We start from the raw sequence: 55,624 nt of genomic DNA, 5'->3' as shown, positions 1-55,624 counted from the left end.
TTCGACGCTGCCCAGCGTCTTGCCACCGCCACCCTTGCTCCAGTATTTCAGTTGCAGGTTGGCATCGCTGACAATGGTGCCGATACTCATGCGGTGGCGCCGCGCCAGGCGTTCGCTGGCCACCCTGTACACCCCGTCGGCCTGGCGTTCGACACGCTGGTAGTCCGGGTAGGCACTGAGTGTGCTGCCGCCATGGCAGACGAAGTCCAGCGCCCACTGCCACTGGCTGTCGCGCAACCCGGCGAATGCCCAGGTGCTGCGTACTTCGGCCAGCAGCGTGTCGGGGTGAAAACCATTGCCCAGGGCCATGCTGACCAGGTGCTGCACCAGCACATCCATGCACAGCCGTGGTGAGACCCGAGCTTCGATGTGCCCGGCTGCCAGTGCCTGCCGAGCCGCAGCGGCTTCCACCAGTTCCAGCGTGTGGGTGGGCACCAGGGTTACCCGCGAGCACCGCCCTGGTGCATGCCCGGAACGTCCGGCCCGTTGCATCAGCCGGGCAATGCCCTTGGCCGAGCCGATTTGCAGCACCCGCTCCACCGGCAGAAAGTCCACGCCCAGGTCCAGGCTGGAGGTACACACCACCGCTTTCAGGCTGCCTTGCTTGAGGCTGCGTTCGACCCAGTCACGGGTATCCCTGGCCAACGAGGCATGGTGCAAGGCAATCAGCCCAGCCCAGTCGGGGCGGGCTTCAAGCAGGGCCTGATACCAGAGTTCGGCTTGCGCACGCGTGTTGGTGAACACCAGGCAGCTGGCGCTGGCATCGATCTGCTGGCCGACCTGGTCGAGCAACTTCAGGCCCATGTGCCCGGCCCAGGGGAAGCGCTCGATCGCTGTTGGCAGCAGGGTATCGACCTGCAGCGCCTTGTCCTGTCGCCCCTTTACCAGCAGGCCACCTTGCGGCAGCAGTACGTCGAGCGCGTGTTGCAGGTTGCCGAGGGTGGCGGACAGGCCCCAGGTCACCAGGCCAGGGTGCCATTGGCGCAGGTGGGCCAACGCCAGTTGCAGTTGTACCCCGCGTTTGTTGCCCAGCAGTTCGTGCCATTCATCCACCACCACCAGGCGTAGCGTGGCGAAATCCTCGCGGGCCTGTGCCCGTGTCAGCAGCAAGGTCAGGCTCTCGGGTGTGGTGACCAGTACACTGGGCAAGCGCCGGGCCTGCCGGGCGCGTTCGGCACTGCCGGTGTCGCCGCTGCGTACGCCCACGCTCCAGGCCAGGCCCAGTTCGTCCACGGGTGCCTGCAAGGCGCGCGCAGTGTCGGCGGCCAGGGCGCGCATGGGCGTGATCCACAGCACCTGCAATGGTGCAGGCTGGCGGCCTTGGGGTTGGGTGCTGAACGCGCGAAGCGCAGCAAGCCATACCGCATAGGTCTTGCCGGCGCCGGTGCTGGCGTGCAACAGGCCAGACTCACCGCGCTCCACGGCTGCCCAGACGCGTCGCTGGAAAGCGAACGGCTTCCAGCCGCGTTTGGCGAACCAGGCATTGGCAAGGTCGGTTGCGGCGGGCATGAGGCAGTGGGTCCGTTGAAGGTTGTGCTTCTACAGACCACCTGCCGAGGGCAATGGTTTTACCGAATCAGTTGCCCAGCAGGTAGCCGCTGCGGCACACCTGCTCGCCGGCTACATGGGCCACGACCATGCCGGCGGTGGCCATGCGCCTTACGCTGCGCGCATACAACAGGCCAGGCTGGCTGTTGCGCACGGCGGTCACCCGGTCGTTGAGCGGGTCGATGATTTCAGCGATCAACTGGCCAGCCTCCAGGTACTGCCCGGGCTTGGCGTGGTACACCAGCAGCCCGCCCAGTGGCGTGGCCACAGGTTCCACGGCAGCCAGCGGTGTAGCAGGGCAGAGCAATTCAGGCAGGGCAGGGCTGGAGCCCTTGATAACGCCCGCGTGGGTCAGGAAATCGAGTATCGCCTGGCAGTCCTTGCTGGCCAGGTCATGGCTGACATCGGCCTGGCCGCGCAGCTCGACCGTGACCGCACTGCAACCGAGCGGTATCGGGAAGCGCTTGCCGAAGCGTTGCTGCAACTGCCACCAGACCAGGCTGAAGCATTCATCGAACGACTGCCCGCCCGAGTCGGTGGCCAGCAGGCTGGCCTGGGCGCCGAGGTAGCGGGCCAGGGGTTCGATCTGTGGCCAGGCGTCTGGCGTGGTATACAGGTGTTCGACGGCTTCGAAGTCGCAGTGTAGGTCCAGCACCATGTCGGCATCGCAGGCCAGGCGCTGCAGGATCAGGCGCTGGGCCTGTAGCGGCGTGCGGGCCGGGTGCGCATCCAGCCCACGGCGCAGGTACTCGCGTATCAGCGCTACGTTGTGCGCCGGGTCCTGGGTCAGGTGTTCTTCGATCTGGTCGCCAATGCTGTCGGTGAGGTCGACGAAGTTGCGGTTGAAGTTCTCGCCGCTTTGCAGCTCGAAGCGCCCCAGGGGCGCATCCAGCAGCACTTGTTCCAGGCCAACCGGGTTGGCCACGGGTACCAGGGTGATTTCACGCAGCAGGCGGCCTTGCTCCTCCAGCTGCACGAGGCGGCGCTTGAGGTGCCAGGCCACCAGCATGCCCGGCAGCTCGTCGGCGTGCAGCGAGGCCTGGATATACACTTTGCCACCACCGCGGGGGCCGAAGTGGAAACTGTGCAGTTGGCGAGTGATGCCTGGAACGGGCGAGAGCAGTTCGTGGGTTGAATGGTGCATGGTGGTCCTGGGTGCGTGGCGAATACGGTCTGCGACACGGGTCGGCTCAAAGATAGAAGCATAGTTTCAGGCCTTGCGCCTCAGTCGATGTGGGCAAGAGCACCGTGCTGGATTCTTCGCGGGCACGCCCGCTCCCACAAAACTGCACATCACTTACTGATTTAGCAGGGACCCTGTGGGAGCGGGCAAGCCCGCGAACACCGGCGCAGCCGGTGCCATGCACCGCGCTGGATTCTTCGCGGCGGTTCGACGCCTCGACGCGCCCGCTCCCACAGGGACAGCGTTAAAGCCGAGGGAAGCCAGCACGGCCTCAAAGCTTTTATCAGGTCAGCAACGCCTGCAACGTGGCCAGGTCGTCCGCCTCGTCCACGGGTTTATCCTGCCGCCAGCGCAGCATGCGCGGAAAACGCACGGCTATGCCGCTCTTGTGGCGTTTCGACAATGCGATGCCTTCGAAGCCCAGCTCGAACACCAGCGTCGGTGACACGCTGCGCACCGGGCCGAAGGTTTCCACCGTGGTCTTGCGGATGATGGCGTCCACCTTGCGCATTTCTTCGTCAGTCAGCCCGGAATAGGCCTTTGCAAAAGGCACCAGTGCGCGCCCAGGCGTGCCGACCGGTGCGTCCCAGACCGCGAAGGTGTAGTCGCTGTACAGGCTGGCCCGTCTGCCATGACCGCGCTGGGCATAGACCAACACGGCATCGACGCTGAACGGGTCGATCTTCCACTTCCACCAGATGCCCATGTCCTTGGTGCGCCCAACGCCGTAAAGGGCTTCGCGTTGCTTGAGCATCAAGCCCTCGACACCCAGGATACGTGATTGCTCGCGTTGGCGTGCAAGGTCGGCCCAGTCGGGGCCTGCCAGCAGGGGCGATAGCAATACAGGCGCAAGCGGGTGGTCCTCCACCAGTTGTTCCAGTTGGCGACGGCGTTGGTACTGCGGCCGGTTGCGCCAGTCCTCGCCTTGCCACTCCAGCAAGTCGTAGGCCTGCAAGACCACCGGTGCATCGCTCAGCAGTTTTTTACCGAGTGTCTTGCGGCCAAGGCGCTGCTGTAGCAAGGCAAAAGGCTGGACGGCCAGGTCAGCAGGGCTATCACCTGGCTTCCAGACCAGGATCTCACCATCCAGCACTACGCCGTCGGGTAACATTTGCGCCAGGCTGTGCAGTTCCGGGAAGCGCTCGGTCACCAGCTCTTCGCCACGCGACCACACCCATAGTTGGCCCTCACGCTTGACCACCTGGGCGCGGATGCCGTCCCACTTCCATTCGATCTGCCAGGCACTCGGCGGCCCCAGCAATGCGTCGAACTGTTCGGTTGGCACTTGCAGCGGGTGAGCCAGGAAGAACGGATAAGGCTGGCCGCCGCGCTGGTGGTGTTCTTCAGCCGACTCGGCAGCCACCAGCCGCTGATAGCTGGCTGGCGTGGGGCGGTGGCTGATATCGGTGTAGCCAACCAGCCGTTGGGCCACGCGCTTGGTATCCAGCCCGGCCAACTGCGCCAGGGCGCGGGTGACCAACAGCTTGGACACGCCCACGCGAAAACTGCCCGTGATCAGTTTCAGGCAGAGCATCAGGCTTGGGCGGTCCAGCCGGGCCCACAGCGGTGGAAGGCGCTGCCGGATCTGTTCAGGCGGTAACCCGCGCAGGGGGAGCAGGTGTTGCTCCACCCAGCATGCCAAGCCCTCTTCAGTAGCATTGGTGCTCTGGGGGAGTAGCAGCGAAATGGTTTCGGCCAGGTCGCCGACGGCTTGGTAGCTTTCTTCGAACAGCCAGTCTGGCAGCCCGGCCAGGGCCATGGCCATTTCCCGCAGGAGGCGAGTAGGCACCAGCTGGCGCGGGCGCCCGCCGGCCAGAAAGTACACCGCCCAGGCCGCATCTTCGGCAGGGGCATTGGCGAAATAGTCGCGCAGTGCCTCGAGCTTGGCGTTGCTGGACGTGGTCGCGTCCAGCCGCAGGTACAACGTGGCGAAGGCTTTCATGGCGTGGGTTCGGCAGCGTTAACGTCGTCCTCGTTGCCGTACTCGGTGACGAAGGCGCGGGCATCGAGGCCTTGTTCATTGAGGTAACGCACCAGCACGTTGACCGAACCGTGGGTGACCATCACCCGCTCGGCGCCGGTTTGGCCGATTGCCCACAGCAGGCCGGGCCAGTCGGCATGGTCCGAGAGCACGAAGCCCCGGTCCACGCCGCGCCGCCGCCGGGTGCCGCGCAGCAGCATCCAGCCGCTGGCGAAGGCATCGCTGTACTCGCCGAAGCGTCGCATCCAGCTGCTGCCACTGGCTGAAGGGGGCGCCAGCACCAGTGCGTGGCGCAGGAGGGGGGCATTGCGTGGGATATCGCCGGCATAGCGGGTTTCCGGCAAGCGTATGCCGGCGTCTCGGTACACCCGGTTGAGCGGCTCGACGGCGCCATGCACAAGGATCGGGCCGATGCTGTCGTCCAGCCCATGCAGAATCCGCTGGGCCTTGCCGAAGGCATAGCAGAACAGCACGCTGGCCTTGCCCTGTACGCTGTTGGCCCGCCACCACGCGTTGATGTCGGCATGGATCTCGCCCTGGCTGGGCCAGCGGTAGATCGGCAGGCCGAAGGTCGATTCGGTGATGAAGGTGTGACACGGCACCGGTTCGAAGGGGGCACAGGTGCCATCGGGCTCAACCTTGTAGTCACCGGACGCAACCCAGACTTCACCCTGGTACTCAAGCCGGACCTGCGCCGAGCCCAGTACATGCCCGGCCGGGTGAAGGCTCAGGGTCACCCCGTGGTGCAGCAGGTGCTCGCCGTAGGGCAAGGTCTGCAAGTTGATGTCCTGGCCCAGCCGGCTGCGCAGGATGCCGGCGCCTGGGGCTGCGGTCAGGTAGTGGGCATTGCCGGTCCGTGCGTGATCACCATGGCCGTGGGTGATCACGGCGCGGTCCACGGGCCGCCACGGGTCTATGTAGAAATCACCGGGCGGGCAGTACAGGCCTTCGGGGCGGGCGATGACGAGGTCCATGGCGTGGGCGCTGGTTTGGAGTTACCAGTTAGGAACCATGCAGGAGAAAGGAAGTTCGACTGGAAATGGTTGGGGCCGTTTTGTGTCCCGTCGCCGGCAACCCAGCGCCACCGCGTCGCCTGTTTCGCGGGCACGCCCGCTCCCACAGGGACTGAGCTGGCTTCGAGCCAACACTGTACCTGTGGGAGCGGGCGTGCCCGCGAAGGGCTGCAAAGCAGCCCCAAAACAGGCGATGCCGTTTACTTCCCAGGCACCAAGGTCAGTCGCTGGCTGCCATACGCCCGCCCAAAGTTCTGCTGCTGCAGCGGCAGGCTCATGAAGCGCCCCTTGAACCAGGCATCCAGCCCGTCACTGTAATGCGCGCTGGCCGGGTTACCGGACTGGCCACTGCTGGTCAGCACCTGCAACGGCTCGGCCTGGCCGAAGTCGACGATCATGCGCGCCGAGGCCGGCAGGCGGGTGTCGAAGTCGCTGCCCCAGGCGTAGGGCGTGAGGGCCAGGGTAGTGAAGTCGCCACCTGCGGCCAGCGGCGCACGGTTGAGTGGGTCGCCCAGGCCATGGTAGGCCGGGGCCGGCCAGCGATACTGGTGTAGCTTGCCCCACTGCCAGGCGCGGCGGTCGGCGCCGAGTTGCGTGGTGCCAGCATCTACTGCACCTGCCAGGCTGCGGGCGAGAATGGCGGGTTTGTCTTCTTTCTGCGGGGTGCTGCGGTCGTCCCAGAACGGGCTGTCGTCGCGGCCCAGCAGGTGATCGGCCTGCGCCGAGAACGACAACCGGGCATTGCTGACGAAGGCCTGCCAGGCTGGGCCGGACTCCGGGCCGAGGTCGTCGAGGAACGTCTGCCGCGCAACTTCCTGCAGGAACAGTTCGTACAGCGCGGCATCCGCCGACACCGGGCTCAGGCGGCCGTCGAAGGCCTTGAGCCGGGCCAGCGCGTCACGGGCCTTGTCGCGCTGTGCGCCGGGCAGGGCATCAATTGCCTGCTTGAGTGGCTGGGCCATGCCAGGGGCGTCGAACATCTGCTTGAGCTTGTCGGCCAGCAAGGTTACCTGGTCGTTTTGCAGCGCCATCAGGCTGCGGCTGTCGTGGCGGCCATTGCCGGCCAGCTGCGCCAGGCGCTCGGCACGCTCCGGGTAGTACCAGGTGCTTGAAAGCTGCATGCCATAACCGCGCGGCAGGCTGCGCTGGTTGGCGTGGCCGATCCAGCCGGCAGGTGGGTCCTGGTCGTAGGGGTGCAGCATCGGGTCGGCATAGCCGTCCCAGTCGTAGCGCCCTTCCCAGCCCGGCGAGGGCAGCAGGCCCTGGCCTTCGCGGCGGTTGGGGTAACGGCCGCTGACCTGCCAGCCGATATGCTCAGGCTCGGCGAACACGAAGTTGAGGGCAGCGGCAGTCACTTCACGGGTACTGTCGAATGCGCGCTCCACGTTTTTGGCCCGGGTCAGGTCGAACAATGCATCCAGGCTGCGGTCTGCCTTGTACTGCGGCAAGTTCAGCGCCAGGCCCAGGCTGGCGTTGTCGGGCTGGGCCAACAGGGTGCCGTGGCGGGTGTCGTACATCACCTCGCGCAGCGGGCGCTGGCCACGGACAAAGAAGGTTTCGCTACGGGCGCGGGCCGGCAGCCATTTGCCATCGGCCAGGTAGCTCAGCTGGCTGCCCTGGCGGCGCAGTTGCTCCAGGTACAGGTCCTGGTTGTCGGCCATCACTGCGCTGCTGCTCCAGGCCAGCTTGCCGTTGTAGCCGGCCAGCACAATCGGCAGGCCGGGCAACGACAGGCCGGCGACCTGGTACTTGCCGGTATGGATCTGTACCGGGCTCAGGGCCCAGGCGGCGCGGCTGTCGCTGGCCAGCAGGCTCTTGCCACTGCGGCTGCGCTGCGGGCCCAGGGCCAGGTTGGCCGAACCCGGGCTGCCGAGCAGGTCGAGGTCGGCCAGCTTCTGGCTGGCGGCGGCCAGTGCTGGCAAGCCTGGCAACTGGCTGGCCAGGTTCAGGCCTTTGAGTTTGTCCACTTCGCCGTCGGCCAGCGGCTCGTCCGGGGCGCCGGGCAGCAGCCAGGCCAGTTTGTCGCTGCCGGCCTTCTGCGCCAGGGTCAGGGCGCTGAGTTCTTCCTGCAGGTTCACCGACTGGCTGAACGCGTACAGGCTGAAGATCAGCGCCGAGTCTTCAGGCTTCCAGTACTCCGGGCGATAGCCACTGTTGGCCAGGCCGGCAGGCAGTTTGTCGCGGTAGCGGAACAGGTAGGCATTGACCCCGCGTGCGTACACTTCAAAGAAGCGCTTGAGCCGCGGCGATGCGTCGGCATATTGCTGCGCGGCGCTCTGCTTGAGGTTGGCGGCGCGCATCAGGCGGTCGATGTCCAGCGCGTCGCTGCCGGCAAGTTCCGCCAGGCGGCCCTGGGCAAGCAAGCGCATGGCGACCATCTGTTCGATGCGATCACCTGCGTGCACGTAGCCCAGGCTGAACAGCGCGTCATGGAAGCTGCTGCTTTCGATCAGCGGGGCGCCCATGGCGTTGCGGCGCACCGAGACGTTCTGTGCCAGGCCCTTGAGCGGCTGCACGCCGCTGGTCGGTGGCACGCTGTCCTGGTAGCCGCCCGTCTGGCAGCCGGCCAGCCCGAGCATGCCGAGCAGCGTGGCAGCGGTTGCAAACCGCGGGCGGAAGGGAGGAAGGGCGGGGGCGGCCATGGCAAGGGCTCCTGCAAGGCGTGGCGGGTTTCGAAAGGCGCTAAGGTAGTAAGCGGGCAGGCGCCGTGCAAGGTCCGCGGGCGGTTTATTTGTCAGCGCTGACTCAAACGATGAAGTGGTCTGCCAGCGTGTCGGAAAAGTGCGTGCAGTTGATACGTGCATAGCGGCGGTAGTCACGGGTGACGGCGAACGCCGAGCCGGGCATCAGCAGGATCTTGTGTTGTTCCAGTTTGCGCACCAAGGGTTGCAGGTCTGGCAGGTCTGGGTGATACACCCAGAGGAACATGCCCCCTTGCGGTGCGATTTCAAACTGCCAGCCGCGCTCAAGCAGTAACCGTTGGGTCTGCACCTGCTGCCTGATCATGCGCTGCTGCACATCTTTCATATGCCGCGCATAGGTGCCATCCGACAGTATGGTGTTGACGAAGCGTTCGCAAAACGCCGGTACCGCAACGCAGGTCAGCAGTTTCAGGCGTGTCAGCGGTTCTATCAGGTCTAGCGAGCAGGCGATGAAACCCACGCGCAAGGATGCCGACAGGCATTTCGAGAAGCTGCCGATGTAGATCACCCGGTCCAGGTTATCCAGCTCGGCGAAAGTCTGGCGCACGGCAGGGCTGAAGTCGCCATAGACGTCATCTTCGACCACGAAGAACTCATGCTCCACCGCCAGGCGCAGCACGCTGAACGCGTTGTGCGGGCTGATGTTGCTGCCGGTCGGGTTGTGGAAGGTGCTGTTGCAGAAAAACGCCCTGACCTTGTTGTGCACCAGGTAGCGCCGCATTTCTTCTACATCCGGCCCGTCCTGAGTACGCCGAATGCCGACCACATGCCCGCCGGCCAGCTGGATGAGCTTGATCAGGTTGCCGTTGCCCGGCTCGTCCACGAAAACGTGATCGCCCGGTTTTATCAGCAGCCGCGCGACCAGGTCCAGGCCTTGTGTGGCGCCCAGCGTGGTCAGCAACTGGTTGGGCCGCACATCGACACGGGTCAGCCGCTTCATGTGCACGCACAGTTGTTTGCGCATGGGCAGGTAGCCCTGGATGTCGCCGTACTCGGCCAGCGAGCTCTGCTCCAGCCGCGCCGTGCGGCGAATGGCCTTGGCCAGCAACTCGGTGTCACGCCAGGCGGGGGGGAGCCAGCCGCTGCCCAGCTTGGTGTAGTGCTGGCCACCTTGTAGCAATTTGAACAGTGGGTCGCCTGCCATGCACTCGGGTTCGTGGATCACGCCTGTTTGACGTGACCGGGTCGCGACGAAGTAGCCGCGGCCCGGCGATGCCGTCAACACACCCTCGCTGACCAGCTGGGCATAGGCCGATACAACGTCGTGGTAACTGAATTCGACCGCAGCCGTCAGTTTCCTGATGGAGGGCATGCGCTGCCCGGGCAGCCACTCCCCCGCATCCAGGCGTTGTTTCAACTGATGATGAAGGCTGCTGGGGTTCATGGCAGGTCTCGAACCGTTAGAAAAAAAAGCCTAACAGTTAACGGAAATGCTTGTCGACTGTTCGTTTGCAAATGGCCAGTACATGCCACTATCCCCGTGTCGGAAGTTTTGGCTGCCCGCGGAGGCAGCACCTTAAGCGTCTGTGCAACCAGACAACTGGATATCGAGCCCATGCACTCTATGGATATGCAATCAGCCGTCATTGCCAGGCTACCTGTGCCTGATGAACCGGAAACATTCAAGGTTGTAAGGAACCTTGTTACATCGGCGCTATTGGAGTGTTGTTCAATTGATGAATTTGAAACCTTGAAAGAAACCACGGTTATTCAGTCCGTCACCGAACAGGCCCATGCTGATTTGCAGGCCTTTGCCCTGAAGGACCCGGCGGCTGGCCGCGACCTGGTATTCATTGCAAAAACCTACACTTCGTATTCTGCGGTTTTACATTATCGGCTTGCCCACTGGATCTACAACAATACAACTGCGGCCTACGGCGCCGGTGGCCAATGCCTGGCGGCGATGATCTCCAGGCGCGGGAAAATGCTCTCGGGAGCGGAAATCCACTTCCGCAGCCGCATCGGTGCACGCTTCATCATCGACCACGGCATGGGCACTGTCATCGGCGAAACGTCGACCATTGGTGACGATTGCTACGTGCTTGGCGGCGTCACGCTGGGTGCCCGGGGTATCAGTGGCAACCCGTCGAGCCGCAGGCACCCGACCCTGGGCAACGGCGTACAAGTCGGCGCTTTCGCCAGTGTGCTGGGGGCTATTCACGTGGGTGACGGCGCATTTATCGGGCCGGGTTGCATTATTACCAAAGATGTACCAGCCGCTGCCCGGGTACAGGTTAAAACATCATTGCAGGTGGTACTCGAATCATGAATGCTCTGAACTATGAAGTTTTGCGCAATACCGAAAAACTGTATTACAAAGACCAATACCTGGCGGGTGCGAATACTCAAGTAACGCGGGTGCATGGTGACGGTATCGAATTGCAGAGTACCGTGGCTTATCCGGAAGGTGGCGGTCAGGAAGCTGATATTGGCACCATTGAATTACCGATAGGGACCGTGCGTTTCGTCTGGGTTAAAAAACTCTATGGCAGCCCTATTCGACTTGAAGGTTTCAAAGGCGGAAAACTGGGCGGGATCATTATTCATAGCGTGCACCCTGATGACCTGCACCTGCTGGATGAGGTCACTGTAGGCATGCCTGCCCGGGTCACTATCGATATCGAACGGCGCGAACGGCTGACGCTGTCCCACAGTGCCAGCCACTTCCTGTATGCCGCTGCCGTCGGGCTGCGTGAAGAACTGAAGCAATGGACCATCGGCTGCCACATCAAGGAGGATTCGGCACGTTTCGACTTCCTGGTCGAGGACGCCTTCACCGCCGAGGAGGTGGTTGAGATAGAGCGGCGGGCCAACGAACTGATCGGCTGCGATGCGCCCATCGAGCACTATGCGGTCGAGGGCCTGGAAGACGCGCGCTTGTGGACCTACAACGGTATCGAAATTCCGTGCGGTGGCACACACCTCGACTCACCTCGGCGTATCGGGCGCCTGAGCGTCAGGCGCAAGCGCCTGGGCAAAGGCAAGGAGCGGCTGATCTGCGCGTTCCCCGATGCCGAGGTCGACGTGTCCACCTACCACGAGCACGCACTATGAACAGCACGTTACCGCGGCGCACGTACCTGTACTTCACCGCACAGTCGATCAACCTGACCACTGCCGTCATGTCGGTGACCATGGCCGCCATCGTCGGCGCGGCGCTGGCGCCAGACGCTGCATGGTCGACGGTGCCATACGGCTTTCAGTTTTTGAGCCTGATGCTGGCAACCTACCCGGTTTCCCGGCTGATGAGCCGCATCGGCCGCAAAAAGGCCTTCATGCTGGGCGCAATTCCCTTGGCATTGTCTGGTGTCAGTGGCTTTCTGGCCGTGGAACATCAGCACTTTGCAACCTTGGTACTCAGCCACTCGGCGCTGGGTGTGTATATCGCCTTCGCCAACTTCAACCGCTTTGCGGCCACCGACAACCTTCCCCAGGCCCTGAAGCCCAAAGCCCTTTCGCTGGTAGTGGCAGGGGGCGTTCTGGCCGCTGTGGTCGGGCCGACGCTTACCGAATGGCTGCGGGATGTGGGGGGCTACCCACTGTTTTCGCTGTGTTATGCAGCCTTCGTCGGCCTGGCGCTGCTGTCACTGCTGATTGCCTTGTGCCTACCCGACGATGCCGGCATGGCCCGCGCGGTCGACAGTGCCGCCAAGGCGGCTGGCGCGCGTACCGAGCCGCCAAGCCCGAGCGTGGTCGTGGCAATGGCCGTTGCTGCGCTGGGCTACGGGATCATGAACCTGTTGATGATCCAGGCTTCGATGCACATGAAACACATGCATGAGGATTTTTCTGATGTGCGCCTGGCCATCCAGTGGCATGTGATTGCCATGTTCGCCCCGTCGTTCTTCACCGGTGCGATCATCCAGCGGTTAGGCATCAAGACCACCATTTGCGCGGGCCTGGCCCTGTTGATCGGCTGCTCGGCGCTGAATATCTGGTCGCACAGCTACGCGATGATGACCTTGGCACTGATTGCCCTGGGGCTGGGGTGGAACCTGACGTATGTGGGCGGCGGCGCCTTGCTGGCCCAGTCGCTGCAGAACAGCCCGGCGGCGATGCAGATGCAGGGCAAGAACGACCTGGCCATCGCCATCTTCGCCACCCTTGGTGCGTTTAGCCCGTCGCTGTTGTTGAGCACGGTCGGCTGGGACGGCACCAACGCCATCTGCATGGTCCTGTGCATCGGGCTGCTGGTTGCCACTGCCGGCCTGCTGCAGAACAAGGCCAGCCTGCATACTTCAATGGAAGGTAGCCGCAAATGAGCGAGCTCATCAGCGTCAGCGATCGCATCTATACCAAGCTGGAGATGAACAACCCGGGCGGGAGCCACAAATACCGGGCAGCACAACGTATCGTCGAGCATGCCGTGCGCAATGGCGACATCATTCCCGGGGTAACAACCGTTATCGAAAAAACCGGTGGCAGTTTCGGTTTTGGCCTGCTGGCGGCGTGCCACAAGTACCAGGTCGCCGTGGAGCTGGCGGTCGGGCTGGGTTTCAGCCAGACCAAGCGGGATCTGCTTGAGTGTTTCGGCGCCCTGCTGATTGGCAAGGAAATGCTGATCGCTGGCGCCACCCCCAAGGATGTAGTGATGCATCACCTGGATAATCAGGCTGCGCTGGGCAAGTCGTACTTTTACACCGATCAGTTCAACAACCCGGTGGCCATCGAGGCCCACCGCTACCAGACAGCCAGCGAATTGGCCGTGCAGCTGACCAACGCCGGGGCAGGGCGGGAAGTGCTGTTTGTCGGGTGCGCAGGTACAGGTGCCAGTTTCACGGGCATTACCCTGGGGCTGAAAGATCATGGCTTCGAGGTGTCGACGGTGCTGGTCGACCCCAGCGGGTGTGACTCACGGGCGGGGGTGTTTGCCGATCATCGCTTCGAAGGCATGGCGGTGGGCGTATGCCCGCCCTTCATGGACTGGTCGCTGGTGGATGAGCGGGCGCAAGTGCAGCATGCAGAAATGCTGGCCGCACAGCGCTGGTTCTACATGCAAAGTGGCATTTTCGTCGGCAACACCGCCGCTGCCTGCCTTGCCGTTGCCCAGCGTATGGCCCAGCACCCGCGCTATGCCGCGACCACCGTGGTGACCATCGCCTACGACGCCGGCCTCTGGTACCAGGACCTGCTGGGGGCAAGCCGGCGCAAGGCCGCCTAGGGCAGAGCCCGCAGCAGGGGGCGGTCAGGTCAGGCGCCGTGGCACTTCTTGAATTTCTTCTCGCTACCGCACGGGCACGGGTCGTTACGGCCAACGTCCTTCAGGGCGTTGCGTACCGGCTCCTGGTGGCCGTGGTTGCAGTGCGGGCCGTGCACATGGCCATGGTCATGGTGGTGATCATGATCGTGGTTGCAGTCAGGGCCATGAACGTGGGGTTGTTGGGACATTGCAGGGTTACTCCGGGATGTGATCGCCGGGGATTATCTCACCACTGCGCGATAAGTGCAGGTCTCGATGGATAAGCAACCCGGTCGCCAGCTCGCCCTGCAGGGTGTAGTGCAGCGGCTGCTTGCTTCTGAGCAGCTTGGCCAGTGGCTTGAGGTGCTGCCACAGGTTGGTTCGCGCGGTGATCTTGAAGGTGCGCCGGGCATGCCCGCCCACGCTGCGCCATACGCTGGTTTCATCCTGTACCAGCAGCAAGTCGTTGAGGCGTATGGCATACGACAGGTTGCGGATGAACAGGCGGCTGTCATTGGGGTTGTCGACCCGCAGGTGCAGCACGAATTCCTGCTCCAGCAACCTGGCCTTGACCGTTTCGACCTCGACCAGGTGCACCTCGGGCTCGCGCCACTCGTCACCGCCCCAACTGGCACAGCCCGCCAGCAGCGCCAGCAAGGGGGCGAGCAACAGCAGGCGGGCGCTCATGCTTAGCTACCCACGTAACTGGCGCAGCATTTCTTGAACTTCTGCCCGCTGGCACAGGGGCAGGGGTCGTTGCGCCCGGCCTTCAGGCCAACGGTTGGGTCGATGAAGTACCAGCGCCCGCCATGCTGTACGAACGCTGAGCGTTCACGGTGCTGGTGATCGCCCTCCTGGTCGTGCCAGCGCGCGGTAAAGGTGACAAAACCGTGCTCTGGCTGGCCGCCCAGTATTTCGGCGCTTTCCACCTCCAGGCCCAGCCAGGTGCTCTGGGCGCTCCAGGCAGCCATGCCGGCACGGTCCAGATCGGCTTGCTGGGCGGGCAGGGTGGTGGCTACCAGGTAGTCGACCAGGCCAAGCACGTAGGCACTGTAGCGTGAGCGCATCAGCGTCTGGGCATCCGGTGCCGGGGTACCGGCATGGTAATGCCCGCAGCAGGCATCGAGCAGGTTGCCACTGCCACAAGGGCAGACCGAGACACTCATCATCACCACCAGTACTTGCCGAAGTTTTCAGGGTTGGCCCAGAACCTGGCGTTGAGCCAGTCCGGGACTTGCTTGTAGTCATGTAGATCATAGGTGAACAGGCTCAAAACCTGCTGGTCACGGCAGAATTTCTCGCTGGCCGACATGGCCAGGGCGAAAAAGTCGGTGTCCTGCCAGCCGCTGGCGGCCAGATCCGCCAGCACCGCAACCCGGCTGGCATTGAGGTTGCGAATGCCGCCGAGCAGTTCCAGCCCGGTGCGTTTGGGCAGATGCTCCAGGCAGTCCACCAGTACCGCCAGGTCAAAACGCTGGGCCGCCAGTTCGGCGGGCAGCGGGCCCGGTGCCGCCGTGGCGATGGTCACCTGCGGGTGTGCCTGGGCGAAGGCGTCCAGCGCCGGGAAGCGTGTGCCTACCAGCAGCAGGCGTTGCGGGGTGAAGCGCTCCAGCAAGGCCGCCAAAGCTTGCTGTGGGGTGCGTTGGGAGAAACCTTCGGTCATTGCCTGTCCTCATTGAAGTCGTCCAAGACTAGCGGTCCGCAGCCTGCGGGCAAAGAGGCATGTGGCCACGTCGTGGCTTATTGCTGGCAGGGTTGGAATGCGCGGTCTTTACTCCCAGAGATCGGTCTTATGCCGATTCCCCCTAGGAGAAGCAATGAAATGAGCATAGTACGCACAGCGATACCCCTGGTACTGCTCACCAGTGTGTTGACTGGTTGTGCAGGTTTGCAAAAAACCGACTGGCCGAAGTGTGCTGCCGTCGGGGGTGTAGGCGGCGCCGCGTTGGGCGCGATTGAAAGTTCCAGCTGGGCTGGCTGGGGTGCGTTGCTGGGCGGTGGCCTGGCGGCGGGCTACTGCTGGGCCCATGGCGATGGCGACGAGGATGGCGACGGCGTGCCGGACAGCCGGGACAAGTGCCCGGGCACGCCGCGTGGTGTGCAGGTCGATGCCAACGGGTGCCCGCCAGAGCCGGCAGCCGTGGTCGAGGAAGTGGTGGTGCAGAAGGAAGAAGTCATCGTCATCCGTGATGTGCACTTCGAGTTTGACTCTGCGAAGCTGACCGCCCGCGACAAAGAGCGCCTCAATACCATTGCCACGCGCCTGAAGCAGGAAGCGCCATCCGCCCGCCTGAGCGTCAGCGGCCATACCGACAGCGTTGGCTCTGACAGCTACAACCAGAAACTGTCCGAGCGCCGTGCCCACTCGGTGACCGATTACCTGGTCGAGAGCGGCGTACCGCGCAGCAGCTTCGTGTCGGTGGTCGGTGCTGGTGAAACCCAGCCGGTGGCAGACAACGCTACAGCCGAAGGGCGTGCCATGAACCGCCGTACCGAGATCAAGATCCAGCGGTAAGCCGGCGTGCGCCCGTGCCTTGAGCAGTGGCACGGGCGCGTGTTGATGCCGGTTAGCCGTTTGTGGCCAATGACACAGGAGCATTCAGCATGAGTGTGACGTCGAAGGCGGCATTGCCGCTGTTGGTGGCAGCCAGCCTGCTCGCAGGCTGCGCCACGCACAGTGATGGCAGCGCGCCCCTCAACCAAAGGACCTGGCCTGTTTGCAGCCTGCTGGGCGGCCTGGTCGGTGGCGGCCTGGGCGCTATCGAAAGCTCTGCCTGGGCCGCAGGTGTCGGGGCCCTGGGCGCCGTCACCGGGGGGCTGATCTGTTACGCCCAGGATGGTGACGAAGATGGCGACGGTATTTTCGACCGCCGCGATCACTGCCCTGACACCCCCGCCAACACGGCGGTCGACCACATGGGCTGCCCGTTGAAGGAATACCCGGCAGCGCCGCCTGCCACTGCGCCCGAACCGTCACCTGAAGTGATCATCCTGGATGACAACGGCGCGGTGATGTTCGCCTTCGATTCAGCCGACCTGACGCCGGCTGCCCAGCAACGGCTGCAAGGCCTGGTGGCGAAGCTCAATTCACCGACAGTAGCCAAGGTTGCCGTGATCGGGCATACCGACAGCGTCGGCTCCGACAGCTACAACCAGGCGCTTTCCGAGCGCCGTGCCAGCAGCGTCGCCGAATACCTTATCAGCCAGGGGCTGGAGGCGGGTAAGGTCACCAGCCAAGGGCGTGGGGAAAGCCAGCCGATCACCGACAACGAAAGCGAAGAGGGGCGCGCCCGCAACCGACGGGTGGAGCTGCACCTGAACTGAGCGGTGCTGGCGCCTGCCTTGGCATTGCAGTTAATGTTGGCCGCACGGCCCGCTCGAACGGGCCGTCTCGACATAACAACAATCCATAGGGGGCGGTGTATGAAGTTCATCCTGGGCCTGGGCAAGGTCCTGACGGTCGCTTTCTGGGGTGTGGTGTTGTTCAATCAGTTGATGCCACAACCCTTGCCCTTCAATCTGCTGATCAATGCCGCTGGCATCTTGCTGTTCGGCCTGCACCTGCTCGAAGTGCTGTTTTTCAATGGTAGCTTGCGTGGGCGTAGCCACCGTTGGTTCGACCGCTTGCAGATCCTGTTGACGGGTATCTTTCATGTCATGTCCATTCCCCGTGCGCAGGAGGCGCCGCGAAATGCGTAATCTGATGTTGCTGGCCATGTTGGCCGCACCCCTGGCCCAGGCCGAAAGCCTTGAGGTCGCCGCCAATTCCATGCTGCGCTTGCCTGACAAATCGGCCAGCGTGCACCTCACGCACCTGCGTGTCGCCGATTCGGCAACCCTGCTGCTGCCAGCCTCGCTTGCGCAATTGACGGTCGACCAGCTGGAACTGGGGCGTGATGCGCGTATCGCCATTGCCCCTTCTGACAGCCCGTTACTGATCGAGGCGCGTAGCGCGAGGTTGGGCGAGGGCAGCGAATTCAGTGCCCCCGGGGCGGCGGGCAATTATCAGCGGGCAGCCCGCTCAGGCCGCAGCCTGGACCTGAAACTGGCTGAGCTGGATGCCGAACGGGTGGCGATCGATGCACGCGGTGGCGCGGGCGCGCCGGGTTACGTGGGGCTTGATGGCGGCAACGGCCAGGCCGGGGGCTGCACCTGGGGCCAGGCCAGCCGCGGTGCCAATGGCGATGACGGCGGTAACGGGCACGATGGCGCACCGGGTGGGCGCATTCGCCTGAGCCTGCCGCAGGGGTTCCCGCAGGAGCACATCGTGGTGCGCCTGGATGGCGGCGCACCGGGCAAGGCCGGGGCGGCCGGCAAGGCAGGTAAAGGCGGGGCCAGCAAAGGGTGCCTGGTGTACCGCACCGATGCCGGCGCCAATGGCCGGCCGGGTCAGCCCGGCCAGCCGGGCCTGGCAGGAGCCGCAGGTGAGCTGATCTTGCAGCGCCTCTAAAAGCCTGCACTGGCCCTATCGCCGGCAAGCCAGCTCCCACCTTGACCGCACCGGCCTTAAGCCATGTGTAGTACCTGTGGGAGCTGGCTTGCCGGCGATAGGGCCGGTGCAAGCAGCATCAGATCATCAGCCGCGAACTGGCCACCGCAACCACGGCCAGGCCCAGCAGCAGGTTGATGCCCACCATCCGCCGGATTCGCCCCAGCACCGCCGCACCGGTCGGCCAGTCCTCGGCCTGCACCGCCGCCTTCAACTCCGGTAGCAGCAACGCCTGAATGCGCATGAACAAGGCAAACATGGCGATCCCGCCGCCGATCATCACCTGCACGTACTTCGGCGCAGTCTCGAACCCGCTGAAGCGCACGTGCAACATGCCGATACCACTTATCGCCAATATCGCCACGGCCAGCCAGACCCAGCCGAAGAAGCGTCGGAAAACTTCCACCCACAGGCGCAACCGCGCAGGCCCTTCAAGGGCTGCAACCGTTGCCGGGCGCAGCACCAGCCAGGCGAAGAACATGCCGCCGACCCATACCAGGGCAGCCAGAACATGCAGTGTGTAGGGCAGGGCAAAGGCGAGCATCCGGATCTCCATGCGGCATAAAGGGCAATAGCGGGGTATGATAGCCGCCCCATGCGAAACACTGAAAATATATCCAGCCCTCCGGGCACCTGCAGACCATGATCAGCAACGAACTCAAAGCCACCATCCAGGGCGCCTACTCGCGTTTTCTAGAAGCCAAGAGCCTCAAGCCACGCTATGGCCAGCGCCTGATGATCGCCGAAGTGGCCAAGGTGCTTGGCGACATCGCCTGCGACGACGAAGGCTGCCGTGCCGGCGAGCCTGCCGTGGTGGCGGTCGAGGCAGGCACCGGTACCGGCAAGACGGTGGCCTACAGCCTGGCTGCCATTCCAGCGGCCAAGGCTGCTGGCAAGCGCCTGGTCATTGCCACTGCGACCGTGGCCCTGCAGGAGCAGATTGTCTTCAAGGACCTGCCCGACCTGATGCGCAACAGCGGGCTCAACTTCAGCTTCGCCCTGGCCAAGGGCCGTGGCCGCTATCTGTGCCTGTCCAAGCTCGACATCCTGTTGCAGGAGGGCCACGCCCAGTCGGCCACGGCCCAGTTGTTCGAGGAAGAAGGCTTTCGCATCGAAGTCGACGAGCGCAGCCAGAAGCTGTTCAACAGCATGATCGAGAAGCTTGCCGGCAACCGCTGGGACGGTGACCGTGACAGTTGGCCCGAAGCCCTGGAAGACCAGGACTGGGCACGCCTGACCACCGACCATGGCCAATGCACCGGCCGCCACTGCCCGAACTTCCAGCAGTGCGTGTTCTACAAGGCCCGTGAAGGCATGGGCAAGGTCGACGTGATCGTCACCAACCACGACATGGTGCTGGCCGATCTGGCCCTGGGTGGCGGCGCGGTGTTGCCCGACCCACGCGACACCCTGTACGTGTTCGACGAAGGCCACCACCTGCCAGACAAGGCCATTGGCCATTTCGCCCACTATTCGCGCCTGCGCTCCACGTCCGACTGGCTGGAGCAGACGGCCAAGAACCTGACCAAGCTGCTGGCCCAGCACCCGCTACCCGGCGATCTGGGCAAGTACATCGAGCAGGTGCCAGAGCTGGCGCGGGAAGTACGCACCCAGCAGCAGTTCATGTTCACCCTGTGCGAGCAGGTTGCGGACTTCCGCCCCAGCGAGGACACCGAAGGCCGTGAACGCCCGCGCTATCGTTTCGAGGGCGGGGTGGTGCCAGAGCAGATCCGCGAAGTGGGCATCGAGCTGAAAAAGGGCTTTGCCCGCCTCAACGACCTGTTCACCCGCCTGGCCGACCTGCTCAAGGAAGGCATGGATGGCGAGGTCAGCATCGGCATCGCCAGCCACCAGGCCGAGGAGTGGTACCCGCTGTTCGGCAGCCTGGTTACGCGGGCCCAGGGCAACTGGGAACTGTGGACGGCCTTTACCGCCGAGGACCCGGAAGACAGCCCGCCCATGGCGCGCTGGCTGACGCTGGCCGAGAGTGGTGCGATGTTCGATATCGAAGTCAACGCCAGCCCCATTCTTGCCGCCGAAATGCTCCGCCGCAGCCTGTGGAGCGTTGCCCACGGTGCGCTGGTGACGTCGGCGACGTTGACCGCGCTGGGTAAATTCGACCGCTTCCGCATGCGCTCCGGTTTGCCCCGTGATGCGGTCACCTGCGTGGTGCCCAGCCCGTTCGTACACGGTGACGCCGGCCTGCTGCGGGTTCCCGACCTCAAGGCAGACCCCCGCGATGCGGCGGCACACACCGCGGCGATCATCCGCGAGTTGCCGAACATTGTCGAAGATGCCCGCGGCGCATTGGTGCTGTTCTCATCGCGCAAGCAGATGCAGGACGTGTTTGACGGGCTGGACCGTGACTGGCGCAAGCTGGTGCTGATCCAGGGCAACCTGTCCAAGCAGGAAACGCTGAACAAGCACAAGGCGCGGGTTGATGACGGCCAGCACAGCGTACTGTTTGGCCTGGCCAGCTTTGCCGAGGGGGTCGACTTGCCTGGTGCGTACTGCGAGCACGTTGTCATCGCCAAGATTCCCTTTGCCGTTCCCGATGACCCGGTCGAGGCTGCGCTGGCGGAGTGGATCGAGGCACGAGGCGGCAACCCGTTCATGGAAATTGCCGTGCCCGACGCCTCGCTGAAGCTGATCCAGGCCTGTGGCCGCCTGCTGCGTACCGAACAGGATCGCGGCGTCATCACCTTGCTTGACCGTCGCCTGGTCACCCAGCGCTACGGCAAGGCTATTCTCAACGCGCTGCCGCCATTCCGGCGGGAGATTTCCTGACCGCCGGAGCAATTGCTCCGGCGTGCTGTCCATTCCTCAGTCTTGGGCCCATGAGGGGCCTGAAGGAGAGCCCCAGCCTTATGGTCCGCCACACCCTGCCTGCCGTTTTTGCCCTGTTGTTCAGCTCGCCCTTGCTGGCTGGGCAGCAGACGCTGTTCAGCTTCGTGCGCCCGGCCTCGGTGGTCAATGTGGCGACCGAGGATACCGGCATGCCGCAGTACAACGCGGAGCAAACGGCCGAGGGCGAGGTACTGCGGCGCGTGGTGTTCAACCCGGCCGAGCGGCCGACCTTGCGCCTGAGCCCGCAAGGCGGGGTGTGGGACTGGTCTGCCGGGCAGTTTCTCACCTTGCGCCTGCAAAGTGCCATGGACTGGGCGCTTACTGTGGATGTCACGGTGCAAGGCAGCGATGGCCGCACATTGACCAGCCGTATCGACCTGCCTGCCGGCCCTGCGCAAACGGTGATGGTGCCCCTGACTGCCAGCTCGCCGCTGAGCCAGGGCATGCGCGCCGGTCCACCCATGCCATGGAACCATGGCGGTCAACGCTTGCTGTTGACCAGCAGTGCGGGCGCGGTAGACCTCAAGCAGGTGGCTTCGGTCAGCCTGAGCATACCCAGCCCCAAGGTGGCGCAGAACCTGCTGATCGAGCGGGTGGGTATTCAGGATGACGACCAGGCCTACAAGGCGGCGTACCAGGAGCTGATTGATGCTTATGGACAATCCACTCGCGCCAACTGGCCGGAAAAGGTTGGCAATGACGAGCAGCTCAAGGCGGCCGATACGCGCGAACAACAACAGCTCAAGGGCTGGCTGGCTGAGCGCGCAAAGCAGCACCTGGACGAATATGGCGGGCTGCTGGCCGGGCCTGCGTTCGAGGCCAAGGGCTTCTTCCGCACCGAAAAGCGTGACGGCCGCTGGTACCTTGTAACGCCAGAGGGGCACCCGTTCTATTCCCTGGGGGTCAACGCGGTAGCAGCAGACGGCGGGCGCACATACGTCGCAGGCCGTGAGGGCATGTTCAAGGCGTTGCCGGGCGAAGGTGAAGCACTGGCCGCATTTTATGGCGAAGGCAACAACGACGATGGCAACGCCTCGTCGCAAGGGCGCAACTTCAAGCAAGGGCGTTGGTTCGATTTCTACGCCGCCAACCTGCAGCGCACCTACGGCAAGCCGTGCCCGCCCGCCATGGAAGGGCAGCCCGCCAACTGCCCGCCACTGGTGCTCGATGCCGACCGCTGGCAGGCACATGCACTCGACCGTTTGCAGGCATGGGGTTTCAACACGGTCGGCAACTGGAGCGAGCCCGCCCTGGGCCAGGCCAAGCGAATGCCCTACACCTTGCCGCTGTCGATCGTGGGTGATTACGCCAGCATCAGCACCGGCATGGACTGGTGGGGCAGCATGCCCGACCCGTTCGACCCGCGTTTTGCCATGGCTACCGAGCGCGCCGTGGCGATCGCTGCACGTGATCACCGTGACGACCCTTGGCTGATCGGCTACTTCGCCGACAACGAACTGGCCTGGGCTGCACCAGGCAATGACCCCAAAGCCCGTTATGGCCTGGCCTACGGCACCTTGCGCCTGACCACCGATGTGCCAGCCAAGCGCGCCTTCCTCAAGCAGCTTCGCGACAAGTACCGCAACCAGCAAGGGCTTTCCAAGGCCTGGGGCATTGAACTGACCGCTTGGGAACTGATGGAAGACCCGGGCTTCGAGGCGCCGTTGCCCAACCCGGAGCACCCGGAAATCGAGCGTGACTACCAGCACTTCCAACAGGTATTCGCCGAGACCTACTTCAAGACCATTGCCGATTCCTTGAAGTGGCATGCCCCCAATCACCTGCTGCTCGGCGGCCGCTATGCGGTCAGCACGCCGGAGGCAGTCAAGGCCTGTGCCGAGTTCTGCGATGTGCTCAGCTTCAACTTCTATACCCTCAAGCCGCAGGACGGCTACGACTTCGCCCGGCTTGCGGAGCTGGACAAGCCGGTGCTGGTATCCGAGTTCCAGTTCGGCTCGCGTGACCGCGGGCCGTTCTGGCCGGGGCCACTGGAGCTGGCGCGGGAAGAAGACCGTGGCCCGGCCTACGGCAACTTCCTCAAGGCGGCCCTGGCGCAGCCGATGATCGTGGGTGCGCACTGGTTCCAGTACCTCGACCAGCCAGCCAGCGGTCGCCTGCTCGATGGCGAGAACGGGCACCTCGGGCTGGTGGCCATCACCGATGTGCCGTACCCGGGGTTTGTCGATGCGGTGCGCAAGAGCAACTTGCAGGCCATGGGGCAATTGCGCGGCCAGTTGGAAAAGCCGGCTCCCTGACCTCAGGCTACCGTTCGTCGCGACCATTTGGCCCAAGCCAGTTTGCAAAACACCCAACTACTGAAACAATGCACACCTTTTTTGGACATGGTCGTACGGAGTACAGCGGGTGCAGATCCAGGGTCACTATGAGCTGAAGTTCGAAGCCGTGCGCGAAGCCTTTGCTGCGCTGTTCGATGATCCCCAGGAGCGTGGCGCGGCGCTGTGCATCCAGGTCGGTGGCGAAACCGTCGTTGACTTGTGGGCCGGCAGCGCTGACAAGGATGGCCAGCAGGCCTGGCACAGCGACACTATCGCCAACCTGTTTTCCTGCACCAAGACATTCACCGCCGTTACCGCCCTGCAACTGGTAGGCGAGGGCAAGCTGGCCCTGGATGCCCCAGTTGCCAATTACTGGCCTGAGTTCGCCCAGGCCGGCAAGCAGTCGATCACCTTGCGCCAATTGCTCAGCCACCGCGCCGGCTTGCCGGCCATCCGTGACCTGCTGCCAGCCGAAGCGCTGTATGACTGGCAGGCCATGGTCGATGCCCTGGCGGCTGAAACGCCCTGGTGGGCACCCGGTAGCGAACATGGGTATGCCGCCATTACCTACGGCTGGCTGATCGGCGAGCTGATCCGCCGCGCCGATGGCCGTGGCCCTGGCGACTCGATCGTGGCCCGTACTGCCCGCCCGCTGGGGCTGGATTTCCATGTCGGCCTGGCAGACGAAGAATTCTATCGCGTGGCGCATATCGCCCGTGGCAAAGGCAACCCCGGGGACGCCGCAGCTCAGCGCTTGCTGCAAGTGACCATGCGTGAACCCGAGGCATTGTCGACCCGTGCCTTCACCAACCCGCCGGCGATCCTGACCAGCACCAACAAGCCGGAATGGCGGCGCATGCAGCAGCCAGCGGCCAATGGCCATGGCAACGCGCGCAGCCTGGCGGGCTTCTATGCCGGCTTGCTCGACGGCAGCCTGCTCGAATCCGAGCTGCTCGATGAACTGACCCGCGAGCACAGCATCGGTCAGGACCGTACCTTGCTTACCCAGACCCGTTTCGGCCTGGGCTGCATGCTCGACCAGCCTGATGTGGCCAATGCCACCTTTGGCCTCGGTGCTCGTGCGTTTGGCCATCCTGGTGCCGGTGGTTCGGTAGGTTTTGCCGACCCGGAACACGATGTGGCCTTCGGTTTCGTGGTCAATACGCTTGGCCCATACGTGCTCATGGACCCACGCGCACAGAAACTGGTACGCGTTCTTGCCACTTGCCTTTGATCGGGTAATGCGGGTAATGCCCCACCCCTTTGTCTATCCTCAATGCCAACGCCTGAAGTGCGTTGGCAAAATTTCTTTCAATTTCATGGTGTATCGCTGATGTCTTCACATAAAACCTTAGCACTCGCCCTGTGCCTGACCGCCGTGACGGGCTGCGCCAGCCACTCCCCGGACGGCTCCAAGGAAGGTGGCTCCAGCTGGTGGCCTTTCGGTTCGGACAAGGTTGCCGAGCAGGAAGTGAAGGCAGCTGTCACTGAAAACGTGGCCAAAGCCGATGCCAAGTCCGAAAGTGCCAGCCGCTGGTGGTGGCCGTTCGGTGGCGACGACAAGCAAGCCAAAGGGCCGGTCGTGCCGAAGATCGACCAGAAGGCTACCCAGGCCTGGCTGGACGAGTACGAGCCCAAGCTGCGCGAAGCGATCAAGGACAGCAAGCTGGAGCTGGAGCGTCGCGACAATGTGCTGGCGGTAACCCTGCCGGTGGACAGTTCGTACAACCCCGACCGCCCGAACATGCTGCTGCCCATGACCCTTGGCCCGATCACCCGGGTGGCCAAGGCCGTCGAAGGTGACCCCAAGACTGCCGTACTGGTACTGGGCCATGCCGACACCAGCGGTGTCGCTGCCGCCAATCAGAAACTCAGCCTGGAGCGCGCCGCTTCGGTATCGGCAATCTTCCGCCTTAGCGGCCTGCAGCGTGATCGCCTGACCCTCAAGGGCATGGGCTCGGTGATGCCGCGTGCCGCCAACGACAGTGCTGAAGGCCGTGCCTTGAACCGTCGTGTTGAAATGCTGCTGACCCCGCAGAACACCATGGTCGCACTGCTGGCCAAGTACCAGCAGGCTGCCCCGGCGCCAGTGCCGGCATCGATGGTTGCGGTGCAGGATGCCAAGGCGCCAGCCGCCAAGGCCAACGACAGCAAACCGGCCGCCAAGGCTGCTGTGAAGAAGCCGGTAGCCAAAGCCAAGGCCCCAGCCAAGACTGCGGCCAAGAAAAAAGCTGCGCCGGCCAAGCCTGCCGCCAAGAAAGCTACCGCTGACAAGAAAGTAGCTGCCAACAGCCCTGCGAAGACCAACTGATCGTCAAGGAACGCAGCAATGACCCAATCCCTGGCCGATATGCGCCGCGACTACACCCGTGATGGCCTGGCTGAAACCCAGGCCCCGGGGGAGCCGTTCGCGTTGTTCCACCAATGGTTTGCCGATGCGGTGAAAACCGAACAGGCGCCGGTAGAAGCCAATGCCATGACCTTGGCTACTGTCGATGGCGAAGGCCGTCCCCACTGTCGCGTGCTGTTGCTGAAGGGGCTCGATGAGCAGGGCTTCACCTTCTTCACCAACTACGACAGCGCCAAGGGCCAGCAACTGCAGGCCAACCCCTTCGCCGCCATGACGTTTTTCTGGCCGGCGCTGGAGCGCCAGGTGCGCATCGAAGGGCGTGTGGAAAAGGTAACGGCCAAGGAGTCGGACGACTACTACCAGGTGCGCCCGCTGGGTAGCCGCCTGGGGGCCTGGGCTTCCCCGCAGAGCCGGGTGATTGCTGGTCGTGAAGAGCTGGAGGGGCTGGTCAAGGCTACTGAGGCACGCTTCTCCGATACCCAGCCGCATTGCCCGGAGCATTGGGGTGGCTACCGGTTGCTGCCGGAGCGCATCGAGTTCTGGCAGGGGCGGGCGAGCCGCCTGCATGACCGGTTGAACTACCGTTTGGTTGATGGGCAATGGTTGCGCGAGCGACTGGCGCCTTAGACCGCCTGACGCGATCGTGTGGGAGCGGCCTTGTGTCGCGAAAGGGCCGCGAAGCGGCCCCGGCATTCTATGCATGGTTTGTGAAATCCTGGGGCCGCTCCGCAGCCCTTTCACGACACAAGGCCGCTCCCACACGGTGGGTACACGGACCCCGATCCTGGTCTGAGTAACCCGCCGCCTCCCGCTCCAACCATCTCGCCAGCTGCTTGCGCCCGACCTTCTCGACCCGCGCCTGTTGCAACCTCAGCAGCATGTATTCGCGCTTCGCCGGATCCGCCCCCGCCAGCGACAACGCCAGATCCCGGTCCATCCAGCGACGCATGCGCACATACAGCCACCCGTGGAAATACAGCCCCGCAACGGTGGTGACCACGACGATGAAGTAATCCATGGCTATCCTTGGTCTCAATTGAAGCACCATGGCACAGCTGTACTGGCTGTACCTCGGCTGAATGAAAACAATTTTATTACGTTTGTACCGTGACAGCCGTCAACGTGCAGCGTCTAATGAGCACCTGACTTATGGAGACTTTACCCATGCGTAAATCCGCTTTGCTGGTGGCGACCTTTACCACCATGTCGCTGCTGCTGGGGGGCTGTGCCTCGAGCCTGACCGGTGATAGCTACTCCCGTGACGAGGCGCGCCGTGTGCAAACTGTGCGCATGGGCACCATCGAATCCCTGCGCCCGGTCAAGATCGAGGGTACCAAGACCCCGATCGGCGGTGGCGCTGGCGCCATCGTGGGTGGCGTTGCCGGTAGCGCCGTAGGCGGTGGCCGTGGCAGCATCGTGGCTGCCGTGATCGGTGCCGTTGCCGGCGGCCTGGCCGGCTCCGCCGCCGAAGAGGGCCTGACCCGTACCCAAGGCGTCGAGATCACCGTGCGGGAAGACGATGGCAGCATGCGTGCCTACGTTCAGGCTGTGCAGGAGAATGAAATCTTCCGTGTCGGCGACCGCGTGCGCATCATGACTGTTGACGGTACCAGCCGCGTTTCGCACTAACCGTCGCGCAGTAAAACAAAACCCCGACATGGCGCCTGCCAGTCGGGGTTTTTTTCATTTCAGCCAGGGCGATACAAGATCAAAGGCCGAGCATATCCCGCGCCACGGCCTCGGCAATGCGAATGCCATCGACACCCGCCGACAGGATCCCACCCGCATACCCAGCCCCTTCACCTGCCGGGAACAGCCCCTTGAGGTTCAGGCTCTGGTAATCCTCACCCCGGGTAATCCGCAGCGGCGACGAGGTCCGTGTCTCGATCCCGGTCAACACCGCATCATGCAGGTTGTAGCCCTTGATTTGCCGGTCGAACGCCGGCAGCGCCTCACGGATCGCCTCGATGGCGAAGTCCGGCAGGCTAGGTGCCAGGTCGCCCAGGGTAACGCCCGGCTTGTAGGACGGCTCGACACTGCCCAGCGCGGTCGATGGCCGGCCAGCTACAAAGTCGCCAACCAACTGCGCGGGCGCCTGGTAGTTGCTGCCCCCCATCACATAGGCGTGGGCTTCCAGGCGCTCTTGCAGTTCGATACCGGCCAGCGGGCCACCCGGGTAGTCACGCTCGGGGTCGATGCCGACGACAATGCCAGAGTTGGCATTACGCTCGTTACGCGAGTACTGGCTCATGCCGTTGGTCACCACTCGGCCCGGCTCGCTGGTAGCTGCGACCACGGTGCCGCCCGGGCACATGCAGAAGCTGTAGACCGAGCGGCCGTTCTTGGCGTGATACACCAGCTTGTAGTCGGCGGCGCCCAGTTTCGGGTGGCCGGCGTATTTGCCCAGGCGCGCTTTGTCGATCAGCGTTTGCGGGTGCTCGATACGGAAGCCCACCGAGAACGGCTTGGCTTCCATGTACACGCCTTTGGCATGCAGCATGCGGAAGGTGTCGCGGGCACTGTGGCCAAGGGCCAGGACCACATGGCGCGAGTGCAGCTGTTCGCCGCTCTCCAGCACCACGCCGGTCAGTTGGCCGTCTTCGACAAGCAGGTCGGTGACCTTCTCCTGGAAGCGGACTTCAGCACCCAGGGCGATCATGTCCTGGCGCATCTGCTCGACCATGCCGGTGAGGCGGAAAGTACCAATGTGCGGTTTGTTGATGTACAGGATTTCGTCCGGCGCACCGGCCTTGACGAACTCTTCCAGCACTTTGCGGCCGTGGTGCTGCGGGTCCTTGATCTGGCTGTACAGCTTGCCGTCGGAGAACGTGCCGGCGCCGCCTTCGCCGAACTGCACGTTGGACTCGGGGTTGAGCACGCTTTTGCGCCACAGGCCCCAGGTGTCCTTGGTGCGCTGGCGTACTTCCTTGCCACGTTCGAGGATGATCGGCTTGAAGCCCATCTGCGCCAGCAACAGGCCGGCGAAGATGCCGCACGGGCCGAAACCGACCACGATCGGCCGCTCCTGCAGGTTGGCGGGGGCGTGGCCGACGAACTTGTAGGTTACGTCTGGTGCCACGCCGATGTTGCGATCGTCGGCGAACTTGCCGAGTAGCTCAGCTTCGTTGCTGGCTTCCAGGTCGATGGTGTAGATGAACAGCAGTTCGCTGTTCTTCTTGCGCGCATCGTAGCTGCGCTTGAACAGGTTGAAGCTGAGCAGTTGCTCGTCGCGGATGCCCAGGCGCTGGACGATGGCTTCACGCAGGGCTTCGTCGGGATGGTCCAGGGGCAGCTTCAGTTCGGTGATTCGTAGCATGGCAGGGTCCAGTATCCCGGCCATGGGCGGCCGGCGGCTTTACACAAACCGCCAAGTATAAGCTGTTCGCCGCCCTGACTGGCAGGATAAAAGCGCCCGGCGATCAGTTGTCGCGTGCGCCGCCGTAGTAACCGCAGCCTTGCAGGGTCTTGCCGTCAATGCGCAGCTCCGCGCGAAGGTGCTGGACGGCACCGGTGGCGCTGTCGACACAGCGCTGCGGCGAGACCCACAGTTCCACGTGCTGGTTGTTGGCTTCACTGGTCAGGGTCAACCCGCCGCCGGGTACCTCTTCTTCCAGGAACGGCAGGGGTAGAGGTTCCTGGCCGACGCGGTTGAGCACCATGCCTTTGCCGCTGGCCTTGATGTCCCATTCGGGCTCATGGCCACTGGCGCGCAGGGTCAGCTGCTTGAAGTTGGGGTCTTCACAGGCCCGGGTGGTGGGCTCCAGCCGATACAGGCGGCGCACTTCCAGCTGGCCGTCGTTGTTGGCCTGCTTGCTGCCGGTGAGGCGGCCACGGACGTCGGCGAACAACTTGGCGTTGGCGTCCTTGGCCAGGTTGGCGGCTTCTTGCAGGATACCGGTGGCGCCGACGTCGTTGATCACGAAGGTGCGGTTCTCGCTGCACGGTTTGAACAGCAACTGGCCACCGGCGGCGCGCAGCTCGCCCTGCATGCGCGTGGTGCCGATGTTCGGGTCGCTGGGGGCGTCAGCCATCAACTGGCAGCCGGCGAACAGGGGCAGCAGGGCGGTGAGCAGCAGGGTGGGGGTGAGGCGCATGATGGGGTGGGCTCCGGAATCTTTGCCGTGAAAGCTGGCCACGTTACGCAGGCTGGCGGTGGATCTCAAGTTAATGGTTGCTTGTGCTGGCCTCTTCGCGGGCTTGCCCGCTCCCACAGGTACTGCACAGTTCCTAACGGTTGTGGGTTTTCTGTGGGAGCGGGCAAGCCCGCGAAGAGGCCCGCACTGGCGATACATTTCTGGCAGGCGTAAAAAAGGGCCCGAAGGCCCTTTCCCGATCAACCCCCCAGGTACGCGTCGCGCACCTTCGGGTCGGTCAACAGTGCTTCACCTGTTCCCTGCATCACCACCCGGCCGTTCTCCAGCACATAGGCGCGGTCGGCGATCTTCAGCGCCTGGTTGGCGTTCTGTTCCACCAGGAACACCGTCACGCCATCACGGCGCAGCTGTTCGATGATGTCGAAGATCTGCTGGATGATGATCGGCGCCAGGCCCAGCGAGGGCTCGTCGAGCAGCAGCAGCTTGGGCTTGCTCATCAGCGCCCGGCCAATGGCGAGCATCTGTTGCTCGCCACCGGACATGGTGCCGCCACGCTGGATGTAGCGCTCCTTCAGGCGCGGGAACAACTGCAACACCTTGTCCAGCTGCTCCTGGTAGTCGCCCTTGTCGGTGAAGAAACCGCCCATCGCCAGGTTTTCCTCGACGGTCAGGCGGGCGAACACGCGGCGGCCTTCCGGCACCACGGCAATGCTCTTGCGCATGATGTGCGAGGACGGCTGGCCGACCAGTTCTTCACCCAGGTACTTGATGCTGCCACTGTGCGCCTGCGGCGAGCCGCACAGGGTCATCAGCAAGGTCGACTTGCCGGCGCCGTTGGCGCCGATCAGGGTGACGATCTCGCCCTGGTTGATCTCCACGTTGACGCTGTGCAGCGCCTGGATCTTGCCGTAGAAGGTGGAAACGTTCTCGAACTTCAGCATTTACGCTTCCCCCAGGTAGGCTTTGATCACGTCAGGGTTGTCGCGGATCTCTTCCGGCGTGCCGTGGGCCAGGGGGGTGCCCTGGTTGATCACCACGATGTGGTCGGAGATGCTCATCACCAGCTTCATGTCGTGCTCGATCAGCAGCACGGTGACGTTGTGCGACTCACGCAGGTAGGCGATCAGCGCCTTGAGGTCTTCGGTCTCCTTCGGGTTCAGGCCCGCAGCCGGTTCGTCGAGCATGATGATGCGCGGCTGGGTCATCATGCAGCGGGCGATTTCCAGGCGGCGCTGCTGGCCGTAGGCGAGGGTGCCGGCGGTACGGTTGGCGAACTCGGTCAGGTTGACCTTCTCCAGCCAATACTGCGCGCGTTCCATGGCCTCCTTCTCGCTGCGGCGGAAGCTCGGGGTCTTGAACAGGCCGGCGAAGAAGTTGGTGTTCAGGTGGCGGTGCTGGGCGATCAGCAGGTTTTCCAGCGCGGTCATTTCCTTGAACAGGCGCACGTTCTGGAAGGTGCGCACCACGCCCTTGCGGGCGATCTGGTGGCCGGCCAGGCCCTGGATCGGCTGGCCATCAAGCAGGATGGTACCGCCGCTGGGCTTGTAGAAGCCGGTCAGGCAGTTGAACACGGTGGTCTTGCCGGCGCCGTTCGGGCCGATCAGTGCAACCACTTGTTTTTCCTTGACGGTCAGGGCCACGCCGTTGACCGCCAACAAGCCGCCGAAGCGCATGCTCAGGCCGCTGACTTGCAAAATTTCGCGGCTCATCGGTGCAGCTCCATGTGTGGACGTTGCATAGGCAGCAGGCCCTGCGGACGCCAGATCATCATCAATACCATCAGCGCACCGAACATCAGCATCCGGTATTCGCTGAACTCACGCATCAGCTCGGGCAGCAGGATCATCACGATGGCCGCCAGGATCACGCCCAGTTGTGAGCCCATGCCGCCAAGCACGACGATGGCGAGGATGATCGCCGACTCGATGAAGGTGAACGACTCCGGCGTCACCAGGCCTTGCCGCGCAGCAAAGAAGCTGCCGGCGAAACCGGCGAAGCAGGCACCCAGGGTGAAGGCCGACAGCTTGATCACGGTCGGGTTGAGGCCCAGTGCGCGGCAGGCGATCTCGTCTTCACGCAGGGCTTCCCAGGCACGGCCGATCGGCATGCGCAGCAGGCGGTTGATGACGAACAGGGCCAGCAGGGCCAGCAACAGTGCCACCAAGTAGAGGAAGATGACCTTGTTGATCGAGTTGTATTCCAGCCCGAAGAACTCGTGGAAGGTCTGCATGCCCTCGGCGGCGCGGCGTTCGAAGGTGAGGCCGAAGAACTCTGGCTTGGGGATGTTGCTGATGCCGTTGGGGCCGCCGGTCCAGTCGGTGAGGTTACGCAGGAACAGGCGGATGATCTCGCCGAAGCCGAGTGTCACGATCGCCAGGTAGTCACCGCGCAGGCGCAGCACCGGGAAGCCAAGCAGGAAGCCGAAGGTGGCGGCCATCAGGCCGGCGATCGGCAGGCACACCCAGAAGCTCCAGCCCAGGTAGTGCGAGAGCATGGCGTAGCTGTAGGCGCCGACGGCGTAGAAGCCCACGTAACCCAGGTCGAGCAGGCCCGCCAGGCCGACCACGATGTTCAGGCCCAGGCCCAGCAGCACGTAGATCAGGATCAGCGTGGCAATGTCCACCGCACCGCGCGAGCCGAAAAACGGCCATACCAGTGCCGCCACGATCAAGCCGATGATCACATAGCGCTGGGTCTTGGGCAGGGTCAGGTAGTTGCTTACGGCCGGCGGGATCAATTTGCGATCCGAACGGCTGCCCATCACCGCACTCCACTGCTTGTCGAACAGCACGCGCAGGAACATCAGTACCGAACACACGGCAATGATGCTGATGGTGAACGAGCCCTGGCTGTGCACGATCAGGCTGATGCCGTCGATGCTCAGTTTCAGGCCCAGCACCGGGAAGGCCACGGCCCATACCAGCAAGGCGCTGAAGAACGCCTGTTTGAGATTTCTGTTCATACTTTTTCAACCTCCGGGCGGCCCAGGATGCCGGTCGGCCGGAATAGCAGGACAAGAACCAACAAGCCGAATGCCACCACGTCCTTGTACTGGTCGCCGAAGATATCGGCGCCGAACGCTTCGGCCACGCCCAGCACCAGCCCGCCGAGCATGGCGCCCGGGATGCTGCCGATGCCACCCAGCACCGCCGCGGTAAAGGCCTTCAGGCCCACCAGGAAACCGGCGTTGGGGTTGATCACCCCGTACTGCATGCTCAGCAGCACGGCCGCCACGGCTGCCAGTGCAGCGCCGATGACGAAGGTGAGGGCGATGATATTGTTGGTGTTGATGCCCAGCAGGTTGGCCATCTTGATGTCCTCGGCGCAGGCGCGGCAGGCGCGGCCCAGGCGGGAACGGGAGATGAACAGGGTAAGCAGGGTCATGGCCACCAGGGTGACCACGAACACCAGGACCTGCATGTAGCTGATCAGTACTTCTTCAGCACCACCTGGCCCGAAGGAGAAGCTCCCGGGGATCAGGTTGGGGATGGATTTATCCTTGGAGTCTTGCGACAGCAGCACGGTGTTCTGCAGGAAAATCGACATGCCGATGGCAGAAATCAGCGGGATCAGACGGTTGCTGTTGCGCAGGGGGCGGTAGGCAACCCGTTCGATGCTGTAGCCGTAGGCACTGGTGACGAAGATCGTCGCGACGAAGGCAACGGTCATCAGGATCGGCAGCGAATGAATACCCATCATGGCCAGGCCCGCCAGGGCGATGAAGGCCACGTAGGAACCGATCATGTACACCTCGCCATGGGCGAAGTTGATCATGCCAATGATGCCGTACACCATCGTGTAACCGATGGCGATCAAGGCATAGGTGCTGCCGATGGTCAATCCATTAACCAGTTGTTGGAAGAAATGGTAGATCTCAGGCATTACAGCGCTCCTAAAAACCTGATTTGCATTTCGCTGGCGGGGGTGTGCCAGGAAACCGCGGGTGACGGTTTTAAGATTTTCAGGTGGGCCCGCCCCCGGATCGCGGTGATCGGGCCCATGAACCTCGTAAAACAAAGCCCACTGCTCGCACAGTGGGCTTCTACGGTCAGCTATTAGTCACGCAGTTACTGAGGGGAAACTTCGGTCTTCGGCTTGCCGAAGTGCCATTCGTAGACCACGAACTTGAAGTCTTTCAGGTCGCCCTTCTCGTCGTACGACAGGGTGCCGGTCGGGGTCTTGAAGGAGCCGGCGTGGATGGCGGCTGCCACCTTGGCGGTGTCTTCGGACTTGGCGGCCTTGATGCCCTGGGCGATCAGCTCGACAGCCGAGTAGGCAGGGAACACGAACGGACCGCTTGGGTCCTTTTTGTCAGCCTTGATGGCGTCGACGATCTTCTTGTTCTCCGGGTCGGCATCGAACGACTTCGGCAGGGTGACCAGCAGGCCTTCGGAGGCGTCCTGGGCGATCTGCGAGATGGAGTCGTTACCCACGCCTTCCGGGCCCATGAACTTGGCGTTCAGGCCTTTTTCCTTCGACTGACGCAGGATCAGGCCCAGCTCCGGGTGGTAGCCGCCGTAGTAGACGAAATCGACGTTGTTCTGCTTGAGTTTCTGGATGATCGAGGAGAAGTCCTTGTCACCCGCGTTCAGGCCTTCGAATACAGCAACCTTGGTGCCTTTGCCTTCCAGGGTCTGTTTGACGGCGGTGGCGATACCTTCACCGTATTGCTGCTTGTCGTGCAGTACGGCAACCACTTTCGGTTTCACGTGGTCGGCGATGTAGTTGCCGGCAGCCGGGCCTTGGGCGCTGTCCAGGCCGATGGTGCGGAAGATCAGTTTGTAGCCACGGGCGGTGATTTCCGGCGAGGTGGCGGCCGGGGTGATCATGATCACGCCTTCGTCTTCGTAGATGTCGGACGCCGGCTGGGTGGAGCTGGAGCACAGGTGGCCGATGACGAACTTGACGCCGTCGTTGACCACTTTGTTGGCGACTGCCACGGCCTGTTTAGGGTCGCAGGCGTCGTCGTATTCCTTGGCTTCGAGCATCTTGCCATCGACGCCGCCCGCGGCGTTGATATCCTTGATGGCTTGCTTGGCGCCGATGAACTGCATGTCGCCGTACTGGGTCACAGGGCCGGTTTTAGGGCCTGCGATCCCGATCTTGATGGTATCGGCGGCAAACGAATGGCTGGCTACCCCGGCCAGTACCATTGCGGCGAACAGCTTGGAAATCTTGATCATAGTGCTCCACTCATTCTGTTGTAATTCTTATAGTCCTGGCGGCCAGGGCTACAGACCGGGCGGGATTTGCGGCGTGGCCATGCCAACGCGCAAGCCCACCTTCCCCCGGAACATGTCCCGGAACTGTACCGGTACAGTGTAGAGCGCTGTTCGAGCGCTTGAAAAGCCGTCGAAAAGTGCCTGTTTCCTGGGTTGTCGCATGGTCGACATAAAAATACAGAAAAGCGCCATCAAATTGCCTGTATTCTCGGCCCAACCCCACCTGTTCGGGGCCGATCGACCAAATTACATATTTGAAACCGGGTTTTTCTGCAAAAATAGCGGCCTTTTTATTGGCCGAATTTTGCGGGTAGCAACCCATGACTGATCAAACAAGCACCCTCTATGCCAAATTGCTTGGCGAGACGGCAATCATCGAATGGAAAGCCCTGGAGCGCTTTTGGGCCAAGGGTGACCTGATTTGGGTCGACCCCAGCCTGGACCTGATCACCGTTGCCGAGGCGATGGCCGAGAATCGCAGCGAGATCTTCGCCAAGTGGCGTAGTGATGGCACTGTTGGGCCGGTGTCGGCAGAGCAGGCCCTGGACCTGCAAAGCCGCGATCCAGAGATCTGGGCGGTGGTGGTTTCGCCGTTCATCGTGATTCAAACGAAGGGCCCGGCTGAGGTGTGATCTTTTTTGGTGCGCGAAAATGCGCAGCAGCCCCGTTTTGGTGCTTGAGGGCGTTCAAGGCGGGTAGAGGTAAGTAACAATTCGGCGTGGCGGTAACAGTTTACGGGATGCGTAATGGGGGCTGCCTTGCAGCCCTTCGCGGGCACGCCCGCTCCCACAGGTTGGATGTTGTTCTTCAGACCAGCACCGGCACTGTGGGAGCGGGCGTGCCCGCGAAGGCCGCAAAGCGGCCCGGATCGATATCGAATCTGTCTGGAGTCATTGATGAGCACTGCACTACCTTCGCTTGGATTCGCCGGCATCGGCCTGATGGGCCTGCCGATGTGCCGGCGCCTGTTGGCCGCGGGCTACCCGCTGACCGTGTGGAACCGCAGCCCGGACAAGTGCGCCGCACTGGTTGCCGCCGGCGCACGGCTGGCCGGCAGCCCTGCCGAACTGTGCCGCGACAGCGACATGGTGCTGTTGTGCCTGGCCGACACCGCGGTGGTGCGAGAGGTGGTGTTCGGCGAACAAGGCATTGCCGAAGGTGGCCGCAGCGGGCAGTTGCTGATCGATTTCTCCAGCCTGGAACCCACCGCCACCCGTGAGATGGCCGCCGAGCTCGCGGTGCTGTGTGGCATGGCGTGGCTGGATGCCCCGGTCTCCGGCGGCACACCCGGTGCCGAAGCCGGTACGCTGGCGATCATGGTTGGCGGTGAACCTGGCGATTTGCAGCGCGCCCGCCCAGTGCTGCAGGTATTGGGGCAGCGCGTGACGCACATGGGGGCGGTGGGCGCGGGGCAGGTGACCAAAGCCTGCAACCAGATGATCGTGGCGTGCAATGCCTTGGTGATCGCCGAAGTGGTTGCGCTGGCCGAGCAGTCCGGGGTGGACGCGACGTTGATCGCCGAAGCGCTGGCGGGTGGTTTTGCCGATTCCAAGCCGTTGCAGATCCTTGCGCCGCAAATGGCCGAAAGCCGCTTCGAGCCGATCAAGTGGCACGTGCGTACGCTGCTCAAGGACCTTGATGGCGCGGTCAAGTTCTCCCGTGAGCAGGGGGCGGCAACGCCGCTCAGTGGCCTCGCCGCGCAGCTGATGCGCCTGCACGGTAGCCAGGGTTACCTGCAAAAAGATCCGGCGACCCTTGTAGAACTTTACCGCCGCAAGGGTTGAGCACCTTGCTCTCACGCTGCACTCGCTCCAGCAGAAGCCGCACGTCGGCCAGCGGTACCGGGCGGCTCAGCAGGTAGCCCTGCAGGTAGTCGCAGCCATGGGTTTCAAGGAATGCCTGCTGTTCGACGGTTTCCACGCCTTCGCTGACGACCTGCAGGTGCAGGGTATGCGCCATGACGATGATCGCCTGGACGATCTCCCGGTCCTTCTGGCTGCCCGGCACATCTTGCAGGAAGGTGCGGTCGATCTTCAGCACATCCAGCGGCAGGCGCTTGAGGTAGGCCAGTGACGAGTAGCCAGTGCCGAAGTCATCGATCGACAGGGCCACGCCCAGGGCGCGAATGCGTTTTAGCAGGTTGACCGTGCGCTGGATGTCACCCATCAAGGCGTTCTCGGTCACTTCCAGTTCCAACTGGCGGGCTGCAAGGCCGGCGAGGAACAGCGCTTTTTCCACCTCAACGGGCAGCTCGTCATGGCTGAGGGTTACTGCCGAGCAGTTGACCGTGACCTTGACGTCACCGTAGCCGTGGCGCTGCAGCTGGGCCAGGTCGGCGCAGGCGTGGCGCATTACCCACAAGTCGAGGTCGACGATCAGGCCGTTGGCTTCGGCTATGGCTATGAACCGGTCGGGCCCCAGCAGGCCATGTTGCGGGTGATGCCAGCGCACCAGCGCTTCCAGCTTGGCCACTTGCCCACTGCGCATATCGAAGATGGGTTGGTAGTGCACGCACAGGCCACGCTCTTCGAGCAGGGCCAGGCGCAGCTCTTCCTCCAGTTGCAAGGCGAGGGAGGCCTGGGTTTTCAGGTTGTCGTTGAAAAAGTGCAGGCTGTTGCGCCCGCTGTCCTTCGACTGGTACAGGGCCAGGTCGGCATGCTTGAGCAGTTCTTCGGCGCTGCTGCCGTCGTCGGGGAAGATGCTGATGCCAATGCTGGTGCTCATGACCATCCGCCGGCCACCCAGGTCGATGGGCTCTTTCATCCGCTGCATGATGCGTTGCGCCAGGTGGCGGGCTTCGTCGCAGCTGTTCAGGCTGGTGACCACGCAGAACTCGTCGCCGCCCAGCCGCGCCACCAGGTCGTGGGTACGGGTGGCTGTCTTGATGTGGCTGGCAATCACTTTGAGCAACTCGTCGCCTGCAGCATGACCAAGGCTGTCGTTGATGCGCTTGAAATGGTCGATGTCGAGGAACATAACCGCCAGACGGCTTTGTGTGGCCTTGTGTTCGGCGAGTCGCTCGGCGAACACCTGGTTGAAGCCGCGGCGGTTGACCAGGTTGGTCAGGGCATCGTAGTGCGCAGCCTGCTGCAGCGAGGCACGGGCCTGGTCCAGCTGACCGAGCAGCACACTGACCCGGCGCAGGTCGTGCTCCTTGCTTTGCAGCTTTTTGTCGGCCAGTGCAGCACTGATGCTGGCGCCACTGATCAACAGGGTGATGAAGCCGATACCCAGCGCCAGTTGCAGGCTGTTGTAGCCCGAGGGCAGGCGCAGGGCAGTATCGGCCGGGATGACCAGCGTCATGGCCGACATCGCGGTGAAGTGGGTGGCGACGATTCCGCCGGCCATCAGCAAGCTTGCGCCGTATTTCATCAACTGGTGGCGCGTGCCACTGCCGTTGCGGAAGTAGCGGGCCAGGCACAGTGCGGCCAGGCTGGTGAGCAGGGCAATGGCGATGCAGGCCAGCAGCAGGCCGGTCTGGTAGTACTGACGGGCGCCGGTTTCCATCGCGGCCATGCCGACGAAGTGCATGAGGACGATGCCCAGGCCGATCAGTAGTGCGCTTGGCAGCAGGTGATGCGCGCGCATGTGGCTGCGGTCGAGGCTTTGCATTGCCAGCCAGGCAACGGCCAGGGCAATGAGCAGGGAAAGTACGGTCAGGGATACGTCGTAGTGCACCTCTACAGGGGCCTGGAAGGCCAGCATGCTGATGAAGTGCATGGCCCAGATGCCACCGGCCAGGCAACAGGCGCCAAGCATTTTCCATTGTCGGTGGGCAGTGGGGTCTTCACTGTGGGACTGGCGCTCGACCATGTCGAGGGTGGCGAAGCAAGCCGCGCAGGCGACGAAGTAGGCGAGCAGAACCAGCAGCGGTTCATGTCGGCAATCGATAACGATGCGCCCGGTTGCCGGCAAGTCGGCGAACAGTTGCAGCCCCAGCCACTCCATGGAATGCCTCTTGATCGAGTTTTCACTCGTCTGCGCTACGACCCTGTGCAGACTGTCCAGAGGCAGTATAGGAAGGAGTATTTAAGCCTTCCTGAATAATGGCATATTGATTTCTACGATTTGGTTATCAAGCTAATCGCAGCCAGGAATATAGCGTTGGGCCTGTATGCTATCCCTGTGGGAGCGGGCGGGCCCGCGAAGAATCCAACGCGGTGGTTGGCACCGGCTGCGCCGGTGTTCGCGGGCATGCCCGCTCCCACAAGGGCAGCGGTGCCTGATTTGCCTTAGCCAGCTACCAGCACGCGAATGGCCTCCAGGCGCAGGGCGGCTTTCTCCAGCATCGCCAGGCCCTCTTCACGCTGCTTGCGCAGGGCGTCGATCTCGCTGTCGCGCACGCTCGGGTTGACCGCTTGCAATGCCACCAGGCGGGCCAGTTCTTCGTCGGCCTCGGCCGCCAGGCGGCGCTGGGCTTCGGCTACGCGCTCGACGTGCGTCGGCATGATTTTCTCTTCGCCGCCACTGATGCGCTTGGCCAGCACGTCACGCTGGGCCTGGACAAACTTGTTGGCACTGGCGCGCGGCACGCTTTCAAGCTGTTCGTTGAGGGTTTCGAAAGCCACGCGTGCGGCCAGATCGTTGCCGTTGGCGTCAAGCAGGCAGCGCAATACTGCCGGTGGCAGGTAGCGGCCCAGTTGCAGGCTGCGCGGTGCCACCACTTCGCTGACGAACAGCAGTTCGAGCAGGACAGTGCCTGGCTTGAGCGCCTTGTTCTTGATCAGCGCCACGGCGGTGTTGCCCATGGAGCCGGACAGCACCAGGTCCATGCCGCCCTGAACCATCGGGTGCTCCCAGGTCAGGAACTGCATGTCTTCGCGCGACAGTGCCTGGCCACGGTCGTAGGTGATGGTCACGCCTTCGTCGTCACCCAGCGGGAAGCTGGCGTCGAGCATCTTCTCGCTAGGCTTGAGGATCAGGGCGTTCTCGGAGTGGTCTTCGCTGTCGATGCCGAAGGCGTCGAACAGGGTTTCCATGTAGATCGGCAGGGCGAACTGGTCGTCCTGTTCGAGAATGGCCTCGACCAGTGCCTCGCCTTCGCCGGCACCACCAGAGTTCAGCTCCAGCAGGCGGTCGCGACCGGTGTGCAGTTCGGCTTCCAGGCGCTCGCGCTCGCCACGGGCCTCGGCCACCAGGGCATCCCAGGCTTTGCTTTCGCCACCTTCAAGCAGCGGCAGCAGGCGCGGGCCGAACTGGTGCTGCAGGGCGTTGCCCGTGGGGCAGGTGTTGAGGAAGGCGTTAAGGCCCTCGTGGTACCACTGGAACAGGCGCTCTTGCGGGCTGTCTTGCAGGTACGGGACGTGCAGCTGGATGGTGTGCTTCTGGCCGATACGGTCGAGGCGGCCGATACGCTGTTCCAGCAGGTCCGGGTGGGCCGGCAGGTCGAACATCACCAGGTGGTGCGAAAACTGGAAGTTGCGGCCTTCACTGCCGATCTCGGAGCAGATCAGCACCTGAGCGCCGAATTCTTCATCGGCGAAGTAGGCGGCGGCGCGGTCACGCTCAAGAATGCTCATGCCTTCATGGAACACCGAGGCCGGAATGCCGGAGCGCACGCGCAGGGCGTCTTCCAGGTCCATGGCGGTTTCGGCGTGGGCGCAGATCACCAGCACCTTGGTGCGTTTGAGCATCTTCAGGGTGTCGATCAGCCAGTCGACGCGTGGGTCGAAGCGCCACCAGCGTTCGTCATCGGCAACATCACCCTGGGCCTGGAAGGCCACTTCCGGGTACAGCTCGGCCTTTTCACCGGGCGGCAGTTCGCGGTATTGCTCGGGCATGGCCACCGGGTAGGGGTGCAACTGGCGCTCAGGGAAGCCCTGAACCGCCGCCCGGGTGTTACGGAACAGCACGCGGCCGGTGCCGTGGCGGTCGAGCAGTTCGCGAATCAAACGTGCGCTGGCCTGGGTGTCACCGTCGCTGACCGCAGCCAGCAAGGCTTCGCCTTCGGCACCCAGGAAACCCTGGATGGTGGCATGGGCCTTGGGCGAAAGGCGGCCTTCGTCGAGCAGTTCCTGCACGGCTTCGGCCACTGGGCGGTAGTGCTCGCTCTCGGCGCGGAAGGCCGCCAGGTCGTGGAAACGGTTGGGGTCGAGCAGGCGCAGGCGGGCGAAGTGGCTGTCCTGCCCGAGTTGTTCGGGGGTGGCAGTGAGCAGCAGCACGCCCGGGATTACCTGGGCCAGTTGCTCGACCAGGCTGTATTCGGCACTGACCTGGTCTTCGTGCCAGACCAGGTGGTGGGCTTCGTCGACCACCATCAGGTCCCAGCCTGCGGCAAACAGCGCGTCCTGGGCCTTTTCGTCGTCAACCAGCCATTCCAGGGCAACCAGTGCCAGCTGGGCGTCTTCGAACGGGTTGCTGGCATCACTCTCGATGAAACGCTCGGCGTCGAACAAGGCGACCTGCAGGTTGAAGCGACGGCGCATTTCTACCAGCCACTGGTGCTGGAGGTTTTCCGGGACCAGGATCAGCACGCGGCTGGCGCGGCCCGACAGCAGCTGGCGGTGAATCACCAGGCCGGCCTCGATGGTTTTACCCAGGCCCACTTCGTCGGCCAGCAGTACCCGAGGCGCGCTACGGTCAGCAACTTCGCGGGCGATGTGCAACTGGTGGGCGATCGGTTGCGCACGGCAGCCGCCCAGGCCCCACAATGCCGACTGCATCTGCTTGCTGGTGTGCTGCAGGGTGTTGTAGCGCAGGCTGAACCAGGACAGCGGGTCGATCTGCCCGGCGAACAGGCGGTCGCTGGCCAGGCGGAACTGAATGAAGTTCGACAGCTGGGTTTCGGGCAGGGTACGTGGCTGGTTCTGCCCGTCCAGGCCGTGATAGACCATCAGCCCGTCGATGTCGTCGACCTCGCGCACGGTCAGTTTCCAGCCCTCGAAGTGAGTGATCTGGTCACCTGGCGAGAAGCGCACGCGGGTCAGCGGCGCATTGCGCAGGGAATACTGGCGGGTGTCGCCAGTGGCCGGGTAGAGCACGGTCAACAGGCGGCCATCCTGCGCCAGGATGGTACCCAGGCCGAGCTCTGCTTCGCTGTCGCTGATCCAGCGTTGCCCCGGTTGATACTGCTGCGCCATACTGCCTGAACTCCCGCGATGAAAAAGCCGATTATGTTAACGGATCGGCCGGTCAGACCAAAGTGCGAACGCACCGAAAGGTGCCGAACGACAACAGGAAGTAAGTCAGTCTAGCCGTTTCATCGCCCCGCACTGTGCCGTCGACGAGGGCCCTGCATCACTATGTCTGCCAAGCACCGCTGGATCAGCCTTTCCATGGCCGCGGGCAGCCTGCTGCTACTGGCTGCCTGCGAGCAGAAAAACTTCGAGACCTTGCCCGCCATCCCGATGGAGCAGCTTGAGGTACTGGGCGTGCAGACCCCGATCAAGAGCGTGCATTTTCGTGATCGCGACGGTGAAGGCCTGCTGGTGCTGAGCCGCAGCGATGGGCAGGCCAGCGACCCGGAAAGCGAACAGGAAGTGGACAAGGTGGTGCTCAAGGCCACCTTGTACGGGCGTGCTGGCGAAAGCGACGCTTTCAAGGCGCGTTGGCAGATCGAGCAGGAAACCACCTGCCCAGGGCTGGACCTGGACGTGGACTTCTATACGGACGTCAGTGATGTCAGCGACCTGAACAAAGACGGCGTGGCCGAGGTGACGGTGGCCAGCCATGCCTTCTGTGGCGGTGGCATCGACCCGCATGACATTGCCATCGAGATGCGTGAAGGGAAGGCCAGCTACACCATCACCGGCCAGTCGCTGATCACTCCGGCGGGTGAAGAACCGGTCGGCGGCGAGCGTGATGACAGTGCCTCGCTGAAAACCGCGCCGCAGGTGCTGCGCGATCACATGGATGCGGTCTGGCAGCAGGTTTACAAGCGGCCCTGGAGCGAAACCAGCCCGCCAGTCGACGACGAGCCTGACGACGAAGCCGAGTAAATGTAGTGCATGACATCAAGTTGAACCCTCGCCTGCCGATACAGTGGGCATAGGAGAACGTCCATGCTGCCGCCGATCATCCCGCTCAGTGCCGCCCCGGTGACCTCGCAACAGGACCCGGTCAAGCCCACCCCCGACATCAAGCCGGTGGTGCCGGCGCAGCCTGCGTCCAGCGAAAGTGCCATCGACCTCAAGCAGCAGCGCGACCCGCAGGAGCAGGCACTGTTGCTGCGCGATGAACAGCGTCGCCAGCAGCAACGCCGGCAGAAGGGCGATCAGGACCGCTACAGCGCCATGCCAGGCGACGAGGTCAACGCCGACAACACCGTGCCCGTGGCCCCCTTGATAGACGAGCATGTGCGCCAGGGGCTGCTGGTGGACATCGAAGTCTGACGCGGGGCTGGTCAGCGCCTGCGCCTGGCTTCATCATGCAAGCCTCAGTTGATCGTCGAGCCCACCCATGAGCCAAGACAACCTCATCGATTTCGATGCAGAACGCGCCAAGCGCGTGCATGACCTCAAGGAAAAGCGCCTGAACGAAATGCGCAACGCGTTCGAGCAGGCCCTGCCGTTGAGCACCAGCAAGAAAAAGAAACCCAAGGGCAAGCCCAAGAAGCGCTGAAACTTGACGTAAGTCAAACCTGCACCCCCTCGCGTGCCCGGCCCCGGGCACCATTGATCCCGATCAATTTTCTCCCCCGCCACATTGGTTACCTTGCACCCATCGGACAACGGCAAACGAATGGGGAGGCCAGCATGTTCTTCGACAACGTGGTTATCGCCGGTGTGGTAACGGTCGGGTTGATGTTCGCTTTCTTTGCCGGTCTGGGCATTTTCATCTGGAAGGACTCGAACAAGCGCAAGCCGCGCTGACCTTCCGGGTACACGAGCACGCAAGGCATTTAGGGCGACTTCGGTCGCCCATTTTTTTTGCCTGGCATTTGTTTCTGTCTGTACTGGCCGCTTCGCGGGCTTGCCCGCTCCCACAGGTACTGCACAGGCCTCAAGAACCGCGAAGAGGCCGGCACAGAAAAGATGATTAGCTAGCTAATTATTCATTTACACCTTATCCTGCCCGCCATTGTCTATCGTTTCAACAAGACCATCCCCCGCAAGGTCCGTCTAGTGCCCATCACCCTCCAGGCGCTGTTTGCCCCCAGCAGCCTAGCCCTCAAGTTTGCGATCAAGACCCTGCTCGGTGGCGGGCTGGCGTTGTGGCTGGCGATGCGCTGGGGCCTGGAGCAACCGGCCTGGGCATTGATGACGGCCTTCATCGTTGCCCAGCCGCTGTCGGGCATGGTGGTGCAGAAGGGCCTGGCGCGGCTGGCAGGCACGTTGGTAGGTACGGTCATGTCGGTGCTGTTTATCGGCCTGTTTGCCCAAACCCCGGGCCTGTTCCTGATAACCCTGGCCTTGTGGCTGGCCCTGTGCACGGCTGCCTCTACCCAACTGCGCAGTGCCTGGGCCTATGCCTTTGTGCTGGCTGGCTATACGGCGGCGATCATTGCCTTGCCGGCCATCGACCATCCGTTGCAGGTGTTCGACCAGGCCGTGGCGCGTTGCACCGAGATTTGTCTGGGCATCTTCTGCGCTACTGCCAGCAGTGCCTTGCTCTGGCCAATGCGGGTGGAGCAGCAATTGGGCGGGCAGGCCCGCCAGGCCTGGCAGAATGGCTTGCAGGCCGCCAGTGCCATGCTGGGCGGCGAGGACGAGGCGCGCAAAGGCCTGCTGGAGAGCCTGGGCCGCATCGTGGCCATCGACAGCCAGCGCGAACATGCCTGGTTCGAAGGTAGCCGCGGGCGCCAGCGCGCTCGCGCCATCCAGGGCTTGAGCCAGAAGTTGATGGTGCTGTTACGTATCTCGCGCTCGGTGCGCCGGCAGTGGCGCCAGCTTGATGAGCGGGAGGTCGCGCACCTTGCGCATTGGCTGGAAGAGGTTCGTGCGCTTCTGGCCAGCCCCGATCAACCCAGCCTGTTGCTACTGCGCCAGCGCATCTGGGATGCCGCCCATGACGAGCAGATCAGCTCGGCGGAGCACTTCTGCCTGGCTCGCATGGCCTTGCTGCTCGATTACGCCATGGCTGCCAGCCTGGCACTGGAGGACGTGGAAGCGGGCAGGGCGCCCAAGGATATAGCCCAGGGCCTGGCCGCGCACCGCGACTGGTCGCTGGCCTTGCTGTTCGGCTCACGCAGCGCATTGGCCTTTCTGGTCATGAGCGGCTTCTGGTTGGCCACGGCCTGGCCTTCGGCGCCGGGCGGCCTGGTGCTTACCTGTGTGGTGTGCAGCCTGTTCGCCAGCCGCGAGAACGGCGCACAGATTGGCCTGAGCTTCCTGCGCGGGATTTTCCTGGCGATACCGGCGGCGTTTCTGGTGGGGCAGATATTGCTACCGCAATGGAGCAGTTTCGCCATGCTGTGCCTGGGCATGGGCGTGCCGTTGTTTCTTGGCGCTCTGGGCATGGCCCATCCGCGTACGGGGGCCACTGCCACGTCCTATTGCCTGCACTTCATTGTGTTGGTGTCACCGCTAAACGCCATGCAGTTTGGTGTGGCGACCATGCTCAACAGCGCTCTTGCGATGCTGGTAGGGGTATCGGCGGCGGTAATGGCCTTCCGTTTACTGGTGTTCCGCCACCCGGCCTGGTTGGGCCGGCGCCTGCGTGCAGCCACCCAGAATGACCTTGTACGCCTGACCCGGCGCGACCTGCGCGGGGCCGACAGCTGGTTTGGCGGGCGCATGGCTGACCGCCTGATGCAACTGGCGCGGCATGCTGGCGAGCTGCCCGAAAGCGAGCGCAAACGTTGGGATGATGGCCTGCATGGGCTGGATATCGGTGATGAGCTGGTGCACCTGCGCATGTGTCTTGCGGTCGCCCAGGCCCCCTTGGGCCGGGCCGAGCGCGACTACTTGCAGCAGGTGGAAGCGGTACTGGCCAATGGGCCTGCCGCCGGGCGTGGGCAGCGCCTGGATGCTGCCAGTGAACAATTCATTGCCGCTTTACGCCGGTTACCTTCGAGTGACCCGCTGCGGCTGGCCGAAGGTGCGGTGCTGCAATTGCAGAAAAGTTGGGGCAAGTGGTGCCGCTGGCAGGAGGACGCCCATGGGGTTGCGTGAATGGGAAGTGGGCGGCGTGCTGCTCAGTCCGTTTCTGTTGTATGTATTGCTGGCACTGTTGCTCACGGGCCTGCTGCGCCTGGTGGTGCAGGCTACGCCCTTGGGGCGCTGGATCTGGCATGAAGCGTTGTTCGACACGGCGCTGTTCGTTTGTGTGTTGTTCCTGGTGGTAAGGCTGCTGGGAGCTTTGTAAAGGAGTGTTTCGATGCGTGCGGTCGTACGTACCCTGGTGACGCTGTGTGTGGTGGCGCTGGCCGTGTTGGCCGGCTACCAGTTGTGGCAGTACTACATGCTTACCCCCTGGACCCGTGATGCCCGTGTGCGCGCCGACGTGGTGGTGATCGCCCCTGACGTGTCCGGCTGGGTGCGCGAGCTCAAGGCCCATGATAACCAGCAGGTCAAGGCAGGCGACTTGCTGATGAGCATCGACCGCGAGCGCTTCCAGGCTGCCTTCGACCAGGCCAGCGCGGTGACTGAAACACGCGCCCAGCAATTGCGCCTGCGTGAGCGTGAGGCAGCCCGCCGTACGGCCTTGGGGCCGGAAGCGATCAGTGCCGAGCTGCGTGAGAACGCCCAGATCAATGCCGCTATCGCACGGGGTGAACTGCATGAGGCAGAGGCGCAGTTGCAGGTGGCCAAGATCAACCTGGCGCGCAGCGAGGTGCGGGCACCGCGCAGCGGGCACATCACCAACCTGCGTCTGGCTGAGGGTAACTATGTGAACACCGGGCAATCGGTAATGGCCCTGGTGGATGATTCAACCTTCTATATCCAGGCCTACTTCGAGGAAACCAAGCTGCCGCGTATTCGCGTAGGGGACGCGGTGAAAGTCTGGTTGATGGGCGCGGGCGAACCGATGCAAGGGCATGTGGAGAGCATCAGCCGCGGCATCACCGACCGCAACAGCAACCCGGACAGCCAGTTGCTGCCGGAGGTGGAGCCCACCTTCAACTGGGTGCGGCTGGCCCAGCGGATTCCTGTGAGGATCCGTCTGGACCAGGTGCCGGAAGGGGTGACTTTGAGTGCCGGGATGACCGCCAGCGTGCAGGTGCATGAATAGTGCTCCCGGGGCCACGTTGTGGCCCATCGCCGGCAAGCCAGCTCCCACAGGTACGGCGGTACTTTGAGGTGCGGTGATAAACCTGTGGGAGCTGGCTTGCCGGCGATGGGCCGCAACGCGGCCCCAATATCCCGAAGTCAGAGGAACATCCCGCCCGAAACCTCCAGCCGCTGCCCGGTAATCCAGCCATTGCCGTCTTCCAGCAGCAGCGCAATCGCCGCCCCGATATCATCCGGCAAGCCGACTCGCCCCAGGGCCGTGTTCCCGGCGATGTACGCATTCACCTGCTCGTTATCCCGCACCACACCGCCGCCAAAATCAGTCTCGATCGCCCCCGGCGCCAGAATGTTCACGCGAATGCCACGTGCACCCAATTCTTTGGCCTGGTAGCGGGTCAGCACCTCCATGGCCCCCTTCATCGAGGCATAGGCGGCATACCCCGGCAGCGCAAAACGCGCCAGGCCAGTGGAAATATTGACGATGCGGCCATTGTCGACCAGCAGCGGCAGCAGGCGCTGGGTGAGGAAGAACGGCCCTTTGAGCTGGATGTTCAGCAACTGGTCGAACTGCGCCTCGGTAGTGTCCACATACGGCACGTTCAGCCCGATCCCGGCATTGTTCACCAGAAAGTCGAAATCTTCGCGGCCAAAGTGCTGTTGCAGGGTGGTGCCCAGGCGCTCGGCGAAGCTGGCAAAACTGCCGCTGTTGCTGACGTCCAGTTGCAGCATGGCGGCCTTGACCCCGGCCTGCTCCAGCCGGGCAACCACGGCCTGGGCCTCGTCCGCCTTGCTGTGATATGTGCCGATGACATCGATACCGCGTGCGGCCAGGTGTTCGGCAGCATTACGGCCAAGGCCGCGGCTGGCGCCAGTGATCAGGGCAATCTTGCGGGTCATGGTGAAAACCTCATGGTGGGTGAATGACGACAGGTTATTGGTCGGCGTTAGGCTGTTAAATCCTGCAGAAATGGAAATACTGTTCGATAAAACCGGACAGTCGAGGCCTTTTAGTGAACAAGCTGGAGTTGTTGCGTACCTTTGTGCGGGTCAGTGAAGTCAACAGTTTCACCTTGGCTGCCGAAAGCCTTGGGCTGCCACGGTCGACGGTGTCGGAGCAAGTAAAGACGCTTGAACGATTGCTGGGCACGCAGTTGTTCAACCGCACGACCCGCAGGGTACGAGCGACCCAGGATGGCGCCTTGCTGTACGAGCGTAGCAAGGACCTGCTGTCCGGCATGGACGAGATCGAGAACCTGTTCAGTGCTGACGATGCCGAGTTGGCCGGGCGCCTGCGCATCGACCTGCCGACCATGATGGCCCGGCGCGTCATCATTCCGGCGTTACCGCAGTTTCTGCAGCGTTTCCCGCGGCTTGAAGTGGAGCTCAGTTGCACCGACCGCCAGGTCGACCTGCTGCGCGAAGGGTTTGACTGCGTGATGCGCATCGGTGCCTTGCATGACCTGGACGTGGTGGCGCGGCCAGTCGGGCAACTGAGCATGCGCAACTGCGCCAGCCCCGCTTACCTGGCCCGCCAGGGGGTGCCGCTGACGCTACAGGACCTGGCCGGGCACCAGTTGGTGCATTACGTGCGTACCCTGGGCGCGCGAAGTGCCGGTTTCGAATACGTGCAAGGGGGTGAGGTGCATTACCAGGCGATGGCCGGGGTGGTCACGGTCAACAACGCCGAGGCCTACTCGGCGGCCTGCCTGGCCGGGCTGGGGTTGATCCAGGTGCCAGCAGTGGGCGTGGCCGAGCATTTGCAGCGGGGCGAAATGGTTTCACTGCTTGAAGGCTGGCAAGCACCCGCCATGCCGGTGTCACTGCTGTATGCCCGGCAACGGCATGTGCCGCGGCGGGTCCAGGCGTTCATGCAGTGGCTGACGGCATTGCTGGCTTCGCAGGTTGACCCAGCGCCGGATGCAGGCTGAACAGGGGGCTACGAAAAGATTTGGCGAACGGGCTGCCAGTTGCGTTAGGCTGTTGCTTGCGAGTTGCCCGGTAGAGGTGACCCATCCCCGCCAGGCGTGCGTATCTTCCGATTTCATTGCGAGGTTACGTCATGGCCATCACGTCCCAGGACATCTGCAACGCTGCCGACCAGCTCAAGGGCTTTGTCGGTTTTCATGGCAAGCGCGGTGTACATATCGTGCGTTTTTCCGAAGACTCGTTCGGCATGGATGTGGCCGACGACAGCATTACCCCATGCCACGAGTTTGTCTGGCGGCCCGAGCAAGGGCAGCGCATGGCGCTGTGCCGTGAACGCCTGGCGCTGTTGCTGGAACAGCATGTGGATGACCGCTTGAACATCGGTGAGCCGCTGCGTGCGTACCTGCGCCGGCGCGACCTGCCAGAAATCATGGCCGAGCGCAGCCTCCAGCCAAACACCCGGCCGTTGTAGGAGCAGCACAAGGCTGCACCTACAAGGGTTGTGCAGTGCTCTGGGTTTTTTGGCGCAATAACGCCTCCAGCCCCGCACTGTCCAGCGGCCGGCTCATGTAGTAGCCCTGTACCTCGTGGCATCGGTCATTCTCCAATGCCTTGAGTTGCTGTTCGCTCTCTACCCCCTCGGCCGTCACCGTCAACCCCATCGCTTCACCCAGGTTGATGATGGCTTGAACCACGGCGCGGTCGCTGCCGCCGTTGCTGTTCAGGCCACTGATAAAGCGCTTGTCGATCTTGATGCTGTCGAACGGGTAGGTGCGCAGGTAACCCAGCGATGAGTAGCCGGTGCCGAAGTCGTCCATGTTCAGGCGTACGCCCAACTCCTTGAGCGCGAGCATGGTGCCCAGTGCGCCCTCGATGTCGTTGAGCATCACGTTTTCGGTAATTTCCAGCTCCAGGCGCTGGGCCGGGAAGGCGGTGTCCAGCAGGATCTCGCGCACGTCGGCGACCACGTCGCTGCGCAGGAACTGCGCAGGCGACAAGTTTACCGACACCAGAACGTCGGCGGGCCAGTCATGGGCCGTGCGGCAAGCTTCACGCAGCACCCAGCGGCCCAGTGCGACGATGATGTCGCTCTGTTCGGCCAGCGGGATGAAGGTGTCCGGGCCCAACAACCCTTCTTGCGGGTGCTGCCAGCGCAGCAAGGCTTCGACTGCGACGATGCGTCGGTCGCTGACGCGGTAGCGTGGCTGGTAATGCAGTTCGAATTCCTGGTTGCGCAGGGCCCGGCGCAGGTCATTTTCCAGCTGCCGACGGTACTGGATCTGCTGGTTCATTTCAGCGGCGAAGTAGCGCCAGGTATTCTTGCCATCGGCTTTGGCCTGGTACAGGGCGATGTCGGCGCAGCGGATCAGTTCGCCGGCATCAAAACCCTGGGTACGGGTTTGTGCGACGCCGATGCTGGCGCCGACATGCAACGGTTGGCTATCGAATGTGATGGGTTGCTGCAGCAGGCTGATAAGGCGTGCGCAGAAGCGGTCGACTTCACTGCGGTTGTCCATGCCGCTGAGCACCAGAATGAACTCGTCGCCGCCCAGGCGCGCAACCAGGTCGCCATCACGGGTGGTGTCGCGCAGGCGCGTCGCCACTTCCTGGAGCACGGCATCGCCAGCGGCATGGCCAAGGGAATCGTTGATCGGCTTGAAGTTGTCCAGGTCCAGCAGCAGCAGGGTCAATGGTGGCGAATCATTGCCGCGCAGCAGTGCCTGCTCCAGGTGCCTGGCAAGCTTGTTACGGTTGGCCAGCCCGGTCAGAGGGTCGTGCAGTGACAGGTGCTGGATGCGCGCATGGGCATCGACTTCGTCGGTGATGTCGCTGGCGGTGCCACGAAAACCGATGGGCTTGCCGTCATACCAGATGGCGCGGGCGGAAATCCTGCAGTAGCGGTTCTGGCCATTCTGGTCGCGGTAAGTGCAGCGCAGGGTGGCCAGCTGTTGCGGGTCGGCACTGGTCAGGGAATCCAGCCAGGGTGAAAGCGGTGTGGTGTCGCAGGCCAGCAACTGGTTGAGCGGCTGGCCGAGCCAGTCGTCCACCGGGTAACCGGTGACGTTGGCGAAGCGCTGCGACAGGTAGCTCAGGCGTTGGTGCCGGTCGGTTTCCCAGATCCAGTCGGATGCCGATTCGGCCACGGCACGAAAACGCTGCTCGCTGGCTTCCAGGGCCTGATTGCTTTGTTGCAGGTGAGTGAGTGTAAGGCCGATTGCCCGCGAACTGCGCAAGGTAAGGCGGAACAGGTACAGCATGATCAGGCCGAGAATCAGCAGCGCGCTCAGCAGTGGCGGTAATACGGCCCACAGCAGTTGGCGCCCGGGCAGAGGGCTGTTCCAGGCCAGGTGGTAGCCGGTGTCGCCCAGCTCGATGCGCAGGTGGCCGTGTTCGCCCACGGTGTTCTTGTCCACATGCATGCCGGTCAGGCCGGCACCGGTACCCAGCCGTTCCAGCTTGTCTTCGGTGAGCTGGTCGACAAACAACATCACCGGTGCTTGTCGCACCTCATTGTCGGTGACATCGCGGTCCGGGCGTACGGCGGCGGCACTGAGCACGGCGGGCCAGCCGTTGAACAGCACGAAGTGGGTGATTTGTTCACGGGGGATCGCGGCTGCACGGGCCTGGTCGATGATCGGCTGCAGCGCGGCATCTATATAGGTGTTGGCGCCCGCCTGGCTGGGCTGGCCTTTGAACAGCGCGTAGGTGGTGCGCGTGTCATCCACCACGAATACCCCTTCATAGCCGCTGGCGCTGTACAGGGATTCGCCTACGTTCTTTTCGTCGTAGGCCCATTTCCAGTCAGCCTGGCCTGCCAGGTGCTCAAAGGCTGCATCCCACACCGCGTAGCTGGACAGGAACTGACGTGAGGCAAGCAGCCGTTGCTCCAGCGCCTGGTTGGCCTGGAAGGCACTGCGCTGGCGCTCCTGTTGGTCGAGGGTGGCGGCGATATTGAACAGCGCGCTGAGGGTGACCAGGCAGGCCAGCCCGAAAACAGCGCTGAAGCCAGCAATGAGGCGGCGCACCTGGAAGCGCGGTGTGGGGCTGGTGGAGGGAAGGTTGGCGGTCCTGGCCATGCGCGAGCGGCTCCTTCAAGCAGCCTCCCGCCAGGCAGTCAGGAAGGAGGTTTACTCAGGATAGGCCAGCTTGAGCGTTGAGGCTTCACTGCGGGCAAAATTGACCCGGTCGCGGCCAGCGTGCTTGGCGGTGTAAAGCGCTTTGTCGGCCTGATCGAGCCAGTGTTCGGGCGATTCCAGCCCAACCTCGAAGGGGGACAGGCCGATGCTCAGGCTGATGCGCAGGTGCGGCAGCTGTGGGTTGCGGTAATTGGCCACCCGTTCGCGGAGGCGCTCCATGGCGTGGCAGGCCTGGGCTTCACGGGTGTCTGGCAGGATCACACAGAATTCATCGCCGCCGTAACGCCCGGCGTGGTCGCCTTCGCGCAGGTTGCGCCGCAGTTCAGCGCTGAGCTGGCGTAGTACGCAGTCACCGACCACGTGGCCGAAGGTGTCGTTGATGGTCTTGAAATGGTCGATGTCGATCAGGGCAATGACCGCGTGCCCCTGCTGCTGTTTGCATGCCTGGAACTTGAGCAGCAGCAGGTCTTTCCAGGCACCATGGTTGAGCAGGCCGGTCAGGCTGTCGGTAAGGCTAAGGGCGCTGAGCCGGCGTTTGTGCTCGGCCAGCTTGATCGCCAGCTGGAAGCACACCCAACCCAACGCCAGCGGGTACAGCGTCAGCATCGGCAGGCAGGCATAAACCTGCAGGGGCGTGGCGTTCAACTGCAGGCCGGGGCCCAGCAACAGGATGGCGATGAGCATGCCGGCCAGCTGGGCCAGCATCCCGCGAAAGACCATGCGCTTGCCGCCAGCGGCTACGTTGTTCATGGTCATCATCGACAGCACGGTCACGCTGGGCAGCGGGTTGAAGTGCATGGCGGCGGTCCAGAACCCGCCCATCAGCGAGTCCAGCAACAGGTTGCGCTGCTCCGCCTGATAGGGCATTGCCGAGCGGGCAGCCCACAGGTAGGCCACGTGCGGCCACAGCAGGCCGTTGAACAGCATCAGCAGCCATGCCCAGGTGGGGGGCGACAGCGGTGCGATGCCCGCCATGACGCTGAACAGGCCGATACCCAGGCCGATGACGCGCGGCAAGTAGATGCGTTTGACGAATGAAAGCCCTTTGCCGCTGCGGTTGTCCATCATGTTCATCGTTCTTCTGCCGGGGTACCGTTTATCGCATAACTTGCATGAATATTGTTGAACACTGTTTCATCGGCGAAAAATGACCTTGCAAGCCAATTCACGGTTGATCTGATCACTGTGGGGTAAGATGAAGGCTTTCCTGTTGCTCGGAGTGTTGCTGATGGCCCCTTTGGCGAATGCTGCCGGCGAGCCGGCACCACAGCAGGGTGGACGATTCCACAACCAGGCATCGCTGCCGCAGGATGGCGTGCTGAAAAAACTGCGCATCGGGCTCAAGTACCTGTTTCTGCGCAAACCGCCGTACACCCGGCCGTCCATGCCGATCAGCCTCCAGCCCATGACCCGTGAGCAGGTTCTCGACGCCCCTGACCACAGCTTGTGGCGCCTGGGCCATTCAACAGTATTGCTCAAGCTGCGCGGGCGCTTCTTCATTACCGACCCGGTGTTCGCCGAACGCGCCTCCCCCGTGCAGTGGGCTGGCCCATTGCGCTTCCATGCGCCGCCACTGGCCCTGGACCAACTACCGCCGCTGGCTGCAGTGGTGCTGTCGCACGATCATTTCGACCACCTCGACGAGCAGGCGATTCGGCAGCTTGCACCGCGCACCGGAGTATTCCTGGCGCCATTGGGCGTGGGCGACCGGTTGATGAGCTGGGGCGTTGCACCTGCCAAGGTGCGGCAGCTGGACTGGTGGCAGGAAAGCATCGTGGAGGGCGTGCGCTTCGTTGCCACCCCGGCGCAGCACTTTTCCGGGCGCGGCTTGCTGGACAGCAATCGGACATTGTGGGCGTCCTGGGTGATCGTCGATGAAGATGTGCGGGTATTCTTCAGCGGCGATACCGGCTACTTCGATGGCTTCAAGCAGATAGGCGAACGCTTCGGGCCGTTCGACCTGACCTTGATTGAAACCGGGGCCTACAACGTGGCCTGGCCCAGCGTACACATGCAGCCGGAGCAAAGCCTGCAGGCCCACCTGGATTTGCGCGGGCGCTGGATGCTGCCGATTCACAACGGCACCTTCGACTTGTCTACCCACGGCTGGCAGGAACCCTTCGAACGCATACTGGCGCTGTCCAACCAGGCTCAGGTGCGCTTGAGCACGCCGCAGATGGGCGAGCGGATCAGCCTTGACTCACCGCATGCCGGGCAGAACTGGTGGCAGCCCAAGCCTGTGCGACAGCGGGGCCAGGCGAGTGAACGCACGGTAGCGACACGCTGAACCTCATTCAGTGCCTTCCTTGCTGCGTGGGGGGCGGGCTTTTTGGTCTTTCAAGAGCTGCGAGGGCGGCTTGCCGCTGTCACTGCGTACCTGCGCATGGCTGATCAGGGCGAAGATGAAGCTGCCACCAATGATGTTGCCGGCCAGGGTCGGCATGGCGAATTCCAGCCAGAAGGTGCGCCAGGTTTCTTCCCCAGCCCACACCAGATACGACACTTCGACCGAGCCCACTACTATATGAGTGAAGTCGCCAAGTGCCATCAGGTAGGTGATCATCAGGATGATCCAGATCTTGGCGTGCTCCATGGATGGGATCATCCAGACCATGGTGGCGATCATCCAGCCCGAAACGATGCCCTTGGCGAACATCTGGCCCACGTCGTTTTTCATGACCTTGCGGCCAACCTCCAGGAAGGCCACGTCTGTCTTGCTGTCGAAGATCGGCAGCTCCAGCATGACCCAGGCTACCAGCAGGGTGCCGGCCAGGTTGCCAAGCAGCACCACGCCCCACAGGCGTAGCAGGCGACCGAAATTGGCCAGGGTAGGGGAGGTCATGATGGGCAGCACAGCGGTGAGGGTGTTTTCGGTAAACAGCTGCTGGCGCGCAAGGATCACCGCGAGGAAGCCGGTGCTGTAGCCGATGCTGGCGATCACCTGGGCACCGTCACCTTCCGGCAGGCGGGCGTAGAACAGCCCCATGGCCATCAGCGACAGGCCCATGGACAAGCCTGCCGCCAGTGCCGACCACCACAGCGCGGCAAGGGTACGTTCAAGCTCCTGGTCGCCCTGGTAGCGAATGATCTCGTGCAGCACTGCTGCCCGCGGCGGCTGGTTGTGGCTGACCTCTTGCTCTTCATCTGCGGACAGGCCCGGGGTTTTCTCGCTTTGCGCATCGCTCATGGCCGCTACGCTCCGTGGGGGTGTTTCTTTACAGATTCCCGGCGCTTTCATTAGTTGCCAGGTAGCCGCCAAACGCGTCGAGAAAGTTTTTTTAGAACAAGGTGTTGACTCTGATTTCAAAGCGCGTATTATTCGCCTCCTCGCAGCGATGAACGCTTCGGGGCAGGCGGTAAGTGTTTGAAGTTGTTAGCTTTCGAAAGAAAGCGGTGGTAAAAAACTTCAAAATAAACGCTTGACAGCAAATGAGGAAAGCGTAGAATGCGCGCCTCGGTTGAGACGAAAAGATCTTAACCAAACGCTCTTTAACAAATTGAATCAAGCAATTCGTGTGGGTGCTTGTGAGTACGGACTGATAGTCAAAAAGATTATCAGCATCACAA

Annotated in this window: 50 protein-coding genes and 1 pseudogene (1 of these 51 cut by a window edge); 26 read left to right on the top strand and 25 right to left on the bottom strand. The window is 63.1% G+C overall.

The features are described from left to right. The 6 genes from ACFY9W_RS23665 to ACFY9W_RS23640 form a co-directional block, all read right to left on the bottom strand. On the bottom strand, positions 1–1,509 hold the 5' portion of the coding sequence (locus ACFY9W_RS23665) for a ligase-associated DNA damage response DEXH box helicase (protein ID WP_391135504.1). The gene continues 945 nt to the left of window position 1, outside the view; 1,509 of the gene's 2,454 nt are visible here — the first part of the coding sequence; its start codon is at positions 1,507–1,509; its stop codon lies beyond the left edge, outside the window. A 67-nt stretch (positions 1,510–1,576) separates the two neighbouring features. Then, on the bottom strand, positions 1,577–2,692 hold the full coding sequence (locus ACFY9W_RS23660) for a succinylglutamate desuccinylase/aspartoacylase family protein (protein ID WP_391135502.1): 1,116 nt from the start codon (positions 2,690–2,692) through the stop codon (positions 1,577–1,579). Positions 2,693–3,014: 322 nt separating this feature from the next. Further along, positions 3,015–4,673: an ATP-dependent DNA ligase gene (locus tag ACFY9W_RS23655; protein ID WP_391135500.1), complete on the bottom strand. Its 1,659-nt coding sequence runs from the start codon at positions 4,671–4,673 to the stop codon at positions 3,015–3,017. Further along, a complete protein-coding gene (locus ACFY9W_RS23650) occupies positions 4,670–5,686 on the bottom strand; it encodes a ligase-associated DNA damage response exonuclease (protein ID WP_391135497.1) in 1,017 nt (338 codons plus the stop codon). Before ACFY9W_RS23650 ends, ACFY9W_RS23655 begins: the two co-directional genes overlap by 4 nt. A 239-nt stretch (positions 5,687–5,925) precedes the next feature. Continuing rightward, positions 5,926–8,367 (bottom strand): penicillin acylase family protein, encoded by a 2,442-nt coding sequence (locus ACFY9W_RS23645; RefSeq protein ID WP_391135494.1) that lies wholly within the window; start codon positions 8,365–8,367, stop codon positions 5,926–5,928. A 103-nt stretch (positions 8,368–8,470) separates the two neighbouring features. Beyond that, positions 8,471–9,811 carry an aminotransferase class I/II-fold pyridoxal phosphate-dependent enzyme gene (locus ACFY9W_RS23640; protein ID WP_391135492.1) on the bottom strand — a complete coding sequence of 447 codons (1,341 nt, stop codon included), beginning with the start codon at positions 9,809–9,811 and terminating at the stop codon, positions 8,471–8,473. Between the two features lie 171 nt (positions 9,812–9,982). Here ACFY9W_RS23640 and ACFY9W_RS23635 point away from each other — a divergent pair, with 171 nt between their 5' ends. Genes ACFY9W_RS23635 through ACFY9W_RS23620 form a run of 4 tightly spaced genes read left to right on the top strand, consistent with a single transcriptional unit; the run spans position 9,983 to position 13,588 of the window. Beyond that, a complete protein-coding gene (locus tag ACFY9W_RS23635; RefSeq protein WP_391135489.1) occupies positions 9,983–10,696 on the top strand; it encodes a serine O-acetyltransferase in 714 nt (237 codons plus the stop codon). Further along, on the top strand, positions 10,693–11,481 hold the full coding sequence (locus ACFY9W_RS23630; protein ID WP_391135486.1) for an alanyl-tRNA editing protein: 789 nt from the start codon (positions 10,693–10,695) through the stop codon (positions 11,479–11,481). The genes ACFY9W_RS23635 and ACFY9W_RS23630 overlap by 4 nt, the downstream gene beginning before the upstream one ends. Beyond that, the gene (locus ACFY9W_RS23625) at positions 11,478–12,689 is read left to right on the top strand and encodes an MFS transporter (RefSeq protein ID WP_391135483.1); all 1,212 of its coding nucleotides are present in this window, start codon (positions 11,478–11,480) and stop codon (positions 12,687–12,689) included. The genes ACFY9W_RS23630 and ACFY9W_RS23625 overlap by 4 nt, the downstream gene beginning before the upstream one ends. Next, positions 12,686–13,588 (top strand): pyridoxal-phosphate dependent enzyme, encoded by a 903-nt coding sequence (locus tag ACFY9W_RS23620; protein WP_391135480.1) that lies wholly within the window; start codon positions 12,686–12,688, stop codon positions 13,586–13,588. The genes ACFY9W_RS23625 and ACFY9W_RS23620 overlap by 4 nt, the downstream gene beginning before the upstream one ends. Positions 13,589–13,617: 29 nt before the next feature. Here ACFY9W_RS23620 and ACFY9W_RS23615 read toward each other — a convergent pair whose 3' ends face one another. From ACFY9W_RS23615 to ACFY9W_RS23600, 4 genes are read right to left on the bottom strand one after another with little or no spacing between them, the layout of a single operon-like run. Then, positions 13,618–13,815 (bottom strand): SEC-C metal-binding domain-containing protein, encoded by a 198-nt coding sequence (locus ACFY9W_RS23615; RefSeq protein ID WP_009684590.1) that lies wholly within the window; start codon positions 13,813–13,815, stop codon positions 13,618–13,620. A 7-nt stretch (positions 13,816–13,822) separates the two neighbouring features. Continuing rightward, the gene (locus ACFY9W_RS23610) at positions 13,823–14,293 is read right to left on the bottom strand and encodes an LEA type 2 family protein (RefSeq protein WP_391135477.1); all 471 of its coding nucleotides are present in this window, start codon (positions 14,291–14,293) and stop codon (positions 13,823–13,825) included. A 2-nt stretch (positions 14,294–14,295) separates the two neighbouring features. Next, positions 14,296–14,772 carry a YchJ family protein gene (locus ACFY9W_RS23605; protein WP_391135474.1) on the bottom strand — a complete coding sequence of 159 codons (477 nt, stop codon included), beginning with the start codon at positions 14,770–14,772 and terminating at the stop codon, positions 14,296–14,298. A gap of 2 nt (positions 14,773–14,774) precedes the next feature. Next, the gene (locus tag ACFY9W_RS23600; protein WP_391135471.1) at positions 14,775–15,269 is read right to left on the bottom strand and encodes a DUF6231 family protein; all 495 of its coding nucleotides are present in this window, start codon (positions 15,267–15,269) and stop codon (positions 14,775–14,777) included. A gap of 159 nt (positions 15,270–15,428) precedes the next feature. On the opposite strand from ACFY9W_RS23600, the gene ACFY9W_RS23595 reads away from it, so the two are divergent. The 4 genes from ACFY9W_RS23595 to ACFY9W_RS23580 all read left to right on the top strand — a co-directional run bounded on the left by ACFY9W_RS23595 (position 15,429) and on the right by ACFY9W_RS23580 (position 18,056). Beyond that, positions 15,429–16,121: an OmpA family protein gene (locus ACFY9W_RS23595; RefSeq protein WP_016713781.1), complete on the top strand. Its 693-nt coding sequence runs from the start codon at positions 15,429–15,431 to the stop codon at positions 16,119–16,121. An 89-nt stretch (positions 16,122–16,210) separates the two neighbouring features. After that, positions 16,211–16,930, top strand: coding sequence for an OmpA family protein (locus ACFY9W_RS23590; RefSeq protein WP_391135467.1), 720 nt, complete (start codon positions 16,211–16,213; stop codon positions 16,928–16,930). Positions 16,931–17,029: 99 nt separating this feature from the next. Continuing rightward, on the top strand, positions 17,030–17,305 hold the full coding sequence (locus tag ACFY9W_RS23585; RefSeq protein ID WP_391135464.1) for a DUF1145 domain-containing protein: 276 nt from the start codon (positions 17,030–17,032) through the stop codon (positions 17,303–17,305). Beyond that, the gene (locus ACFY9W_RS23580; RefSeq protein ID WP_391135461.1) at positions 17,298–18,056 is read left to right on the top strand and encodes a collagen-like protein; all 759 of its coding nucleotides are present in this window, start codon (positions 17,298–17,300) and stop codon (positions 18,054–18,056) included. The genes ACFY9W_RS23585 and ACFY9W_RS23580 overlap by 8 nt, the downstream gene beginning before the upstream one ends. A gap of 118 nt (positions 18,057–18,174) precedes the next feature. Here the strand turns inward: ACFY9W_RS23580 and ACFY9W_RS23575 are convergent, their stop codons facing one another. Continuing rightward, a complete protein-coding gene (locus ACFY9W_RS23575) occupies positions 18,175–18,639 on the bottom strand; it encodes a CopD family protein (RefSeq protein WP_391135458.1) in 465 nt (154 codons plus the stop codon). 98 nt (positions 18,640–18,737) lie between these two features. On the opposite strand from ACFY9W_RS23575, the gene dinG reads away from it, so the two are divergent. The 5 genes from dinG to pdxH all read left to right on the top strand — a co-directional run bounded on the left by dinG (position 18,738) and on the right by pdxH (position 26,195). After that, positions 18,738–20,882 (top strand): ATP-dependent DNA helicase DinG, encoded by a 2,145-nt coding sequence (dinG, locus tag ACFY9W_RS23570; RefSeq protein WP_391135455.1) that lies wholly within the window; start codon positions 18,738–18,740, stop codon positions 20,880–20,882. Positions 20,883–20,962: 80 nt separating this feature from the next. Next, complete coding sequence (locus tag ACFY9W_RS23565) at positions 20,963–23,197, top strand: beta-galactosidase (protein WP_391135452.1); 2,235 nt, start codon at positions 20,963–20,965, stop codon at positions 23,195–23,197. A 109-nt stretch (positions 23,198–23,306) separates the two neighbouring features. Continuing rightward, positions 23,307–24,452: a serine hydrolase gene (locus ACFY9W_RS23560; protein ID WP_391135449.1), complete on the top strand. Its 1,146-nt coding sequence runs from the start codon at positions 23,307–23,309 to the stop codon at positions 24,450–24,452. 99 nt (positions 24,453–24,551) lie between these two features. Beyond that, the gene (locus ACFY9W_RS23555; protein WP_391135446.1) at positions 24,552–25,529 is read left to right on the top strand and encodes an OmpA family protein; all 978 of its coding nucleotides are present in this window, start codon (positions 24,552–24,554) and stop codon (positions 25,527–25,529) included. A gap of 18 nt (positions 25,530–25,547) precedes the next feature. Continuing rightward, positions 25,548–26,195 carry a pyridoxamine 5'-phosphate oxidase gene (gene pdxH / locus ACFY9W_RS23550; RefSeq protein ID WP_391135443.1) on the top strand — a complete coding sequence of 216 codons (648 nt, stop codon included), beginning with the start codon at positions 25,548–25,550 and terminating at the stop codon, positions 26,193–26,195. Positions 26,196–26,361: 166 nt separating this feature from the next. Here pdxH and ACFY9W_RS23545 read toward each other — a convergent pair. Then, positions 26,362–26,586: pseudogene (locus ACFY9W_RS23545) on the bottom strand (hypothetical protein); the annotation flags it as partial. 146 nt (positions 26,587–26,732) lie between these two features. Between ACFY9W_RS23545 and ACFY9W_RS23540 the strand changes: the two are divergent. Beyond that, entirely contained in the window at positions 26,733–27,197 is a 465-nt protein-coding gene (locus ACFY9W_RS23540; protein WP_009684613.1) for a glycine zipper 2TM domain-containing protein, read from the top strand. A gap of 79 nt (positions 27,198–27,276) precedes the next feature. Here ACFY9W_RS23540 and ACFY9W_RS23535 read toward each other — a convergent pair whose 3' ends face one another. From ACFY9W_RS23535 to ACFY9W_RS23505, 7 genes are all read right to left on the bottom strand, one after another. Beyond that, positions 27,277–28,884: an FAD-dependent protein gene (locus ACFY9W_RS23535; protein ID WP_391135438.1), complete on the bottom strand. Its 1,608-nt coding sequence runs from the start codon at positions 28,882–28,884 to the stop codon at positions 27,277–27,279. 103 nt (positions 28,885–28,987) lie between these two features. Next, on the bottom strand, positions 28,988–29,662 hold the full coding sequence (locus tag ACFY9W_RS23530) for a COG3650 family protein (protein ID WP_391135435.1): 675 nt from the start codon (positions 29,660–29,662) through the stop codon (positions 28,988–28,990). 239 nt (positions 29,663–29,901) lie between these two features. Beyond that, positions 29,902–30,603, bottom strand: coding sequence for an ABC transporter ATP-binding protein (locus tag ACFY9W_RS23525; RefSeq protein ID WP_003254879.1), 702 nt, complete (start codon positions 30,601–30,603; stop codon positions 29,902–29,904). Continuing rightward, positions 30,604–31,371: a high-affinity branched-chain amino acid ABC transporter ATP-binding protein LivG gene (gene livG / locus ACFY9W_RS23520; protein ID WP_003254878.1), complete on the bottom strand. Its 768-nt coding sequence runs from the start codon at positions 31,369–31,371 to the stop codon at positions 30,604–30,606. It abuts the gene before it with no gap. Further along, positions 31,368–32,624 carry a high-affinity branched-chain amino acid ABC transporter permease LivM gene (locus tag ACFY9W_RS23515; protein WP_391135430.1) on the bottom strand — a complete coding sequence of 419 codons (1,257 nt, stop codon included), beginning with the start codon at positions 32,622–32,624 and terminating at the stop codon, positions 31,368–31,370. Before ACFY9W_RS23515 ends, livG begins: the two co-directional genes overlap by 4 nt. Further along, the gene (gene livH, locus ACFY9W_RS23510) at positions 32,621–33,544 is read right to left on the bottom strand and encodes a high-affinity branched-chain amino acid ABC transporter permease LivH (protein ID WP_003254876.1); all 924 of its coding nucleotides are present in this window, start codon (positions 33,542–33,544) and stop codon (positions 32,621–32,623) included. Before livH ends, ACFY9W_RS23515 begins: the two co-directional genes overlap by 4 nt. A gap of 185 nt (positions 33,545–33,729) precedes the next feature. Further along, positions 33,730–34,845, bottom strand: coding sequence for a high-affinity branched-chain amino acid ABC transporter substrate-binding protein (locus tag ACFY9W_RS23505; protein ID WP_391135427.1), 1,116 nt, complete (start codon positions 34,843–34,845; stop codon positions 33,730–33,732). Positions 34,846–35,204: 359 nt separating this feature from the next. Here ACFY9W_RS23505 and ACFY9W_RS23500 point away from each other — a divergent pair, with 359 nt between their 5' ends. Continuing rightward, on the top strand, positions 35,205–35,516 hold the full coding sequence (locus tag ACFY9W_RS23500; RefSeq protein WP_391135424.1) for a DUF2288 family protein: 312 nt from the start codon (positions 35,205–35,207) through the stop codon (positions 35,514–35,516). 264 nt (positions 35,517–35,780) lie between these two features. Beyond that, on the top strand, positions 35,781–36,668 hold the full coding sequence (locus ACFY9W_RS23495; protein WP_391135420.1) for an NAD(P)-binding domain-containing protein: 888 nt from the start codon (positions 35,781–35,783) through the stop codon (positions 36,666–36,668). Here the strand turns inward: ACFY9W_RS23495 and ACFY9W_RS23490 are convergent. Continuing rightward, a complete protein-coding gene (locus tag ACFY9W_RS23490) occupies positions 36,568–38,832 on the bottom strand; it encodes an EAL domain-containing protein (protein ID WP_391135417.1) in 2,265 nt (754 codons plus the stop codon). The two genes, ACFY9W_RS23495 and ACFY9W_RS23490, sit on opposite strands and share 101 nt — an antisense overlap. Positions 38,833–39,116: 284 nt before the next feature. Next, on the bottom strand, positions 39,117–41,963 hold the full coding sequence (gene rapA / locus ACFY9W_RS23485) for an RNA polymerase-associated protein RapA (protein WP_391135414.1): 2,847 nt from the start codon (positions 41,961–41,963) through the stop codon (positions 39,117–39,119). Positions 41,964–42,125: 162 nt separating this feature from the next. Here rapA and ACFY9W_RS23480 point away from each other — a divergent pair, with 162 nt between their 5' ends. The 7 genes from ACFY9W_RS23480 (at position 42,126) to ACFY9W_RS23450 (ending at position 46,995) form a co-directional block, all read left to right on the top strand. Beyond that, positions 42,126–42,821: a M949_RS01915 family surface polysaccharide biosynthesis protein gene (locus tag ACFY9W_RS23480; protein WP_391135411.1), complete on the top strand. Its 696-nt coding sequence runs from the start codon at positions 42,126–42,128 to the stop codon at positions 42,819–42,821. Between the two features lie 63 nt (positions 42,822–42,884). Beyond that, on the top strand, positions 42,885–43,214 hold the full coding sequence (locus tag ACFY9W_RS23475; protein ID WP_391135408.1) for an aspartate-semialdehyde dehydrogenase: 330 nt from the start codon (positions 42,885–42,887) through the stop codon (positions 43,212–43,214). A 67-nt stretch (positions 43,215–43,281) separates the two neighbouring features. Continuing rightward, entirely contained in the window at positions 43,282–43,443 is a 162-nt protein-coding gene (locus ACFY9W_RS23470; RefSeq protein ID WP_003254864.1) for a hypothetical protein, read from the top strand. A gap of 134 nt (positions 43,444–43,577) precedes the next feature. Then, positions 43,578–43,694 (top strand): cytochrome c oxidase subunit CcoM, encoded by a 117-nt coding sequence (ccoM, locus tag ACFY9W_RS23465; RefSeq protein WP_008097462.1) that lies wholly within the window; start codon positions 43,578–43,580, stop codon positions 43,692–43,694. Between the two features lie 252 nt (positions 43,695–43,946). Beyond that, a complete protein-coding gene (locus ACFY9W_RS23460) occupies positions 43,947–45,935 on the top strand; it encodes an FUSC family protein (RefSeq protein ID WP_391135403.1) in 1,989 nt (662 codons plus the stop codon). Beyond that, complete coding sequence (locus ACFY9W_RS23455; protein WP_391135400.1) at positions 45,922–46,128, top strand: DUF1656 domain-containing protein; 207 nt, start codon at positions 45,922–45,924, stop codon at positions 46,126–46,128. The genes ACFY9W_RS23460 and ACFY9W_RS23455 overlap by 14 nt, the downstream gene beginning before the upstream one ends. Positions 46,129–46,140: 12 nt before the next feature. Then, a complete protein-coding gene (locus tag ACFY9W_RS23450) occupies positions 46,141–46,995 on the top strand; it encodes an efflux RND transporter periplasmic adaptor subunit (protein WP_391135397.1) in 855 nt (284 codons plus the stop codon). Positions 46,996–47,132: 137 nt separating this feature from the next. On the opposite strand, the gene ACFY9W_RS23445 is transcribed toward ACFY9W_RS23450, so the two are convergent. Continuing rightward, a complete protein-coding gene (locus tag ACFY9W_RS23445) occupies positions 47,133–47,891 on the bottom strand; it encodes an SDR family oxidoreductase (protein WP_391135394.1) in 759 nt (252 codons plus the stop codon). Positions 47,892–48,004: 113 nt separating this feature from the next. Between ACFY9W_RS23445 and ACFY9W_RS23440 the strand changes: the two genes are divergently transcribed. Together ACFY9W_RS23440 and ACFY9W_RS23435 are read left to right on the top strand one after the other, a co-directional pair. Then, positions 48,005–48,922 (top strand): LysR substrate-binding domain-containing protein, encoded by a 918-nt coding sequence (locus tag ACFY9W_RS23440; protein ID WP_391135391.1) that lies wholly within the window; start codon positions 48,005–48,007, stop codon positions 48,920–48,922. 131 nt (positions 48,923–49,053) lie between these two features. Continuing rightward, positions 49,054–49,392, top strand: a complete 339-nt coding sequence (locus ACFY9W_RS23435; RefSeq protein WP_391135388.1) for a DUF2025 family protein — start codon at positions 49,054–49,056, stop codon at positions 49,390–49,392. 19 nt (positions 49,393–49,411) lie between these two features. Here the strand turns inward: ACFY9W_RS23435 and ACFY9W_RS23430 are convergent, their stop codons facing one another. Both ACFY9W_RS23430 and ACFY9W_RS23425 read right to left on the bottom strand, forming a co-directional pair. After that, positions 49,412–51,997, bottom strand: coding sequence for an EAL domain-containing protein (locus ACFY9W_RS23430; protein WP_391135385.1), 2,586 nt, complete (start codon positions 51,995–51,997; stop codon positions 49,412–49,414). 51 nt (positions 51,998–52,048) lie between these two features. Then, entirely contained in the window at positions 52,049–53,122 is a 1,074-nt protein-coding gene (locus tag ACFY9W_RS23425) for a diguanylate cyclase (RefSeq protein WP_391135539.1), read from the bottom strand. Between the two features lie 130 nt (positions 53,123–53,252). On the opposite strand from ACFY9W_RS23425, the gene ACFY9W_RS23420 reads away from it, so the two are divergent. Continuing rightward, positions 53,253–54,344 (top strand): MBL fold metallo-hydrolase, encoded by a 1,092-nt coding sequence (locus ACFY9W_RS23420; protein WP_391135382.1) that lies wholly within the window; start codon positions 53,253–53,255, stop codon positions 54,342–54,344. Between the two features lie 3 nt (positions 54,345–54,347). On the opposite strand, the gene ACFY9W_RS23415 is transcribed toward ACFY9W_RS23420, so the two are convergent. After that, positions 54,348–55,244, bottom strand: coding sequence for a formate/nitrite transporter family protein (locus ACFY9W_RS23415; RefSeq protein ID WP_391135379.1), 897 nt, complete (start codon positions 55,242–55,244; stop codon positions 54,348–54,350). Positions 55,245–55,624: the final 380 nt, after the last annotated feature.

Source organism: Pseudomonas sp. NPDC008258 (assembly GCF_042956345.1).
Taxonomy (GTDB): Bacteria; Pseudomonadota; Gammaproteobacteria; order Pseudomonadales; family Pseudomonadaceae; genus Aquipseudomonas.
Note: the sequence above shows the minus strand (reverse complement) of the source record. Positions and strands in the feature narration are given on the sequence as shown.

Excerpts from the sequence above, each read along its gene's own strand:
- ACFY9W_RS23415 (WP_391135379.1), bottom strand. The coding sequence starts at position 55,244 with ATGAGCGATGCGCAAAGCGAGAAAACCCCGGGCCTGTCCGCAGATGAA.
- ACFY9W_RS23470 (WP_003254864.1), top strand. The coding sequence starts at position 43,282 with ATGAGCCAAGACAACCTCATCGATTTCGATGCAGAACGCGCCAAGCGC.
- ACFY9W_RS23640 (WP_391135492.1), bottom strand. The coding sequence starts at position 9,811 with ATGAACCCCAGCAGCCTTCATCATCAGTTGAAACAACGCCTGGATGCG.
- ACFY9W_RS23435 (WP_391135388.1), top strand. The coding sequence starts at position 49,054 with ATGGCCATCACGTCCCAGGACATCTGCAACGCTGCCGACCAGCTCAAG.
- ACFY9W_RS23620 (WP_391135480.1), top strand. The coding sequence starts at position 12,686 with ATGAGCGAGCTCATCAGCGTCAGCGATCGCATCTATACCAAGCTGGAG.
- ACFY9W_RS23535 (WP_391135438.1), bottom strand. The coding sequence starts at position 28,884 with ATGCTACGAATCACCGAACTGAAGCTGCCCCTGGACCATCCCGACGAA.
- ACFY9W_RS23495 (WP_391135420.1), top strand. The coding sequence starts at position 35,781 with ATGAGCACTGCACTACCTTCGCTTGGATTCGCCGGCATCGGCCTGATG.
- ACFY9W_RS23430 (WP_391135385.1), bottom strand. The coding sequence starts at position 51,997 with ATGGCCAGGACCGCCAACCTTCCCTCCACCAGCCCCACACCGCGCTTC.
- ACFY9W_RS23530 (WP_391135435.1), bottom strand. The coding sequence starts at position 29,662 with ATGCGCCTCACCCCCACCCTGCTGCTCACCGCCCTGCTGCCCCTGTTC.
- ACFY9W_RS23630 (WP_391135486.1), top strand. The coding sequence starts at position 10,693 with ATGAATGCTCTGAACTATGAAGTTTTGCGCAATACCGAAAAACTGTAT.
- ACFY9W_RS23480 (WP_391135411.1), top strand. The coding sequence starts at position 42,126 with ATGTCTGCCAAGCACCGCTGGATCAGCCTTTCCATGGCCGCGGGCAGC.
- ACFY9W_RS23615 (WP_009684590.1), bottom strand. The coding sequence starts at position 13,815 with ATGTCCCAACAACCCCACGTTCATGGCCCTGACTGCAACCACGATCAT.
- ACFY9W_RS23660 (WP_391135502.1), bottom strand. The coding sequence starts at position 2,692 with ATGCACCATTCAACCCACGAACTGCTCTCGCCCGTTCCAGGCATCACT.
- livH (WP_003254876.1), bottom strand. The coding sequence starts at position 33,544 with ATGCCTGAGATCTACCATTTCTTCCAACAACTGGTTAATGGATTGACC.
- ACFY9W_RS23445 (WP_391135394.1), bottom strand. The coding sequence starts at position 47,891 with ATGACCCGCAAGATTGCCCTGATCACTGGCGCCAGCCGCGGCCTTGGC.
- livG (WP_003254878.1), bottom strand. The coding sequence starts at position 31,371 with ATGAGCCGCGAAATTTTGCAAGTCAGCGGCCTGAGCATGCGCTTCGGC.
- ACFY9W_RS23605 (WP_391135474.1), bottom strand. The coding sequence starts at position 14,772 with ATGAGTGTCTCGGTCTGCCCTTGTGGCAGTGGCAACCTGCTCGATGCC.
- ACFY9W_RS23555 (WP_391135446.1), top strand. The coding sequence starts at position 24,552 with ATGTCTTCACATAAAACCTTAGCACTCGCCCTGTGCCTGACCGCCGTG.
- ACFY9W_RS23505 (WP_391135427.1), bottom strand. The coding sequence starts at position 34,845 with ATGATCAAGATTTCCAAGCTGTTCGCCGCAATGGTACTGGCCGGGGTA.
- ACFY9W_RS23540 (WP_009684613.1), top strand. The coding sequence starts at position 26,733 with ATGCGTAAATCCGCTTTGCTGGTGGCGACCTTTACCACCATGTCGCTG.
- ACFY9W_RS23515 (WP_391135430.1), bottom strand. The coding sequence starts at position 32,624 with ATGAACAGAAATCTCAAACAGGCGTTCTTCAGCGCCTTGCTGGTATGG.
- ACFY9W_RS23490 (WP_391135417.1), bottom strand. The coding sequence starts at position 38,832 with ATGGAGTGGCTGGGGCTGCAACTGTTCGCCGACTTGCCGGCAACCGGG.
- ACFY9W_RS23645 (WP_391135494.1), bottom strand. The coding sequence starts at position 8,367 with ATGGCCGCCCCCGCCCTTCCTCCCTTCCGCCCGCGGTTTGCAACCGCT.
- ACFY9W_RS23650 (WP_391135497.1), bottom strand. The coding sequence starts at position 5,686 with ATGGACCTCGTCATCGCCCGCCCCGAAGGCCTGTACTGCCCGCCCGGT.
- ACFY9W_RS23450 (WP_391135397.1), top strand. The coding sequence starts at position 46,141 with ATGCGTGCGGTCGTACGTACCCTGGTGACGCTGTGTGTGGTGGCGCTG.
- ACFY9W_RS23655 (WP_391135500.1), bottom strand. The coding sequence starts at position 4,673 with ATGAAAGCCTTCGCCACGTTGTACCTGCGGCTGGACGCGACCACGTCC.
- ACFY9W_RS23420 (WP_391135382.1), top strand. The coding sequence starts at position 53,253 with ATGAAGGCTTTCCTGTTGCTCGGAGTGTTGCTGATGGCCCCTTTGGCG.
- ACFY9W_RS23625 (WP_391135483.1), top strand. The coding sequence starts at position 11,478 with ATGAACAGCACGTTACCGCGGCGCACGTACCTGTACTTCACCGCACAG.
- ACFY9W_RS23455 (WP_391135400.1), top strand. The coding sequence starts at position 45,922 with ATGGGGTTGCGTGAATGGGAAGTGGGCGGCGTGCTGCTCAGTCCGTTT.
- ACFY9W_RS23525 (WP_003254879.1), bottom strand. The coding sequence starts at position 30,603 with ATGCTGAAGTTCGAGAACGTTTCCACCTTCTACGGCAAGATCCAGGCG.
- dinG (WP_391135455.1), top strand. The coding sequence starts at position 18,738 with ATGATCAGCAACGAACTCAAAGCCACCATCCAGGGCGCCTACTCGCGT.
- ACFY9W_RS23590 (WP_391135467.1), top strand. The coding sequence starts at position 16,211 with ATGAGTGTGACGTCGAAGGCGGCATTGCCGCTGTTGGTGGCAGCCAGC.
- ACFY9W_RS23600 (WP_391135471.1), bottom strand. The coding sequence starts at position 15,269 with ATGACCGAAGGTTTCTCCCAACGCACCCCACAGCAAGCTTTGGCGGCC.
- pdxH (WP_391135443.1), top strand. The coding sequence starts at position 25,548 with ATGACCCAATCCCTGGCCGATATGCGCCGCGACTACACCCGTGATGGC.
- ACFY9W_RS23580 (WP_391135461.1), top strand. The coding sequence starts at position 17,298 with ATGCGTAATCTGATGTTGCTGGCCATGTTGGCCGCACCCCTGGCCCAG.
- ACFY9W_RS23565 (WP_391135452.1), top strand. The coding sequence starts at position 20,963 with ATGGTCCGCCACACCCTGCCTGCCGTTTTTGCCCTGTTGTTCAGCTCG.
- ACFY9W_RS23595 (WP_016713781.1), top strand. The coding sequence starts at position 15,429 with ATGAGCATAGTACGCACAGCGATACCCCTGGTACTGCTCACCAGTGTG.
- ccoM (WP_008097462.1), top strand. The coding sequence starts at position 43,578 with ATGTTCTTCGACAACGTGGTTATCGCCGGTGTGGTAACGGTCGGGTTG.
- ACFY9W_RS23610 (WP_391135477.1), bottom strand. The coding sequence starts at position 14,293 with ATGAGCGCCCGCCTGCTGTTGCTCGCCCCCTTGCTGGCGCTGCTGGCG.
- ACFY9W_RS23475 (WP_391135408.1), top strand. The coding sequence starts at position 42,885 with ATGCTGCCGCCGATCATCCCGCTCAGTGCCGCCCCGGTGACCTCGCAA.
- ACFY9W_RS23635 (WP_391135489.1), top strand. The coding sequence starts at position 9,983 with ATGCACTCTATGGATATGCAATCAGCCGTCATTGCCAGGCTACCTGTG.
- ACFY9W_RS23425 (WP_391135539.1), bottom strand. The coding sequence starts at position 53,122 with ATGGACAACCGCAGCGGCAAAGGGCTTTCATTCGTCAAACGCATCTAC.
- ACFY9W_RS23585 (WP_391135464.1), top strand. The coding sequence starts at position 17,030 with ATGAAGTTCATCCTGGGCCTGGGCAAGGTCCTGACGGTCGCTTTCTGG.
- ACFY9W_RS23500 (WP_391135424.1), top strand. The coding sequence starts at position 35,205 with ATGACTGATCAAACAAGCACCCTCTATGCCAAATTGCTTGGCGAGACG.
- ACFY9W_RS23575 (WP_391135458.1), bottom strand. The coding sequence starts at position 18,639 with ATGCTCGCCTTTGCCCTGCCCTACACACTGCATGTTCTGGCTGCCCTG.
- rapA (WP_391135414.1), bottom strand. The coding sequence starts at position 41,963 with ATGGCGCAGCAGTATCAACCGGGGCAACGCTGGATCAGCGACAGCGAA.